We start from the raw sequence: 40,725 nt of genomic DNA on the forward strand, positions 1-40,725 counted from the left end.
ATGGAATTAATTCAAAAAAGTCTGATATAAATTTATCTGATAGTGAAATTAAATTATCCTTGTCAGATAAACTTCTTTCGTCTTCTACTGCTACAACTTTCATATTAGCTTTTTTAGCACCTTTTACAGCTTGTACAATGTCTTCAAATACAATACAATTTTTAGGATTTACATTCAATTTTTTTGCAGCTAATAAATAAACATCTGGTTCATGTTTACCTACGGATACTTCATCTGTAATTGTTATAGAATCAAAATAAGAATATATTCCATTTTTCTTTAATGTTAGCTCTAATAATTCTTTAGAATTACTAGTAGCTAGGCCGATTTTTATATTTGATTTTTTTAGAAAATCAAGAAATTCTTTGACACCTTTTTTTAATTTTATATTATTTGAATAATGATAATTAGCCATATCATGCCAACAATTTTTTATTTCATCTAATGAATCTTTTAATTGGAATTTTTCTTTGAAGTATATAGCAACTTGATTAAAGCTTAAGTGTCCAATTTCAGCATTTAAATTTTCAGGAATTGGTATATTTTTATTTGTTAAATAATCAATATCTATTTTATCCCATATCCACATAGAGTCTATTAGTGTTCCATCTAGATCAAATATTGCAGCTTCTACGTTATCAAACATTCTGTACCTCCTTTTATGTTAATAAAAAACTGTAGGAATTAAAAAATAAAACCTACAGTTTATTATACAATAGTATTGAAAGCTATTAAAAATTTCTATGAAAAATTTTAGTTTTTTCTTCATCCAATAAATCTTCAAAATCATTTATACCCAATCTTTTAAATAAATCTATTATTATATCACTATGAGTTGGGATTTTTATAGGTGATGAATATGCAAATTCCTTTACATATTTAGTACCGTTATTTGTATCTATTAGTTTTTTAGGACCACCTACACATCCGCCAATACAGCCCATGCCTTCGATAAAGTTAAATTTAGTATTAGAACTTTGTATTTCGGTTAACAATTCTTTACAAGATTTAACTCCACTTGCACTTTTGCCTTTAAATAGTGATGCTTTATCAGGATATAATTCTTTTACCGCATCATTTATAGCTTTAGTTACACCGTTAGATTTTGCGTAAAGTCTACCGCATCTAGAAGCATATTCACTGGTAACGGTTTCTTGTAATTGTGATGGATCTATATTTAGGGTTTCAAATAATCCTTTAACTTCTTCAAAAGTCAAAACTAAATCAACATCACCTATTAAATCTTTTTCCCTTGCTTCAGCTTTTTTAGCTATACAAGGACCTATAAATACAACTTTTACATCGCTATTAAGATATTTTATAACTCTAGCAGCAGCTATCATTGGAGATACTGAAGGTGTTACATGTTTGACTAGAGAACTATAAACTCCTTTTATCATTCCAATCCACATTGGACAGCAACAAGAAGTTATAAGTAAATCATTGAAGCTATTTATATGACTATTAAATTCACAGGCTTCTTTTATTGTTAGCATATCAGCAGCAAATGCTACTTCTATCATATCAGTAAACCCGAGTTTTATAAAAGCAGTTCTAAGTTGATCCATTGATACATTTTCACCAAATTGACCAATTATTGCAGGAGCAACTGTTGCTATTACTTTAGTATTATTTTTCAATAATTCTAATAGTGGAAGTATTTCTATTTTTTCAAGATAATGTCCATCATCACAACTAGAAACACAAATACCACAGTCGGTACATAAATTATTATCAATATAAATATTATTATTTTTTGAATCTTTTAATATAGCATCAAATGGACATGCTTTTTGACAAATAGTTTTGGAGTTAATATCAGTATTACAAGAATTACATTTTGAAATTTTTTCAACTAATTTAGTTTTTACTGAGTAGTCAGTAATAGATTTCTTTAAGTTATAAATAAAGTTATCTCCTTCAGGCACAGATACTCCACATAAAGATGAAATAATATGTTTTAGAGTTTCATTTGAAAAATCATTAGATTTAAGAATTTTTTCTACTTCTTTATCAAAATTATCATTATAATAAGAAGAAATTAGTTTGTTAAGTATATCTTTATACTTTTTATTCATAGATTTCACTCCTAAGAAATTAATAGTAATCATGTTAATATTATTTATATTTTTGTCAATAATAATACTTAGAATATAAATTTTTATAGATTAAGGAGTTTTTAATTTATGGTATATTTTGCATTAGGGTATATAGGGATTTTTATAATAACATTATCATTGTGTAAAGCAGCTAAATTAGGAGATAAATATATAGAAGAAAATTATAAGGAATAGATAAATAAAAAAAAGACTATGAAATACTTCATAGTCTTTTTTGGTCGGGGTGACAGGTCTCGAACCTGCGACCTCATGGTCCCAAACCATGCGCGCTACCATCTGCGCCACACCCCGTAGCGACAAAAAATATTATATATGAATAAATAAACAATGTCAATATGTTTATAATTTATTAAAAAAGGTTACAATTTTGTAATTTATGTGTTATTATATATATGTCAATAAATTAATAGTATGTGAAAATTTTATATATAATATTTAATTTATAAAATTACAAATTATAAATAAAATACTATGTTTATTGAAAAAAATACAATAAATTGTAATATTAATTTAAATTGTTTTAAAATTAATATTAATATATTTTTATTGCATATTACTGTAAACAATATCACATCAGAAATAAAATGTTTCAAATTTTTTATTGACCTTAATTAATATGTAATAAATTACGGTTGTACCATTTATAATGTGATGTTATAATAATAAATGTATTTTTTTACTAGATACACATTTTGAAAGGGGGGGAGGTTCTAGAAAGAACCGATTAACTCATGAAGAAAAAAATAGTTGCAGCTGTTATTGCAGGTATGTTAGTTATGAATTCTGCTATCCCTGCATATGCTACACCAAGTAATAAAGAAGTGAATCAAGCAAGAGATGAATATGCTGAATTAGGAGCAAAAATTTCAGGAATACAACAAAAAATAGACGAATTAAATGTTAAAATAGAACCATTAGTTGAAAAAGTAAAAAGTAATCAAAGTGAAATAGACAGTACTAAAAAAGCAATTGATACAACTGAAAAAGAAGTTGAGAAAACTAAGGAAGATATCAAAAAACAAGAAGGTGTTTTAGGTGGAAGACTTAGAGAGCTTTATAAAAATGGTGGACAAACTAGCTACCTTTCATTAATATTTGGAGCACAAAGTCTATCAGATTTAATAGGAAAAATTGATTCTGCAAGCAGATTAGTAAATATTGATAAAGATGTTGCAGATCAATTAATTGAAAATAAAAAAGATTTAGATCAAAAAGTTACATCACTTCAAGAAAAGAATAAAAAGTTAGAAGAATTAAATGTGGAAACTAAGAAAGAATTAGCTAATTTTGAAAATTTAAAGAAAGAACAAGAAAAATTATCAGAAGATGCTAAAGTAGCACAAAAAGAATTTGATTCAAAATATCTTTCAAAGATGGAAAGACAAATTATATCAGGACAAGTTGATGTTATAAATAACTCAAATAGTTCAATTGATGCTTTAAAATCAGCAGTTTCACAATTAAAAGATTTAAAAGCTAATCAAATTAAGAGTCCAACTGTATTATCAGAAATAGATTCTGCTATATCAAAAGGACAAGATGCTATTTCTAAAAAGCAAAGAGAAGAAGCAGATAGACAAGCTGCTGCTAATAGAGGTGGATCAACAAGCAGTTCTTCATCAAATAGTGGATCATCAAACAGTGGTAGTGGATCAAATGGAGGTAGTGCATCTGTTCCATCAGCACCATCTGGAAGCGTACAAGCAGTTTTAAATGAAGCATATAAGCACCTAGGAAAGCCATATGTATTTGGAGCAACAGGACCAGATTCATTTGACTGTTCAGGATTTACAAGTTATGTATATCGTAAAGCAACAGGAATAGATATAACTAGAACTACATTTAGCCAAATTGGAGTTGGAAGACCTGTATCTAGAGATCAACTTCAACCAGGTGATTTAGTATTCCCACATACTGGACACGTTGGAATATATGTAGGTAATGGAAATATGATACATGCTCCACATACAGGAGATGTTGTAAAAGTATCACCAGTTTGGAAATTCTACGCAGCAAGAAGAGTATTATAATAAAATTTTATTTGACTTATAGAGATCTTAGAAGCTTCTAAGATCTCTTATTTTTTATCGAGTTGTTAACTAATTTTTTATAATGTATAATTAAAAAAGAATTTTAGATGTAAAAGGATGATTACATATGCAAGTAAATAAAGATAATTTAGTAAGGTCTGATGAAAATATAGATGATTTACAACTTAATGGTTTAATGTTAATTCAAAAAAAGGACGGATTTAAATTTGGTATTGATGCTGTTCTTTTATCAGATTTTGCTAATGTAAAAAAGAAACATAAAGTAATAGATTTTTGTACTGGAACTGGTATAATACCTTTTTTATTATATGGTAAATATTCACCTATACATATAACAGGAATTGAAATACAAGATGATATGGTTGAAATGGCAAAAAGAAGTGTAGAGTTGAATAATATAGATAATATTAATTTTATAAATATAGATTTAAAGGATATAAATTATTTAAAAACTTTAGAAAAAGTAGATATTGTAACTGTAAATCCTCCATATAAACTTAATAATGCAGGAATAGTTAATCCATCAGATAAATTATCAATAGCAAGACACGAAATAATGTGTAATTTAGAAGATGTTATAAAGGCTTCAAGAACTGTATTAAAAGACAATGGTAGATTATTTATGGTACATAGGCCTGAAAGACTTATAGATATTTTTATGTTAATGAGAAAATATAAAATAGAGCCAAAAAGAGTAAGAATGATTCATCCTAATAAAAATAAAGCACCTAATATAGTTTTAGTTGAAGGGCAAAGAGATGGTGGAGCATTTTTAAAATGGGATACACCTCTTTATGTTTATAATGAAAATGGAAGTTATTCAGAGGAAATAAATAGAATATATGGTAGAGAGGAGAAGTAAAAAATTGAGCAATGGAAAATTATATTTAGTACCTACACCAATAGGTAATTTAAAAGATATAACTTTAAGAGCTTTAGAAGTATTAGAAAATGCAGATGTTGTTGCGGCTGAAGATACTAGACAAACAATTAAGCTATTAAATCACTTTAATTTAAAGAAAACTTTAATTAGTTACCATATGCATAATGAACAAGGAAAAAGTAATGAAATTTTAGATAGATTAAGATTAGGAGAAAATATAGCTCTAGTAAGTGATGCAGGAATGCCAGGAATATCAGACCCAGGTAGCGTTATTGTTAAAAAGTGCATAGAACAAGGGTTAGAGTTTGAGGTTTTACCAGGAGCAACAGCTTTTGCAACAGCATTAATATATTCTGGATTAGATAGTTCAGCTTTTACGTTTAGAGGATTTATTCCAAGAGATACTAAATCAAGAAAAGTTGTTGTTGAAGAATTAAAAAATCAGAAAGAAACTTTAATTTTTTATGAGGCACCGCATAGATTATTAAGTACGCTTACATTTTTAAAAGAAAATTTTGGAAATAGGAATTTATCAGCGTGTAGGGAACTTACAAAATTGCACGAAGAAATAGTAAGAGGAAAAATTTCAGAAGTAATAGAATATTTTAATAATAACAATCCAAGAGGAGAATTCGTTCTTGTAATGGAAGGATTAACTGAAGAAGAAATAGAAAAAGAAAAAAGAGCAAGTTTTGAAGAACTTTCAATTGAAGAACATATAATAAAATATATTGAAGAAGGAATGAGCAAGAAAGATGCTATAAAAGCAGTAGCAAAAGATAGAAAAGTTCCTAAAAATGAAATATATAAGTATTCAACTAATATATAAAAAAAGGCCACTAAGAATAAACTTAGTGGCTTTAGTTTCATTATGATATAAATATATTTTAGGGGAATATATTTATATGTAATATAAAAAACTATTTTTTTAATTCTGCTAAACAATTTTTGCAGATGTTCTTTCCTTTATAGTTAACTACGTCTCTAGCGTCACCACAGAAGATACAAGCTGGCTCATATTTTTTTAATATGATTTGCTCTCCATCTACATATATTTCTAAAGCATCCTTTTCTGCTATATCTAGAGTTCTTCTTAACTCTATAGGAATAACTATTCTTCCTAATTCATCTACTCTTCTAACTACACCTGTTGATTTCATATAAGTTTCCTCCTTAAATTATACACTTAATAATAAATTATCTAAAAATCCACAAATTTCGACAATTTACTATGTTATCTTACCAAAATTGTAATTTAAAGTCAACATTAAAAATATTAAGTTTTATTTAAATGCAAAATTTGCTGATAAGATTATATTAATAAATATACTACCAAAAATTAGAAATGTCAATACTTTACAAATTTAAAATAAAAGTTTACATTTATTAACTTAAAATACATTAATCTGTATAAAAAATTAAATATAAATAATATAAATTAAAAAAATATGTATAAAAATAGAAAAACATTGAGATAATTAATAAGTTATATAATAAATTAAATATATGAAAAAAATAGAGAAAGTTGTTGAATTTTAAATATTAATTATTATAAGATAACAGAGGTATATTATTTAATAAGATAAATTCATTTTGTATAAATAAACATTTTATAAAAAACTTTTAAATAGTATAATAAAATATAATAATGGTAAAAATAACTTGTAATAAGTTTATTCATACTATATAATAAGTATTGAAACTTGTATGGAGGTAAAGGTGGTAAATAATGAATAAAAAAATTGATGCAAACTATATTAATGAACTTACTGAAGAAATGTCAAGAAGTAGTATGATTTCATATGATGAATTGCCAAAGTACGATTTATTTTTATCACAAGTTATAGATTATTTAAATGATAAATTTACTGATGATAAATATACAAATAATATAGTTCAAAATTATATTAAAAGTGAAGTTATAAGCAAGCCTGAAGATGGTAAAAAGAGAGGATATACAAAGATACATTTAGCTCAGCTTGTTTTATTAAGTTATATGAGACCTATCCTTACTACAGAAGAAATTAAAAAGGTATTTAGTTTAGCATTCAATGAAATTAATGATAGGACAGATGATATAATATCATGGGAAACGGCGTATAAAATTTTTGCAGAAACGCAAAAAGAAAGCTTAGAATCATTTTTATCAAGCTCTGTAGAGACGGAAGAAAAGTTAGATAAAATAATTAAAAGTCTTAACTTAGAAAATAATGATGAAGAAAGAATTAGGATATTTTTATTAGTAGTATCTTTAATAGCACAAGCTAGTGTAATTAAAAAGTTAGTACAAAAGATAGTAAAAGAATATCATTCAGAATAGATTTTATAGATGGTTTTATACCATCTTTCTTTTTTATATTTTAAAAATATGCATATTTTTAAAATATAAGGAGGTGTTAATATTGGAAAAATTTATTGATATTATAGGAAATGTAGGTTTTCCTATTGCTATTTCATTATATTTACTTATAAGAATAGAAGGAAAACTTGAAATTTTAACTAATAGTATAAATAATTTATCTAATACAATGAACAAATTTGAAAAATAGTCATGATATTTTCCTATGTTAAGAGAGGGTGTGATATTGTGAAACGTACTGTAAGAGAATCTGTAAGAGGATTAGTTGAGTTTATACTGAAAGCTGGAAGTATAGATAATAGGTTTTCTATATCTAAAAGAGCTATTGAGGGAATAAAAGCTCACCAAAAGCTTCAAAAAAGTAATAAAACCTTATATAAAAGGTATGATAAAGAAGTGTATTTAAGTGAAGAATTCAATTTTGAAAATTTTACACTTAAGCTTGATGGTAGAGCTGATGGAATTATATATGATAATGAAGATATTATAATAGAAGAGATAAAATCTACCTATAAGCCTTTTTTAGAAATCAATGATAGGAATGAATTGCATTGGGCGCAAGCTAAAGTTTATGGATATATGTATTTACTTAAGAATAATTTAATGAGTATATATATTCAATTGAGTTATTATCAATTAGAGTCTGATGAAGTGAAAAGCTTTAAAAGACAGTATACTTTTAGTGAATTAGAAAATTTCTTTAATGATTTAATTAATAAGTATGAAAAATATATAAAATTACAATCCAATCATAAGTATAGTAGAAATAAATCTATAAAGGAATTAAATTTTCCATTTGTTAAATATAGAGATGGTCAATTAAAAATGGCTAAGGCTGTTTATGGTACCATAAAAGAAGGAAAAGAATTATTTGTTCAAGCTCCTACGGGAATAGGTAAAACTATATCTACTATTTTCCCAGCTATAAAGGCTATAGGTGAAGGACATATAGAAAAAATATTTTATTTAACTGCTAAAACTGTAAATAAGAAAGTTGCAGAAGATACATTTAACATTTTAAGGAACAAAGGATTGAATTTTAGAAGTATAACAATAACTGCGAAACAAAAGATTTGTTTAAATGATAAGATTAGTTGTAATCCGGATGAATGCAAATATGCAATTGATTATTATGATAAAAGTAGAAATGCTATATATGAACTTTTAAAAGAGGAGAGAAATATTAATCGTGATTTAATTTTAGAAATTAGTAATAAGTATGGTATTTGTCCTTTTGAATTATCTCTTGAATTAATTAATTGGTGTGATGGGATAATTTGTGATTATAATTATATTTTTGATAAAAGAGTTGGTTTAAAAGGCGTTATTGATGATATTGGAAATGAAATTTCAGTATTAGTAGATGAAGGTCATAATCTTGTTGATAGAGCTAGGTCTATGTACTCAGCTTCCTTAAACAAAGAGAAGTTTTTAAAATTAAGAAGAAATTTAAAGAATAAAAGTAAAAAGTTATATAAAACAGTCAATAAGGTAAATTCTTATTTTATTGATTTAAGAAAAGAATGTGAAAGTATAGAAAAAAATAGTTATCATCAAAAAGAAGCTCCAAAAGATTTATATAAAATTTTAAGGAGCTTTATGAATCAAAGTGAAGATGAACTTATAAAACTCAAAGATGAGCCTTATTATGATGAGTTATTAGAAGTTTATTTTGATATAAATAGTTTTTTATCTATTAGTGAAGAATATGATAAGAATTATGTAACTTATATTGAAAAGAATGGGCAAAATATAAGTATAAATTTATTTTGTGTAAACCCATCAGAAAAGATAAAAAGTATAATTAAGAAATTAAATGGAACAATAATATTTTCAGCTACATTATCACCAATTGAATATTATATAGATTTACTTGGGGGGAGTGATGAATCTTATAGGTTAAGATTAAAATCACCATTTGATAGTAAAAAATTTAATGTAAGAAGATGTTCCATAAATACAAGATTTAAATTTAGAGAATCTACAATTCAACATATAGAAAAAGAAATTAGTTATTTTTTAAGTAACAATAAAGGAAATAGTATGATATTTTTTCCTTCATATGAATATTTAGAATTATTTATGAGAAATTCTAAATATGATTTTAATGGGTATAACCTGTTGATTCAAAAAAGAGAAATGGATGAGATAGATAAAGAAAACTTTATAAGTGAATTCAGAAACAAACAAAATGTAGTTGGATTATTTGTATTAGGTGGAGTTTTTTCTGAAGGCATAGATTTACCAGGAGATATGCTAATAGGAGTAATTATTGTTGGTGTTGGATACCCTAAGATATCTATGGAAAGAGAAATAATAAAGGAATATTTTAATGAAAAAGGATATGATTATTCATATATATATCCTGGGATAAATAAAGTGTTTCAAGCGGTAGGAAGAGTAATAAGAACAGAGGATGATGAAGGTAGTGCATTATTAATAGATGATAGGTATTTTAATAAAAAATATGATAGATTATTGCCAAGTGATTGGAATTTGTAAATAAGATATATAAATTTAATTTTAAGTATAAAATAAAACCAGTAGACTTTTGTATTTCTACTGGTTTTATTTATTATAATTATAACCTTAATTTAAGGTTATAATTTTTTATATAAGCTTTTACTCTGATAATGTTATAGTATAGCTAACATTGAAAGTTTGGCCTATATTTAACTCTTGTATTCCTGATTTGTCTTTTAATTCACCATTAAAATCAAAGAAATCAGCATGTCCATACCAAGGTTCTATGCAAACGAATGGAGCTCCTTCAGCTTTTGACCATAATCCCATAAATGGAAAGCCTTCAAAGTTCATAGTTAGGAATTTTGAGTGGTTTTTAGATTTTAATGATACTTCATTTGATTTTAAGTTATCAAATACTAAAGCATCGTTTTTGAATAATTCCTTACTTAAATTTATTATATTTTCATTATTTAATAATTCTTTTCTATCTTTAACAAAATAGCCGTCTTTATTTAAAAGCATTGTACTAACAGTTTCTTTTTTATTAAATTCAAAGTAATAATCATCTATTGTTTCATTAGGTTCTATTGAACATAAAAATGCAGGGTGAGCACCTATTGAGAAATAGATTGTTTTATTATCTAAATTTTCTACTATATAAGATACTTTTACGCTGTTTTTTATAAGAGTATATTTAATTTTTAATGAAAATTTATAAGGATAAACTTTTAAAGTAGCCTCTGAATATTTAAGTTCAAAAGTTATAGAGTCAGAAGTTTTTTCTATCATTTCATAATTAGAAATTCTTCCAAGACCATGTTGAGGAAGTTCATAAACATTACCTTCAACTTTATACTTTCCATCTTTAACTTTACCTACAATTGGGAAAAGTACTGGTGAATGATACTTCCAATATTCTGGATTACCATTCCATAAAAATTCTGTATTACTTTTTTTTGAAATTAAATTATGTAATTCAGCTCCATAAGTACTAGCTGTGATTTTAACTAATTCATTTTCAAGTGTATATAACAAAAAATCACTCCTTTTATTTATGAAATAAATATACAGTAAATTATACTATAATTGGAAACGTTAATAAATACATAATAGATTTAATAATAAAAATAATATATAATAAATAAGTTTTGCTACAATTAATAATAAATGTTATATTATACAATAGAAATAATATAAAAAAATAATTTTTATGTTGGTGAAGATATGAAGAGTAAGAAGAAAAATGTATGCAAAAAATCTTTTTTAGATACTATGCTGTATTTGTTTGTAAAAGTAAAAAGAGATGATTTATTTGCATTAGGTTCACAAATGGCATATTATTTAATACTATCGTTTTTTCCGTTTTTAATATTTTTAATAACATTAATAGGTTTTATTAAATTAAATTCAGACCAAGTTTTATTAGGATTACAGAACCTTGTTCCAACTGCTGTATTTGAGTTAACAGCTAATACTATTGAAGAGGTTGTAAATTCGCAGAATACAGGTATATTAGGAGTTTCTATTATTTTGACAATATGGTCAGCATCATCTGCTTTTAGAGCTGTAACTAAAGGGGTAAATAAAGCTTATAATATACAAGAAAATAGATCCTTTATAAAAAGATCTATAATAGGAATGTTAAGTGTGATAGCTTTAGCATTAACTATTATATGTACTTTGCTTATGCTTGTATTTGGAGATATAATAGGTAATTTTTTGAATGAATTATTACCTTTTGAGCATATAATAAATTTTATTTGGAATATTTTAAGGTATTTAATAATTATAATTATGATGATTGTAGTTTTTGCTAGTATATATAAGGTTACTCCGGCGAGGAAGGTTAAATTTATAAATGTACTTCCAGGCGCCATAATAAGCACTATTGGGTGGTTAATAGTATCATTAGGATTTTCTTTTTATATAAATAATTTTAGTCATTACTCACGATTATATGGAAGTTTATGGGCAGTTTTTGTTCTTATGATTTGGCTCTTTATAACTTCGATGGTATTCATATTTGGAGTTGAAGTTAATTCGGTTTTAGATGATGAAAAAGAAAGGATGTAATAATTATTACATCCTTTCTTTTTATTAAAAATTATTTTTCGAATCCATTTGGATGGTTTTTATGCCAATTCCAAGCAGTTTCTATTATAGTTTCAACACTATTAAATTTAGGTTTCCAATTAAGTTCTTTCACAGCTTTATCGCTTGATGCTATAAGAACAGCAGGGTCCCCAGCTCTACGTGGAGCAACTTCTGCAGGGATTGGATGGTTAGTTACTTTTCTAGCTATTTCAATCATTTCCTTAACTGAAAATCCAGTTCCATTTCCTAAATTATAAATTCTACTTTCTCCGCCATTCATAAGTCTTTCAAGTGCAAGAGAGTGAGCTGATGCTAAATCTGAAACATGGATGTAATCTCTTACGCAACTTCCATCTTCAGTATCATAGTCATCTCCAAAAATCATTATTTTTTCACGCTTTCCTAATGCTACACTAAGTATTAATGGAATTAAATGAGTTTCAGGTGAATGATCTTCTCCAATTTTTCCATTTATATGAGCTCCGGCAGCGTTAAAGTATCTAAGAGTAGTGTACTTTATACCGTAAGCGTGATCACACCATTTTAATATTTTTTCTACTAAAAGTTTAGATTCACCATAAGCATTTGTTGGAATGGTTTCACTTTCTTCTAGTATAGGAACCTCCTTAGGTTCACCATAAGTAGCTGCTGTAGAAGAAAATACTATATATTTTACGTTATGTTCTTTCATAGCTTCAAGTAAATTTATAGTTCCATAAACATTATTATTAAAGTACTTTAAAGGTTCTGTCATACTTTCACCAACTAAAGAATAAGCAGCAAAATCAATAACAGCATCTATTTTATTTTCAGTAAATACTTTATTTAATATGTCTTTATCTCTTAAATCTCCTATATATAGTTTTCCTCCCAAAAGTGCATCTTTATGACCTTTTTCTAAGTTATCTAAAACAACAACATCATTTCCTTTTTCTATTAATTCTGCAACCATATGGCTTCCTATATAACCAGCACCACCGCAAACCAATATTGTCATTAAATCACTCCCTAATTATTCAATTTATAATTCTATTTACTAACATAATAATTATATCATTAAAAATTAACAAATTTAAACTATAAATATGAATAATTTTATTAATTAGGGAAATAATTCTAGGTATATTATTCAGGAGGTATATATATGAATAAAATAGTTTTATTAGGAAAATTAATTAAAGACCCTGAACTTAAACAATTAGATAATAGTGATAAAGTAAATACTAGATTTATTATTGCAGTTGAAAGAAGCTTTAAGTCATTAGATGGAGTTAGAAAATCAGATTTAATACCTATAAGTGTTTGGGGAAAAAAAGCAGAAGTAATATGTAAGTATTTAAAGAAAGGAAATTACATAAGTATAAGTGGAAGACTTAGAACTGGAAGCTATGAAGATAAGGATGGAAATAAAAAATATATAGCTGAAGTTGTTGCGGAAGATTTTAAATTTGTTGGTGGTAGAATTAATAATGTAAGTGAATATAAAAGAGAAATTAAATAAGCATAAAAAAATAAATGTAAAAAATTATAAAAAATTTTCTAGAATATATTGTAATTCATTTAGAAAGTATGTTATAATAAATTCAAGTTATGGTAACGTATTCACGTTTCAATTATGGTTGTTTAGGGGAATTATGAGAAAAAAAGAAAGCTGTGGGAGCTTTCTTTTTTTTATATCTATATGGAAAATTTATACTTAAACATTAATCGACATAGTGACAATAAAAAGTTAAAGAAAGTATTGTACTATGTAAAAAAAATACATTTTATAGGAAAATTACGAAAGATGTCAATAAAAAAATAATTATACAAACACTCTTTGACATATTTCACACAATATCTATGATATATTGAAATAGAAGGGTTATTTTAATATATTAAAGGGGGATGGAAATGATTAAGGAGAATTTTGTATTTTCAAGAATTAACAATGGAATAGAAAGGAAGTATTATTACAAGTTAATTAAGAGTATAAGAGGAAATGAAGACGTATTTGGAATAGAAGTTGAAAGGGTAGACATAAAAGGAGATATAATCATAGATTCTTTTAAAGATTCTATTGAATTAATATCACCAGTAGAAGAAAAGGTAAAAAAATTATTAAAGATGCTTTATGATAATCAAGTATCACCTATTCATTTAATAGATATAATAGGTCCATTTGCAGATGAATATGTAAATGATTTTAAAGAAATTAATTTTAATTAATCTCATATAATATTTTTTATAAATACCTAAAAGAAATATTTATATTTATAGTAAAATATAAATATAAATGTATTTTTAAGAAGGTGAAATAATTGATATTTGGAATAGGGACAGACATTATAGAAATAAATAGAGTTGAAACTGCATCAAGGAGAAATCCAAAGTTTCTTGAGAAAATGTTTACAAAAAGAGAACTTGAGTTTTTAAATAGTAGAAAATTTAAATCTGAGACTTTAGCTGGATCATTTTCAGTAAAGGAAGCTGTAAGTAAGGCATTAGGAACTGGGATAAGAGGTTTCACATTTAAAGATATTGAAGTTCTTAGAGATAACCTAGGAAAGCCTGAGGTTATATTAAGTGAGCATATAATAAGTATCTTTAAATTAAAAAATATAAACATACATGCTAGTATATCTCATAATAATGATACTGTAGTATCGTTTGTAGTAATAGAGGTGTTGTAAATATGGAAATTTTAAGTAGAAAAAAGTGTATGATTATAGATAAGGAAACTATAGAATGCATAGGAATTCCTTCTATTGTACTTATGGAAAATGCAGCAAATTCAATTATTAAAGAAATTGAGGAATTTGGTGATAAGGTTGTTATATTTTGTGGAGTTGGAAATAATGGTGGAGATGGACTAGCTATAGCTAGAAAGTTACATTTACTTAACAAAAGTGTAAAAGTTATTTTAGTTGGTAATGATGAAAAATTAACTGAAGATAATAGAAAGAATCTAAAGATAGTAGAAAATATAAATATAAATGTAATTAAATTAAATAAACCAATAAATTCAATTAATAGAAGCTATATAATAGAAGAAATAAGAAATTCAGATTATGTAGTTGATGCTATATTTGGAGTAGGTTTAAATAGAGAAATAAAAGGTATATATAAAGAAGTAATAGAATTAATAAATAAGTTTTCTAAATTTACAGTTTCTATAGACATACCTTCAGGGCTAGACTCAGATACAGGAGAGATTCTTGGGGTAGCAATAAAAGCTAATAAAACATTTACTATAGAAGTTATGAAAAAAGGATTTTTTCAAACAAAAGCTGTAAACTTAATTGGTGATATAGAAATAGTAAAAATTAATATTCCAGAATTTATAAAAGAAAAAAATAGCGAAAAAACTTACATAATAGAAAAAAATAAATATAAAGAAATGATTCCAATAAGAGATATCACTGGACACAAGGGGAAATATGGCAAGGTTTTAATAATAGCAGGTAGTAAAAAATATAGTGGAGCAGCATTTATAACAACTGAAGCTTGCGTTAGAACAGGTAGTGGATTAGTTACATTATTATCTCACAAGGATATAGTAAATTCATTAAAATGTAGATTAATAGAGGCTATTGTTGATGAATATTCAATAGTTAAAGATATTAAAGATTTAAATTGCTTTGATGTAATAGCTTGTGGACCAGGACTTAGCACTGAAGAAGAAAGCGTTAAAGTATTAGATAAAATAATAAAAGAAAGCAAATGTAAACTTATTTTGGATGCAGATGCTTTAAATATAATAAGTCAAAATAAATATATGCTAGATAGTTTAAAAGGTAGGGCTATAATAACACCACATCCAGGTGAATTAGCAAGATTAATAGGAGTTTCTATTAAGGAAATTGAATCAAATAGAATAGATATAACAAGAGATTTTGCAAAAAAGTATCAAATTATAGTATTACTTAAAGGGTATAATACAGTTATATCAGATGGAAAAAACACTTTTATAAATCCAACTGGAAATAGTAAGATGGCTTCAGGAGGAATGGGTGATTGCTTAACTGGAATAATAACATCATTTGTAGGTCAAAAAGTATCTATGATAGATTCTGCATTGCTTGGCGCATACATACATGGATATATAGGAGATACACTTTCAAGTTCCAGATATTCAGTTAATGCAAGAGATATAATAGAAGAATTACCAAAAACAATAGAAAAATTATGTGGAAATTAGAATAAATCTTACGTTAGCTTAATATTAGTATTAATAAACAATTAAGCTACGGAGGTTTAAATGAAAGTTTTAGATAAAATAAAAAGTAATTTCAATAAAAAACAAAAAAATGTTAAATCAAAGGATAATAATCTAAAAAAGAAATTATTAATAACAGTTTTAATGATAATACCCTTTATTTCAATAATACTTATAATATCATTAAGACATGTGGTAACCCCAACTAATGAAGATATATTAAATACTGTTAAAAATTTAGATGATTATACATCTATAGTTGAATATACAATAACAAATGATAATGGAACATACAATCAAAAGGCGGAATTATCTTATTGTAAAGATAACGGTATAAGGTTAGATTTTGGGGAAGAGCTTACAAAAATATATACTGATGATAGTATAACTATGATTTACAATAAAACAAATGAAAAGTATGAGGTAGATAGAGAACTAGATAGAGTATATGACTTGGCTGCAATGAAAGAACTTTTTAAAAACCCAATTTTAGAATTTAAAGAAGGACAAGAAGAGTGGGGAGATTTAAAATATTTAAAGGTTGAGTTTGATTTAGTAACTAAAAATCTTCATATTGATAGGGCAACTTTATATATAGATAAAAATAAGAAAGAACCAATGGTTTTAAAAATATTTGATAGTAATAATAAAGAAAGAATAAAAATAGAATATAGAGAATTTTTGAATAAAAAGTTATGTGAAAAGGATAAGTTTAAAAAATAAAAATCAGCCAAAGATCAAATCAAAACATTACAAAGGGTTAAATAATTAATTTAAGTGTACATATAGGATAAAAAAATGGGTATCAAATGATTTTAAAAAAATTTAAAACAAATTTAAATATATAATACAAATCCTTTGACATTGTGACATACTTTTATATATAATTTGAATATACATAAAATTCTTTGTTGAATTAGGAGGAATTATCATGTCACGTCAAAAGGATTTAGAAAAGTTAGGTCAATTAGAAGAAAGTTGTAAATATAATGGAGATAATTTAATAGTATATATAGATAGGGAAAATAATAAAGAAATTGAGGATATTATGAAAAAAGGATATCAAGAGATGGCTTTATTAAATTTACAATTAGCTTTAATGACAGAACATGAATTAGTTGATGTTGATGATTATGAGACATGGCTTTGCGGAGTGTGATAATTCTTATGACGACTATGGTAGTAAAAAGAGGAGATATATTTTATGCTGATTTGAGCCCTGTTATTGGATCAGAACAGGGAGGGATAAGACCTGTTATCATAATTCAAAATGATATAGGTAATAGATATAGTCCTACAGTTATTGTGGCAGCTATAACATCTCAAATTAATAAAGCAAAATTACCAACACATGTTGAGATATCTTCAGAAGAATATGGGTTAAATAGAGATTCTGTAGTTCTACTAGAACAAATTAGGACATTAGATAAAAGAAGGCTTAAGGAAAAAATAGGACATATGACAGATGAAGATATGAAAAAGGTAAATAAAGCTTTATTAATAAGCTTAAATTTAATTTAAAGTAATTAACAAAATTTTAATAAAAGATGAACAAGCTATGCGAATGTAATCATTTGCGTAGCTTTTATTGTTTTATAATATCTATTAATTATATAAAAGTTCAATAAAAGATATGTAAAGGATATACTATTACAAATAGAGTATACTAAAGTGTTAAATATGAGATACTAATTCAAAATAGTATATATTATTATGTATACAAAGTGGAAAATATATGATAAAATAAAAAACGTAAATAGCGGAAAACTAAATCTATATAATGTTAAATTAATACTGGGAGGATAAAAAATGAAAATGAATAAACAAGAGCTAATGGACACAGCTAAAATTATAAGAAAAGACATAGTATCAATGTTAACTGAATCTGCATCAGGGCATCCAGGTGGATCATTATCAGCTGCAGATATAGTAACAACATTATTCTTTAATGAAATGAATATTGATCCAAAAAATCCTAAAATGGAAAATAGAGATAGATTTGTTTTATCAAAAGGTCATGCTGCACCAGTTTTATACAGTGCTTTAGCAAGAAGAGGATTTTTTAGTCCAGAGGAATTAAAAACTTTAAGAAAATTTGGTTCAAATCTTCAAGGACATCCTAATATGAATGATTTACCAGGAATAGATATGTCAACTGGATCACTTGGTCAAGGTGTATCAACTGCTGTTGGAATGGCTCTAGCAGGTAAGGTCGATAACAAAGATTATAGAGTATATGCTCTACTTGGGGATGGAGAATTAGAAGAAGGTCAAGTATGGGAAGCTGCAATGTCAGGAGCCCACTACAAATTAGATAATTTAACAATATTTATAGATTTTAATGGTCTTCAAATAGATGGAGATATAACTAAAGTAATGAACCCTTCACCAATAGATAAAAAGTTTGAAGCTTTTGGTTGGAATGTATTAGTAATAGATGGACATAATTATGATGAAATATTAGAAGCTATAGAAAAGGCTAAAAATCATAAAGGTCAACCAACTGCAATAGTATGTAAGACTGTAAAAGGAAAAGGTGTTTCATTTATGGAAAATGAAGCAAGCTGGCATGGAACAGCTCCAAGCAGAGAACAATGCGAAGAAGCTTTAAAAGAAATTGGAGGGGACAAATAATATGAGTAAAAAAATAGCAACAAGAGAATCATACGGAAAAGCATTAAAAGATTTAGCTGAAATCAACAAAAATGTTGTTGTATTAGACGCTGACCTTTCAAAATCAACAAAAACTGCAGAATTTAAATCAGTTGCACCAGAAAGATTTTTTAACATGGGAATAGCTGAAGCTAACATGATGGGTGTAGCAGCAGGTATGTCAACTTGTGGTAAAATACCTTTTGTTAGTACATTTGCTATGTTTGCTGCTGGTAGAGCATTTGAGCAAATAAGAAACTCAATTTGTTATCCAAGACTAAATGTTAAAATATGTGCAACTCATGCTGGTTTAACAGTAGGAGAAGATGGAGCTTCACACCAAGCTATTGAAGATTTATCATTAATGAGAAGTATTCCAAACATGACAGTTATAAATCCATCAGATGATGTAGAAGCGCAAGCTGCTATAAAAGCTGTTGCTGAATTTAATGGTCCTTGTTATGTAAGACTTGGAAGAGCTGCAGTTAATGTTATAAATGATAATGCTGATTATAAATTTGAAATAGGTAAAGGAGTTACTTTAAAAGAAGGTAACGATGTTACTATAATAGGAACAGGTATAATGGTTGATACAGCTATAGAAGCTGCAGAAATTTTAAAGGCTGAAGGAATAAATGCAAGAGTTTTAAATATTCATACAATAAAGCCTATAGATAAAGAACTTTTAATAAAAGCTGCTAAAGAAACTGGTGCAATAGTAACAGCAGAAGAACACAACATAATTGGTGGATTAGGTTCAGCTGTTTCAGAAGTTTTATGTGAAGAATATCCTGTACCAGTATTAAAAGTTGGTGTTATGGATACTTTTGGTGAAAGTGGAAAACCAAACGAATTATTAGAAGCTTATGGATTAACTGCAAAAAATGTAGCTGAAAAAGCAAAGAAAGCTATAAGTTACAAAAAGTAATAGAAAAAATTACCTTATTTATGATATAACAGTATAGTGAAGGCTATACTGTTATTTTTATATATAAAATTATGTATTTAAATTATGAGGGTAATATGTAGGGTGATTTAAATCGTATGGGTTCATAAAATTTAGAAACCAATTTAAATTGTATTTAATCAGAATACTTTAATTTATGTAATAAAAGCAATAGAAAAAATTTAAAATAAGCTCCTTTAGAATATGTATTTGAATTTCAATATAAATAGTGAACTTACATTATATTAATGATTAGTTATATAAATTAGTATTGGAAAGAGATATATACAGAAATATGTATTTTATTAAATAGAATTGTTATATATAAAATTATAAATACATTAAATATATTTAACCAAGTTATTATTTTTACTAAAACTTATGATTAAAAAATTACATAATAAAAGCTATCAATAGAAAATGGGCTTTATTAATTATGAAATTTATATACTAGAAATAAAAAGTTATTTTAAAAGTACAAGTTATTAAGCTTAGAAAATTTATAAAAGATAACAATGAAATAAGCCTTTATAATTATCAATACTTTGTTATTCAAAGGATTTTGTATCGTAGGATAGTATAATTAAAGCTAGAGAAACTAATAATAAAGTATTGAAGAATATTTTATTAAGAATTGGGGTGTTAATTAATGGAAAAGAGAGTGTTAAAAGATTATGTAATAATAACATTGGGGGTAATATTAGTAGCAATATCAGTAGAATATTTCTTCGCACCAAATAACTTAGCAGCTGGAGGAGTTACTGGATTTGCTATAGTAGTAAATAATTTTATACCATCAATAGGTGTAGGTATTATAACATTAATAATAAATATTATTTTATTTGCTGTTGCATTTATATTTATAGGTGGAAATTTTGGAAGTAGAAGCGTTTATGCAACCTTAATGCTTTCAGTAGTTATGTGGATTATTGAAAAATTTCTTAATCCTTTTGCAATAACTCATGATTTAGTTATTGCTACAATAATAGGAACACTTATATCAGCTTTAGGAATAGCTTTAGTATTTAATGCTAATTCATCAACAGGTGGAACAGATATTTTAGCAAAAATTATGAATAAGTTTATGCATATTGATATTGGTAAAGCTTTATTAATAGTAGATCTTATAATTACAATTTCAGGAGCTTATGTGTTTGGATTGGATTTAGGTTTTTATTCAATGTTAAGTGTAATAATACTTGGTGTATCAGTTGATAAGTTTATAGAAGGGTTTAATTCATGTAAACAAGTAATGATTATAAGTGATCATACAGAAAAAATAAGTAAGTTTATACTAGAAGAGCTTGAAAGAAGCTATACCGCAATAAAAGGAGTAGGTGGATTTTCTAAGAAAGAAAGTTATATAATATATACAATTCTAAATAGAAATGAATTTATAAAATTAAAGAAACATATAAGAGATGTAGATAAAAGAGCTTTTATTACAGTTGGAGAAGTTCATGAAGTTTTAGGAGAAGGCTTCTCAGATATTAATGAAGCATAATTCTACAAAAAATTTAATAAGTTCTTGTAGAAATTTATCTTAATACAAAAAACTTAATAAAATATTATATTATATGTGTAGATACATGTGATATAATGGTTCTGTATAATGGACAAGGGGTTTATGGAGGAGTCCAATTTATAAGGAGTGTTTAGAGAATGATAGAATTTAAAAATGTATCTAAGGTTTATGATAATAACGTAAAAGCTCTATCAGATGTCAACGTAGAAATAGCATCAGGTGAATTTGTCTTTCTAGTTGGTCCATCAGGGGCAGGTAAATCAACATTCATAAAAATGTTATTAAAAGAAGTAGAACCTTCTTCAGGAGAAATAGTAGTTTCAGGTCAAAATTTAGCAGATATAAAGAGAAAACAAACACCATATTATAGAAGAAAAATAGGAATGGTATTCCAAGACTTTAGATTAATACCTAATCTTAATGTTTATGAAAATGTTGCCTTTGCTATGAAAGTAGTTGAAGCGGCACCAAAAGAAATAAGAAGAAGAGTTCCGATGGTGTTATCATTAGTTGGATTATCACACAAATATAAGATGTTTCCACATGAGTTATCAGGAGGAGAACAACAAAGAGTTTCTTTAGCAAGAGCAATAGTTAATAATCCATCAATTTTAATTGCTGATGAGCCTACAGGAAACCTTGACCCTGATACAGCGAAGGAAATAATGGAACTTTTAGATGATATTAATAAGGCTGGTACAACTGTTCTTATGGCAACACATGCTCAAGAGATTGTTAATGATATGAAAAAAAGAGTTATAGCTATTGAGAAAGGTGAAATTGTAAGAGACGAAAAGAGAGGTAGGTATAATGATGAAAATTAATACAGTAAATCATTTTATTTCTGATGCCTTTAAAAGCTTGAGAAGAAATAAAACTCTTTGCTTTGCATCTGTTATCACAGTACTTATTACATTTTTTGTTTTAGGTATATTCGTACTTATAAGCAAAAATGTAGGTTTAGCTCTTAATGATGTGCAGTCAAAAGTAGACGTTAGAGTATACTTAAAAGATGATATCAAATTAATTGAGCAAAGAGAAGTTGAAATAAAGTTAAATGAGCTTCCAGGTGTTAAAGAAATACAATATGAATCAAAAGAACAAGCATTTAAAAATTTCCAAGAAAGTACTAAGGAAAGTAAAGGACTATTAGAAGGATATAATTTAAATAATAATCCTTTCCCAGCATCATTTGTAGTAAAATTACAAGACCCTAGTTATGCAAAATCAATAGCAGATGCTGTTCAAAGTATGCCAGGGGTTGAAAGTATAGGAAATCAACAAGATATAGTAAATACAATTACTAAAGTAGTAAATGCATTTAGAGTTTTAGGATTTGTTTTATTTGTAATACTAACTGGGGTTGCTGTATTCTTAATTATGAACACAACAAAATTAACTGTTTACTCAAGAAGAAGAGAAGTTGGTATAATGAAGTTTGTTGGAGCTACTGATTGGTTTATTAGATGGCCATTTATAATTGAAGGAATGATAATAGGGCTTATAGGTTCAGTATTAGCAATAATATTCTTAGTACTTGCATATAATGGATTTGTAAGTTGGATTTCAGATAAAGTACTATATATATCATTACTTCCAGTAAGCTATGTTGGAACTAATTTATTACTATACTTTGGATTAGGTGGATTAGTAGTTGGTGGTGTATCAAGTTATGCTTCATTAAGAAAATTCTTAATAGTATAAAATTATTAAATATGAATAAAATATTATTATAATAACTCAGTAGGAAGAAATTCCTACTGAGTTTAGTTTAATATGGAAAAATTTTATAATTTAAGTTATACTATTAAATTATATGGCTTGAGAAGATTGAAAGGATGTTGTGGTTATGTATCAGTATAATAAAAAGAAAAATCAAAACAACAAAAAGGTTATCTACATAATGTTAGGTACTCTTTTTGTTGTTTGTTTATGTTTAGGGAGTTTTTATTTAGGGAATTTATTTGCTACTAAGGGATTAGTTCTTGCAACTACTAATTCAAAGGTTGATAAAGAGCTTAAGGAATTTAATAACGTTAAGGAATATAAAGAATTATTTAAAGTTAGAGATGCATTAATAAAGAATTACGATGGAGAAATTAATGATAGCATAGCCGCAGAAGGAGCGATAAAGGGAATGGTTAATTCTCTTGGAGATCCTTATACAATTTATATGAATAAAGATGAATATAAAAAGTTTAAAGAACAAAACTCAGGGGAATATATGGGGATTGGGGTGTATGTTGGTGTTAAAAATGACAAGGTTACAGTTATATCACCAATTGAAGATTCTCCAGCATATAAAGCGGGAATAAAAAGTGATGATGTTATTGTTGCTGTAAATGGACAGCAAGTAGGTAATGATGTAGATAAGGCTACTTCATTAATTACAGGAAAGGAAAAAGAAGAAATAACTTTAACTATAAAGAGAGCTGGTAAAGATACATTTGATGTTAAAGTAAAAAGAGATGTTATAAAAACTGATTCTGTAAAAGGTGAAATGATAGAAAAAAATATTGGTTATATTCAAATAAAATCATTTAATGCAAATGTTACAGAAGATTTTAAGAAAGAAATAGAAGATTTAAAATCAAAGGGTATGAAAGGATTAATATTAGATTTAAGGGGAAATCCAGGTGGCTATCTTAAGGAAGCGGTTGGGGTTGCATCACAATTCATACCAAAGGGAAAATTAATAACGTATACGGTAGATAAATATGATAATAGGTCAGAAGAATTATCAAAGGGTGGTATAGCAGAAGGAATGCCATTAGTTGTACTTGTTGATAAAGGAAGTGCCAGTGCATCAGAAGTTGTTACAGGAGCTTTAAGAGATTATAATGTTGCTACAATTATAGGAACTAACACATTTGGTAAGGGGATAGTTCAAGCACCAGTAGAATTTAAGGATGGAAGTGCACTTAAAGTTACTATATCAAAGTATTACACACCAAATGGAGAAAACATTCATAAAAAAGGAATAAAACCAGATATTAATGTAGAGTTATCTAAGGATGTATTAGGAAAACAATATAATAGAAGTTTAGATAATCAATTTAAAAAAGCATTAGAGATTATAAATCAAAAGGTAAGTAAGTAGGAGGAAAGATGGACTTAATTTTAAACGCAATAAAATCAGTAGCATATATTTTTATAGATCCATTATTTATAATATTTTTAATTGCTATGTCCTTTGTGTTTTATGTAAAAAATAAAAAATTAGCTTTTATGCAAAGAATGATTATAGGGGAGAATATTAATTCTCCCTTAGAATTAACTTTATCTCAAATAACATTAGGAATAATTGCAGGCTTTCTTGCAAGTATATTAATAAGCATTTTAGGAATAACGTTTAAAGAGGGGTCAGGTATAGAGTTAATATTTAGTTTGACTATTTTATCTATATTTTTTAGAGGAAGAGCAATTAAACTTCCTTACTTAGCATTTATTTTTGGAGCTTTAAGTATAGTGTTTACATATTTTAAAATTGGGGGAAGTGATATTAATTTATTTAGAATAAATATTACTTCTTTAATAGCACTTATAGGAGTTATATACATATTAAAAGGTTTTTTAATTATATTTGATGGTAGCAAAGGATCAATGGCAGTATTCTCTAAAAAAGAAGAAAAAATAATTGGAGGATATGTATTGAGTAGAAATTGGATGTTGCCAGTTGCAATATTTATAGCATTAAAATTGAGTGGAGATAGTGCCACAACATCAGACGTTATAAATACTCCATCATGGTGGCCTTTATTAAACTCAAGTAGTATACTTGAATTAATAAAAGTTTCAGTTTTAGTAATGGTTCCTTTTTTTACTTTAATAAATTATAGTGCAACTACTTTTACTAAAACTAAAAAAGAAAAAAGTAGATTAAGCGGAATATATACAATTTTATATGGAATTATAATTATTTTAATTTCAATATTAACAAAGTTTGGACTGGCTATGGAAGTATTAGCAATAGCACTAACCCCTATAATATATGAATTTATATTTAGGTTTGAAAGAAAAATGGAAGATAAAAGAGAACCTATATTTTTTAGTGATGACGCAGGAATATGTGTTTTAGATGTAATTCCTTTTTCAAGAGGATATAATGTTGGAATTAAAGCTGGAGATAAAATAATAAGATTAAATGGTAATAAAGTATTAAATGAAAAAGAAATATATGCATCAATTACTAATAATTATATGAGTGTGGAATTAGAATTAATAGATTTATGTGGAAATAATAAAAAAGTAATGTTTGAAAAAGGAAAAATGCCAGGAATATTACTTGTACCAAAATCTATAGATGAAAATAAGAAAATTAATTTAACGAAAGAAAAAATATTAGAAATGGTTAAAAAGTTAAAGAATAAATAAATTTGAGATGAGGTGAAGTTATGGGTGAATTTAAAATAAAATCAAAGTTTAAGCCTATGGGAGATCAACCAAAAGCTATAGATAAGTTAGTTAAATCTATTAATGAGGGAAATGAATTTCAAACTCTTTTAGGTGTTACAGGTTCAGGTAAAACTTTCACTATGGCAAATATAATAGAAAGAGTTCAAAAACCTACAATAGTGTTAGCACATAATAAAACATTGGCAGCACAACTTTGTTCAGAGTTTAAGGAGTTTTTTCCAGATAGTATAGTTGAATATTTTGTTTCTTATTATGACTATTATCAGCCAGAAGCTTATGTACCTCAAACAGATACATTTATTGAAAAAGATGCATCTATAAATGATGAAATAGATAAGCTTAGACACTCAGCAACATCAGCATTATTTGAAAGAAAAGATGTAATAATAGTTGCTTCAGTATCTTGCATATATGGATTAGGTAATCCAGATGAGTATAAAAAGCTTACAATAAGTCTTAGACAAGGTATGATAAAAGATAGAGATGAAGTAATAAAGAAACTTATTGAAATCCAATATGAAAGAAATGATGTTGATTTTTCTAGAGGAACATTTAGAGTTAGAGGAGATTCTTTAGATATTATTCCAGCATCATCTTCAAGCAAAGGAATAAGAGTAGAATTCTTTGGTGATGAGATTGATAGAATTAGGGAGTTTGATGTTCTTACAGGAAAAATTTTAGGAGAAAGAAATCATGCGCAAATTTATCCAGCATCTCACTTTGCTGCATCAAAAGAAGTTTTAGATAGGTCAATAAATAGAATAGAAGAAGAACTTGAAGACAGGCTTAAAGAGCTTAATTCACAAGATAAGTTGCTTGAAGCTCAAAGGCTTAGACAAAGAACTAATTTTGATATAGAAATGATAAGAGAAATGGGATATTGTAGTGGGATAGAAAATTATTCAAGAATACTAGATGGAAGAGCGCCAGGAACTCCACCAAAAACATTGTTAGACTATTTTCCAAAAGATGATTACTTAATGTTTATTGATGAAAGTCATGTGACGCTTCCTCAAGTTAGAGCTATGTATGCTGGAGATAGATCAAGAAAAGATTCGCTAGTTGAATATGGATTTAGACTTCCATGTGCATATGATAATAGACCATTAAAATTTGAGGAGTTTGAAAAGAAAATAAATCAAGTTGTGTTTGTTAGTGCTACACCTGCAAAATATGAAGAAGAACATTCAAAGGTTGTGGCAGAACAAATAATAAGACCTACAGGACTTTTGGATCCTGAAATTGTTATTAAACCAGTAAATGGACAAATAGATGATTTGTATAGTGAAATAATAAGTACAACAAAGAGAGGTTTTAGAACCTTAATAACAACATTAACTAAAAAAATGGCAGAAGACTTAACTAAGTATTTAATAGAACTTGGTGTAAAAACAACTTATATGCATTCAGATATAGATACAATTGAAAGAATGAAAATAATAAGAGATTTAAGACTTGGAAAATATGATGTTTTAGTTGGAATAAACCTTTTAAGAGAGGGACTTGATATTCCTGAAGTTGCTTTAGTTGCAATTTTAGATGCTGATAAAGAAGGATTCTTAAGATCAGAGACTTCACTTATTCAAACAATAGGAAGAGCAGCTAGAAATTCAGAAAGTAAAGTAATAATGTATGCAGATACAATAACAGGTTCAATGGATAGGGCTATTAAAGAAACAGAAAGAAGAAGAGAAATACAAAAGGAATACAATAAAGAGCATAATATAGTTCCAAAGACAATAATAAAGGATGTAAGGGAAGTAATAGAAGCTACTAAAGTGGCTGAAGAAGAAACTAAGTATGAAATAGAACATCAACCTAAAAATATGACTAAGAAAGAAAGAGAAGATTTAATTAAGAAATATACAGATGAAATGATGGATGCTTCTAAAAATCTTCAGTTTGAAAGAGCTGCTGAACTTAGAGATATGATAAATAAACTTAAAAAATAATAAAAAGCTAATCGGTATTTTAAAGATTATCGGTTAGCTTTTTTATTTATAAGATAGACCAAATTTATAAATTATTAAAGGAAAATAATTAAATAACAGAAGTGTTTTAATAAAAAAAGTGAAAGAAATATAACAGAATATAATTAAATAATATGATAAAATTATTTTGTATATAATTTAGGAGGCGTTAATTATGAAAGATGAAAGATTACTTAGAATAAAAGAAACAGCTGAAAAATATTACAGAGATGGACAACTGTTCTGTTCAGAATCTATAGTTAAAACTTTAAAAGATGAATTTATGCCAGAGTTAAGTGATGACGTAATAAAATTTGCATCAGGATTTCCAGTAGGAATAGGGAGAGCTGGATGTACATGTGGAGCTTTAACAGGTGCTGTAATGGCTATAGGAATGATATTTGGTAGAAATGAACTAGGTGGAGAAGAGGTAAATAAGACTTTAGAACTATCAAAAGAATTACATGATAGATTTAGAGAAGCAAATAAGCTAACTTGCTGTAGTGTGTTAACAAAAGGTATGGTTATGGGTTCAAAAGAACACAAAGATCAATGTGTAAGATTTACAGGAGAAATGGCAGAGGCTGCTGCTGAAATAATAATAAGAGAAAAAAATTTATAATAAAGAGTTTATACATAAATGAAATAAAAGCTAAACAATATAATATTATATTGTTTAGCTTTTTTTATTCAAATAAAGTATATAATTATTAAATAATATTAATTATTAAAGAACTGAATGAATGGTATAATTGACAATAAAGAGAGATAAATTTAAAATTAATAATGAGAATATATGTTCGTGTATTTAATTATAAACTTAAGTTAAAAATAGATTTATAAGTTAAAAGAGAGGTAGTTATATGAAAGATAAAATTATAATAAAAGGAGCTAAAGTACATAATTTAAAAAATGTTAGTTTAGAAATACCTAGAGATAAGTTAATTGTATTTACTGGACTTTCAGGTTCAGGTAAATCATCATTAGCTTTTGATACATTATATGCTGAAGGTCAAAGAAGATATGTGGAATCTCTTTCAGCTTATGCAAGACAGTTTTTAGGTCAAATGAATAAACCAGATGTTGAAAATATCGAAGGATTATCACCAGCTATATCAATAGACCAAAAAACAACAAGTAAAAATCCTAGGTCAACAGTTGGAACTATAACAGAAATATATGATTATTTAAGATTGCTTTACGCAAGAGTAGGAATTCCACATTGCCCAAAGTGTGGAAAAGTAATAAGCAAACAATCTGTAGATCAAATAATTGATAAAGTTATGGCGTTAGAAGAGAGAACAAAAGTTCAAATTTTAGCACCAGTTATAAGAGGTAGAAAAGGAGCTCATGAAAAATTATTAGAAAATATAAAGAAAAATGGTTTTATAAGAGCAAGAATAGATGGTGAGGTATATGACCTTACGGAAGATGAAGTAAAATTAGAAAAGAATAAAAAACATAATATAGAAGCAATTGTAGATAGATTAATAATAAAAGAAGGAATAGAAAAAAGGTTAACTGATTCAATAGAAACGGCATTAAAGCTTGGAGAAGGATTAGTTATTATTAATGAGATAGGTGGAGAAGATACTCTTTATAGTGAAAATTTTGCTTGTCCTGATTGTAATATAAGTATTGAGGAATTAGCACCTAGAATGTTTTCTTTTAATTCACCTTTTGGTAAATGTGATTATTGTGATGGACTTGGTTCATTAATTGAAATAGATGAAAATTTAATAATACCAAATAAAGATTTAAGTATAATGGAAGGTGCCATAGCTTGTTGGGGTGAAGGTAGACTAAAAGAAGATTCATGGACATTTGCCTTTTTAAAAGCTTTAAGCAAAGAATATAACTTTGATTTAAATACACCAATAAAAGATTTATCAAATGAAGTTGTTAAAGTATTGTTATATGGAACAGAGGGTAAAAGATTAAAGGTTGATTATGTTAAAGATGGTGTAAAAGCAACATATAATTCTGTATGGGAAGGTGAAATAAATGCCCTTCAAAGAAGATATAGAGAAACAAATTCAGATTTAATAAAAGGTGAAATAGAACAATACATGAGTAATAAACATTGTCCAAAATGTAAGGGGGCAAGACTTTCAAAGGAAGCATTATCTGTAACTGTTGGTGATAAAAATATTTATGAATTTACTCAAATGTCTATAAAAGATGAATTAGATTTTATAAAATCTATAAAATTTTCAGAAAAAAATAAAATAATAAGCGAGCAAATATTAAAAGAAATTATTAGTAGATTAGAATTTTTAGTTAATGTAGGATTGGATTATTTAAATCTTTCAAGAAATTCAGGTACATTATCAGGTGGAGAGTCTCAAAGAATAAGACTTGCTACACAAATAGGTTCAGCCCTTATGGGTGTTTTATATATTTTGGATGAACCAAGTATAGGACTTCATCAAAGAGATAATGATAGACTTATAGGAACACTAAAACATTTAAGAGATGTTGGTAATACAGTAATAGTTGTAGAACATGATGAAGATACAATGAGAGCGGCTGATTACATTGTTGATATTGGTCCAAGAGCTGGAGAGCATGGTGGAGAAATTGTTGCGGCAGGTACATTAGAAGAAATAGAGAAAAATGATAACTCAATAACTGCTCAATATTTAATAGGAAAGAAAAAAATAGAAGTTCCAAATGAAAGAAGAAAAGGTAATGGAAATAAAATTACTGTAGTTAAAGCTAAAGAAAATAATCTAAAAAATGTAACGGTAGACTTTCCACTTGGAGTATTGACTATGGTAACTGGAGTATCAGGTTCAGGAAAGAGTACATTAGTTAATGAAATTCTTTATAAAGGATTAAATAAATTAGTTAATAAGAGTAAAAATTCAGTTGGAAATCATAAAGAAATTAAAGGTTTTGAAAATATAGATAAGATAATAGATATAGATCAAAGTCCTATAGGAAGAACACCACGTTCAAATCCAGCCACTTATACAGGTACTTTTGATATAATAAGAGAATTATTTTCGCAAACACCAGAAGCAAAAATGCGTGGATATAAACCAGGAAGGTTTAGCTTTAATGTAAAGGGTGGAAGATGTGAAGCTTGCTCAGGAGATGGAATTATAAAAATTGAAATGCAATTTTTATCTGATGTATATGTACCTTGTGAAGTTTGTAAAGGAAAGAGATATAATAGAGAAACTTTAGAGGTTAAATATAAAGGTAAAAATATAGATGATGTTCTTAATATGACAGTAGAAGAAGCGTTAGAATTTTTTGAGCATATACCAAGAATAAAAAATAAGCTTCAAACATTATATGATGTAGGACTTGGTTATATAAGACTTGGTCAACCATCAACACAATTATCAGGTGGAGAAGCACAAAGAATAAAGCTGGCATTTGAACTTTCAAAGAGAAGTACAGGAAAAACTTTATATATATTAGATGAACCAACAACAGGTCTTCATATAGACGATGTTAATAGATTAGTTGGAATACTACAAAGGTTAGTTGATTCAGGAAATTCAGTTATTGTTATAGAACACAATTTAGATATGATAAAATGTGCTGATTATATAATAGATTTAGGACCAGAAGGTGGAGATAAAGGTGGTACCATCTTGGGAACAGGAACACCTGAAGAAATATGTAACATAAAAGATTCATATACTGGCCAATATTTACGTAAGATATTAAAGTAAAATAAAATTATGAAATAATTAGCTAGGTTTTAAGATATTTTACTTAAATACCTAGTTAATTATTATATAGTTTATTAATTGTAAGATAAATGTATGAATTTAATGGTATTTTGGTGTATAATCAAAAAGATAAAGTATTTTTTTTGAGGTGAAAAGATGGATTTTTCAAAATTTATTGCAGGTGTATTTGGAATAATTTTTATAGTAATATTATATTTCATAATTGTATACGCCTTAAAAATAATGGCTAAAGATGTTAAAAGCGGTGGAAATCCAAGTACTGCCAATAAAAAAGCTAGCAATAGAAGACCTATACCTAATAAAAAGAGATATCTAGGTATAGAAATAGTAAAGGCTGGTGAAAATACATCGCTAAAAGTTGGGTCGGTAGTCCCTATAAGAGATTTAGCCACAATAGGTAGAAGAAGTAACAATACCATAGTGTTAACTGATAAATATGTATCAGGAAACCATGCTAGAATAATGGCAAAAAATAATGTACTTATTTTAGAAGATTTAAATAGTACTAATGGAACATATTTAAATGGTGAAAAAATAAATGGTAAGGTTAAGTTATTTCCAAAAGATCAAATTGCTATAGGAACAGCTATATTCAAGGTTATTCCTTAGATAGTGGTGGGGTGATTAAATGAAAAAAGACAATAAAGAAAGAATAATGCTTGGATTAACATATTTATTATGTATAGCTCTTTTTACTAACCTAGCACTTTTAAAAGCTCCTATAGATAAAGATGCATTATATTTAGGTGGAATATTATGTGTAGTTATATTTATTGCTAATTTGATTGTAAGAAAATTTTACCCAGAGGGAGATAAGTTTATTCTTACATTTTCGTGTATTTTAGTAGTTATAGGTATAGCTATGCTTTATAGGCTTGATCCAAAGGTTGCAGAAAAACAACTTATTTGGTTTTTAGCAAGTATAGTAGTATTTATTATAGTACTTAAAGCATTTCCTAACTTTAAAAATTTTGCTAAGTATAAAAATTTATACATGATTGGTGTAATAGTGTTTATGCCTATGGCACTTTTATTTGGTAAAGTAGTTTTTGGAGCTAAAAACTGGGTAATAATAGGTCCTATAAGCTTTCAACCTTCAGAGTTTGGTAAAATAGCATTGGTTTTGTATTTAGCAGCTGCTCTTAAGGAATATAAGGTTGGGGATAATTCAAAGGGGAACTTTAAAAATCTTATAAGACCAGGACTTGTAGTAATGTTTAGTTTAGGTTGTATGGTTCTTCAAAGAGATTTAGGGTCTGCACTTATTTTCTTTGGAATATCCGTAACTATGCTGTATATTGCAACAGGAAAGAAAAAGTATATATTTACATGTTTAGGACTTTCAGTAATAGGTTCAATTGGAGCATATAAATTTTTTGGACACGTAAGAGATAGAGTTTTAATATGGAAAAATCCATGGGAATATGCTCAAGATCAGGGATATCAAATAGTTCAAGGTCTATATGCTATTTCTTCAGGTGGAATGTTTGGATCAGGACTTGGAGAAGGGTATCCACAATATGTGCCAGTACATACAACAGACTATATCTTTGCGATAATATGTGAAGAACAGGGTATGATATTTGGTATAGGAATAATGATATTATATTTCTTATTATTTTATAGATGTATAAGAACAGCATTTGTAACTGATGATGAATTTTCACAATTAAGTGCAGTAGGATTTAGTGCTATGATAGTTTGTCAGGTACTTGTTATTATTGGTGGAGTATTTGCAGTAATACCATTAACAGGTATAGCATTACCTCTTATTAGTTACGGTGGTTCATCAATATTAACAATGTTTTTTGCATTAGGAATATTACAGAAAATATCAGAGGAGGGCTAGAATGAAAGGTGATATTAAAAATAGTGTAACAAAAGTAATGATTGTTTTCTTATTTTTACTTATAGCCCTTATATCATATATGGCTTATTTTCAGGTGTTTAAAGCTCCTAAAATTTCAGAGATGCCAGGTAATCAAAGATCATGGGCTAAGAGAAATGAAGTTTTAAGAGGGGAAATAAAAGACCGAGATGGGAATGTAATTGCAAAAAGTGTAAGAGAAAAAAATAATACTCAAAAGAGAGAATATGAGTATGGAGCTTTGTATGCTCATCCAATAGGATATGTTGATAGTAGATTTGGAATATCAGGGCTTGAAAATTCTTATGATAAACAGCTTACAACTTGTACATCATCAAGTTTCAATGAATTACTTCATAATTTTAGTATAGATAATTTAAAAAAAGCTTTTGAAAATAGAAATAATGATAAAAATAAAATAGGAAATACAGTAATTACTACTCTTGATACAAATTTACAAAAAATAGCGTATAATGCATTAGGAAATAATAGAGGTGCAGTTGTAGCACTTAATCCTAAAACAGGAGAAGTTATAGCATCTGTTTCAAAGCCTAGTTTTAATCCAAATAATTTAGAAGCTGAAATGAAGAAAGCAAATTCAGGAGATAAATTAAATAGTCCACTTATGAATAGAGTTACAGCAGGAAGATATCCACCTGGATCAACATTTAAAATAATAACAACTGCAAGTGCTCTTGAAAATATTCCAGATGTTACAGGCAAGACCTTTAATGATAGTGGTGAAATTAAATTCCAAGATGGAAAAAATTTAGCTAATGCAGGTGGAGCTTCATATGGAAATATTGATTTAAGAAAGGCATTTATAGTTTCAAGTAATGTTGTTTATGGAACACTTGCTATGCAACTTGGAAATGATAAGTTATTAAAAACAGCAGAAAATTTTGGATTTAATAGTCAGATACCAGCAAATGGTTTTACTATATCTCCAAGTGAATTTCCAAAGCTTGAAAGTTATCAAATTGGTGATATAGCAAGAAGTGGTATTGGGCAAGCAAGTATACTTGCAACTCCTATACAAATGGCACTAGCAACTTCAGCAGTTGCAAATAATGGTGTTATAATGGAGCCACAATTAGTAAAAAGTGTTGTTGATGACAAAGGAAAAACTGTTGAAACAATGAAATCTAAAGAATATAGAAAAGCTATGACTGAAGGTCAAGCTACAATTATTAAAGGATATATGCAAGGATTGGTTCAAAAAAATGTAAAAAGTGGAAAGTGGAGTTTCTTTGATGGAATAAATGCTGCTGGTAAAACTGGAACAGCAGATCACAATAATGCAGATGGTAGTCCTGCAACTCCACATTCTTGGTTTGTTGGATTTGCTCCGGCAAATGATCCTAAGATAGTTGTGGCAGTCATAGTTGAAGAAGGTGGATTTGGAGCTGGAAAAGCTGCAACAGTTGCTGGAAAAGTAATGAATAGTGAATTAAACAAATAAAAAAGAGCATTTATAAATGCTCTTTTTTATTTATTTAATTTATCTATAATTTAATTATATTTTTATTTTGCTTAAGTGATATAATTATTTATATAATAATTATTATAGCTTGGAGGTGATTAGAATTTTTGATTTTGAATATCAATTAAAGATATTACCAGATAATCCAGGTGTTTATTTAATGAAAAATAATCTTGGAGAAATAATTTATGTTGGTAAAGCAAAAAATTTAAAAAATAGAGTAAGGCAATATTTTAGAAATTCAAAAAATCATTCAGAAAAAGTAAGAGCTATGGTAAAGAATATAGCTGAATTTGAATATATAATTACTGATTCTGAAATTGAAGCATTAATATTAGAGTGTAATTTAATAAAAAAGCATAGTCCGAAATATAACATATCTTTAAAAGATGATAAATTTTATCCTTTTATAAAAATAACTACTAATGAAGACTTTCCAAGAGTTTTTATAACAAGAAATTTTGCAAAAGATGGTAATAAGTATTTTGGACCTTATACTAATGGAGCTGCCGTATATGAAACTATAAATTTAATAAGAAAAGTTTTTCCAATAAGAACTTGTAAAAGATCTATAACTGAAGATGGAGAAAGAACAAGGCCTTGTTTAAATTTTCATATAAATAAATGCAATGCACCTTGTGGCGGTTATGTCTCGAAGGTTGATTATGGAAAAATGATAAATTCAGTAATTGATATATTAAATGGAAAAGATAAAGATGTTACTAAAGAGCTTAAAGAGAAGATGGAAGAGGCTGCTAATAATTTAGAATTTGAAAAAGCAGCATCTTATAGAGATAAAATATTAGCAATCGATACTTTAGTTCAAAAGCAGAAAATGTTTAAAATAACTGATGAAGATGAAGATTTTATAAATATATATAGTGATGAAAAAGATAGCTGTGTTCAAGTTTTCTTTTTAAGAGAAGGAAAAGTAACTGGAAGAGAGCATTTTATGATTGAAAATACTTCTGGTGAAGAAGAAAGCGAAGTTATATCTAAATTTATAGTTAGTTTTTATAGTGGGGTTTCTAAAATACCTAAGAATATATATTTACCATATGTTGATGATCATGATATTTTGGAAGAATTATTAACAATAAAAAGAGGATCGAAGGTTTGGATTAAAATTCCTAAAAAAGGCGAGAAGAAAAGTATGTTAGATATGGTAAAGGAAAATGCTAAAATAACTTTACAGCAATTTAAAGATAAAATTTTAAAAGAAAAAGAAATAAATAAAATTTCTTTAGAAGAACTTGCGCAGTTACTTAATTTAGACGATATCCCAAATAGGATAGAAGCTTATGATATATCTAATATACAAGGGGTAGATTCTGTAGGAAGTATGATTGTTTTTGAAAATGGTAAAGCAAAAAATAGTGATTATAGAAGGTTTAGAATAAAAACTGTAAAAGGTGCCAATGATTATGATAGTATGAGAGAAATATTGGCAAGAAGATTTGAACATGGTTTAAAAGAAATAAAAGAGATTCAAGAAAGAAACTTAGTATTTTCAAATGGCAAATTTTCTAACTTTCCTGATTTAATAATGATGGATGGAGGAAAGGGACAAATTAATATAGCTTTAGAAGTTCTAAATAAACTAGGGATAGAAATACCTGTATGTGGACTTGTAAAGGATGATAAGCATCAAACTAGAGGTATTATATATAATAACGAGGAGCTTATAATAAATAGAAGTTCAAATCTTATGCAACTTATAAGAAGAATACAAGATGAAGTACATAGATTTGCAATTACATATCATAGATCACTTAGGGATAAAAGAACACTTCATTCTATATTAGATGATATACCTAATATAGGGGCAAAGAGAAGAAAAGAGCTTCTTATGAAATTTGGTAGTGTTGAAAATGTTAAAAAGGCAACTTTACAAGAATTATTGGATACGCCGAGCATAGATAAAAAAGCAGCTAAAAGTATAATAGAATATTTTAATGGAACTAAAATTTAATTAAAATAATATAAATGTAATAGTAAAAGACTTGTTTTAATTTCCAATTTAGAATATACTAATTAATTGTAAAAAAAATATATTTCAAGGAGTTTTATGGATGAATAAGTATAGTGGATTATTCAAAAACATATATTCAGAAAATCAAATAGAGTTAAATGCAAAAATGCGTGATCATATATATTTCAAGGTTGGTGGACCAGTAGATGTGTTGCTTAAGCCTAATACAAAAGAGCAAGTAGTTAAAACTATAAAAGTTTGTTTAGAAAATAACATTCCTTATTATGTTATAGGAAATGGTTCAAACTTACTTGTTAAAGATGGTGGAATAAGAGGAGTAGTAATTAAGCTTACAGAACTTAATTCAATAAGAGTAGAAGGTAATAAGATTATTGCTGAAACTGGAGCACTTTTAAAGGATGTTTCAAATGAAGCTTTAAACAATAAGTTAACAGGTTTGGAATTTGCTTGTGGTATACCAGGATCTATCGGTGGAGCTGTATTTATGAATGCAGGTGCTTATGGCGGAGAAATTAAAGATGTTATTGAAAGTGCAGAAGTATTATTAGAAGATGGAAGTATAGTAAGTCATAATAATGAAGAGTTAAAATTAGGATATAGAACTTCAAAAGTTATGACTGAAAATGGAATAGTTTTAGAAGCTACTTTTAATTTAAAAAATGGTGAATATGATGATATAAAGAATGTGGTTGAAGACTTAACTCAAAAAAGAGAATCTAAACAACCGTTAGAATATCCATCAGCAGGAAGCACATTTAAAAGACCAGAGGGATATTTTGCAGGAAAATTAATTCAAGATGCTGGACTTAAAGGTTATTCAATAGGTGGAGCAGCTGTATCATCAAAGCACTCAGGCTTTGTTATAAATAAAGGTGGAGCAACAGCTAAAGATATATTAGACCTTATAGCTCATATTCAAAAAGAAGTTAAAGATCAATTTGGAGTAGATCTTCATCCGGAAGTTAGAATAATAGGAGAAGATTTATAATTTAATAATTTATAATTTTTAAATAAGCTCATTTTTATGAGCTTATTTTTTATATATTTAATATCAAAAATAATTTTATATTTAATAATGAAAAAAATAAAGAGTTTATTAAGTTATTTAAATAGTCTATAAAATATAAAAGTAGTGATTTATAATATAATTTATTGCTAATATTATAATAGCTACATTGAAGGTTAGATTATATATTAAAAAGTATATATGATATAATTATATATATAGGACTTTTAAAGGAGGAGTAAGTATGAGATTCGTAATAGTTACAGGATTATCAGGAGCAGGAAAGACAGAAGCAACAAGAAGTTTAGAAGATTTAGGATACTTTTGTGTTGATAACCTTCCACCACAATTAATACCAAAATTTGCTGAAGCATGTAAGAATGGAAATATAGAAAAAGTAGCAATAGTTACTGATATAAGAGGTGGAATATTCTTTGATGATTTATTTGAGAGCTTAGTATACTTAAAAAATAATGATTTTAAATATGAAATTTTATTTTTAGAAGCATCAAATGAAGTATTAGTAAAGAGATTTAAAGAAGCAAGAAGAACACATCCTCTTTCACCAAAGTCTCGTGTACTTACAGGAATAATTGAAGAAAGAAATAAACTTAGAGAAGTTAAAGATAGAGCTGATGTAATAATTGATACATCAAAGTATGCAATTAGAGATTTAAGGGAAAAAATGAATTCATATTATGGTTCAGCAGAAGAGCCAGATAAAGAACTTTCAGTAACTGTTTTAAGTTTTGGATTTAAATATGGTATACCAGTTGATTCAGATTTAGTATTTGATGTTAGATTTATTCCAAATCCATTTTATATACCGGAGTTAAAGCAGTTTTCAGGTTTAGAAGAGCCGGTTCAAAAGTATGTTTTAGAGCAAAAAGAAACAGAAGGCTTTTTGGAAAAACTTATGGATATGCTTAAATTTTTAATTCCTAATTACACTAAGGAAGGAAAGAGACAGCTTATTATTTCAATAGGATGTACAGGGGGAAGACATAGATCTGTTGCAATAGCTAATAAAGTTTATGAGCTTTTATCAAAAGAAGGATATAAAACAGGCATTGAGCATAGAGATATAATTGAAGATGTAAACAAGGGAGAAAAGAAACTATGAGGCTCTCTGATTGGATTAAACCTGGCATTAGAGTTAAGAGATGGATTGCATTTGGATTATTTGGAGTGCTTTTAATAGCATTTGGATTTAATGAATTAGTTACTCATAGAGTTTATGATATTTATTATAAATTATTTTATATATGTCTTAATGTTACTGGGATATTTGTTATATATATATCAATAACAGAGGGAATGAAGTCTGTTATTGCACTTATGAATAAAGGTTATATAAGAATGTCTTTAGATAGTAGAAAGATAGAGACGTTAATAACTGAAAAAAGACTTTTAGTAAAAGGTCCCAAAATAGTTGTTATAGGTGGTGGCACTGGACTTTCAACAATGCTTAGGGGCTTAAAATATTATACATCAAATATAACAGCTATAGTTACTGTTGGTGATGATGGTGGAGGTTCTGGAGATTTAAGAGAAGATCTTGGAATGTTACCACCAGGTGATATAAGAAACTGTATATTGGCATTAGCTGATACTGAACCTTTGATGGAAGATCTTCTTCAATACAGATTTAAGGATGGAAGGCTTAAAGGACAAAGTTTTGGTAACTTATTTTTAGCTGCCATGGATGGAGTTTCAGGAAACTTTGAAGAAGCAGTACAAAAGATGAGCTCCGTTCTTGCTGTAACTGGTAAAGTTTTACCTGTTACATTAGATGATATGAAACTAATTGCAGAACTTGAAAATGGAAATACTATAATAGGTGAATCTTATATACCAGAAGAAGCTATAAAGCAGAAATCAAAAATAAATAAGTTATCTATTGAACCTAAAGATGCTAAACCTTTAGAGGAAGCAATTAAGGCAATAGAAGAAGCTGATGCTATAGTTATGGGACCAGGAAGTTTATACACAAGTGTTCTTCCAAATCTTTTAGTAAATGGTATTGTAAGCACAATAAAGAAATCAAATGCTTTTAAAATATATATATCTAATGTAATGACACAACCAGGAGAAACTGATGGATTTAATGTATCGGATCATATAAAAATTTTAAGAAAATATGGTGGGAAAAATATAGTTGATTGTGTTATTGCAAATGTAGGTAGTATAAGCGATTTTATGAAGGAAAAGTATAAGGAAAAAGGATCAGAACCTGTTAAAATTGATAATAAAAAACTAAATGATCTTGGAATCGACATAGTTGAGAAAAATCTTGTAAGAGTAAGTAAAGGAACTATAAAGCATGATTCAGATTATTTAGCACAAGTATTAGTTGAAACTATAATGGAAAAGAAATTATTATATGATAGAAAGAAAATAATTGAGTACATGTACCTTTCACAACGTATAAAAGAGAGAGATAAGACAGAAAAGAAACATAAAAGAGAAAGTACTAATAGTCAAGAAAATTAGTATTTGATTATTTAAATAAAAAGAGCTAAATAGAATTCTTAATATTTAAGGATTTTTCTATTTAGCTCTTTTTTATTGTTATTTTAATTTAAAAATAGAAAATAAATAGTTTTAGAATTTTATTTATGGACATGTAATTTTCGAAATTAATATAAGTATATATAAAATATAATATTAATCTTAAAATTTTAATGATTTTAATTTAACATTATATGTCAATAAAAATTTTTAGAATTAATATTTATGAATTAAACATGAAGGTAGGTATATTATGAAAAGGTCAAGTGGAATTTTAATGCATATATCATCTTTGCCAGGGAAATATGGAATAGGAACATTAGGAAAAGAAGCATTTGAATTTATAGATTTTTTAAATGAGGCTGGACAAACTTATTGGCAAGTATTACCTTTAGGGCATACAAGTTATGGAGATTCACCTTATCAATGTTTTTCTGCATTTGCAGGTAATCCATATTTTATTGATTTTGATAAT

37 protein-coding genes and 1 tRNA gene are annotated in these 40,725 nt (G+C 27.1%); 32 read left to right on the forward strand and 6 right to left on the reverse strand.

Features of this window, described 5'->3' with window-relative positions; genetic code table 11:
* The 3 genes from Q4E08_RS02065 to Q4E08_RS02075 all read right to left on the reverse strand — a co-directional run.
* Positions 1-646 (reverse strand): HAD family phosphatase (locus Q4E08_RS02065; protein ID WP_303127684.1); only part of this gene is annotated, 646 nt, incomplete at its 3' end.
* Between the two features lie 85 nt (positions 647-731).
* Positions 732-2,078, reverse strand: coding sequence for a [Fe-Fe] hydrogenase large subunit C-terminal domain-containing protein (locus Q4E08_RS02070; RefSeq protein ID WP_303127686.1), 1,347 nt, complete (start codon positions 2,076-2,078; stop codon positions 732-734).
* Positions 2,079-2,335: 257 nt separating this feature from the next.
* Positions 2,336-2,411: transfer RNA gene (locus Q4E08_RS02075), tRNA-Pro, on the reverse strand.
* 440 nt (positions 2,412-2,851) lie between these two features.
* Here Q4E08_RS02075 and Q4E08_RS02080 point away from each other — a divergent pair.
* The 3 genes from Q4E08_RS02080 to rsmI all read left to right on the forward strand — a co-directional run bounded on the left by Q4E08_RS02080 (position 2,852) and on the right by rsmI (position 5,883).
* Complete coding sequence (locus Q4E08_RS02080; protein ID WP_303127689.1) at positions 2,852-4,150, forward strand: NlpC/P60 family protein; 1,299 nt, start codon at positions 2,852-2,854, stop codon at positions 4,148-4,150.
* A 127-nt stretch (positions 4,151-4,277) separates the two neighbouring features.
* Positions 4,278-5,033, forward strand: coding sequence for a tRNA1(Val) (adenine(37)-N6)-methyltransferase (locus Q4E08_RS02085; RefSeq protein WP_303127691.1), 756 nt, complete (start codon positions 4,278-4,280; stop codon positions 5,031-5,033).
* Positions 5,034-5,037: 4 nt separating this feature from the next.
* Entirely contained in the window at positions 5,038-5,883 is an 846-nt protein-coding gene (rsmI, locus tag Q4E08_RS02090; RefSeq protein WP_303127694.1) for a 16S rRNA (cytidine(1402)-2'-O)-methyltransferase, read from the forward strand.
* 91 nt (positions 5,884-5,974) lie between these two features.
* Here rsmI and Q4E08_RS02095 read toward each other — a convergent pair whose 3' ends face one another.
* Positions 5,975-6,214 carry an AbrB/MazE/SpoVT family DNA-binding domain-containing protein gene (locus Q4E08_RS02095; protein WP_024614332.1) on the reverse strand — a complete coding sequence of 80 codons (240 nt, stop codon included), beginning with the start codon at positions 6,212-6,214 and terminating at the stop codon, positions 5,975-5,977.
* Between the two features lie 569 nt (positions 6,215-6,783).
* Between Q4E08_RS02095 and Q4E08_RS02100 the strand changes: the two genes are divergently transcribed.
* From Q4E08_RS02100 to Q4E08_RS02110, 3 genes are all read left to right on the forward strand, one after another.
* Positions 6,784-7,374: a DUF1836 domain-containing protein gene (locus tag Q4E08_RS02100; RefSeq protein ID WP_303127699.1), complete on the forward strand. Its 591-nt coding sequence runs from the start codon at positions 6,784-6,786 to the stop codon at positions 7,372-7,374.
* 82 nt (positions 7,375-7,456) lie between these two features.
* Positions 7,457-7,603 (forward strand): YvrJ family protein, encoded by a 147-nt coding sequence (locus tag Q4E08_RS02105; protein WP_303127701.1) that lies wholly within the window; start codon positions 7,457-7,459, stop codon positions 7,601-7,603.
* 38 nt (positions 7,604-7,641) lie between these two features.
* The gene (locus tag Q4E08_RS02110) at positions 7,642-9,915 is read left to right on the forward strand and encodes an ATP-dependent DNA helicase (RefSeq protein WP_368410142.1); all 2,274 of its coding nucleotides are present in this window, start codon (positions 7,642-7,644) and stop codon (positions 9,913-9,915) included.
* A gap of 120 nt (positions 9,916-10,035) precedes the next feature.
* Here Q4E08_RS02110 and Q4E08_RS02115 read toward each other — a convergent pair whose 3' ends face one another.
* Positions 10,036-10,914 carry an aldose 1-epimerase family protein gene (locus tag Q4E08_RS02115; protein ID WP_303127704.1) on the reverse strand — a complete coding sequence of 293 codons (879 nt, stop codon included), beginning with the start codon at positions 10,912-10,914 and terminating at the stop codon, positions 10,036-10,038.
* 189 nt (positions 10,915-11,103) lie between these two features.
* Between Q4E08_RS02115 and Q4E08_RS02120 the strand changes: the two genes are divergently transcribed.
* Positions 11,104-11,952, forward strand: a complete 849-nt coding sequence (locus Q4E08_RS02120) for a YihY/virulence factor BrkB family protein (RefSeq protein ID WP_303127707.1) — start codon at positions 11,104-11,106, stop codon at positions 11,950-11,952.
* Between the two features lie 31 nt (positions 11,953-11,983).
* On the opposite strand, the gene galE is transcribed toward Q4E08_RS02120, so the two are convergent.
* Positions 11,984-12,970 (reverse strand): UDP-glucose 4-epimerase GalE, encoded by a 987-nt coding sequence (galE, locus tag Q4E08_RS02125; protein ID WP_303127710.1) that lies wholly within the window; start codon positions 12,968-12,970, stop codon positions 11,984-11,986.
* 147 nt (positions 12,971-13,117) lie between these two features.
* Here galE and Q4E08_RS02130 point away from each other — a divergent pair, with 147 nt between their 5' ends.
* From Q4E08_RS02130 to Q4E08_RS02250, 25 genes are all read left to right on the forward strand, one after another.
* Positions 13,118-13,474, forward strand: a complete 357-nt coding sequence (locus Q4E08_RS02130; protein WP_303127713.1) for a single-stranded DNA-binding protein — start codon at positions 13,118-13,120, stop codon at positions 13,472-13,474.
* A 392-nt stretch (positions 13,475-13,866) separates the two neighbouring features.
* Positions 13,867-14,181 (forward strand): DUF6514 family protein, encoded by a 315-nt coding sequence (locus Q4E08_RS02135; RefSeq protein WP_303127715.1) that lies wholly within the window; start codon positions 13,867-13,869, stop codon positions 14,179-14,181.
* Positions 14,182-14,273: 92 nt separating this feature from the next.
* Positions 14,274-14,645, forward strand: a complete 372-nt coding sequence (gene acpS / locus Q4E08_RS02140) for a holo-ACP synthase (RefSeq protein WP_303127717.1) — start codon at positions 14,274-14,276, stop codon at positions 14,643-14,645.
* Between the two features lie 2 nt (positions 14,646-14,647).
* The gene (locus Q4E08_RS02145) at positions 14,648-16,153 is read left to right on the forward strand and encodes an NAD(P)H-hydrate dehydratase (protein WP_303127720.1); all 1,506 of its coding nucleotides are present in this window, start codon (positions 14,648-14,650) and stop codon (positions 16,151-16,153) included.
* 60 nt (positions 16,154-16,213) lie between these two features.
* Complete coding sequence (locus Q4E08_RS02150) at positions 16,214-16,894, forward strand: germination lipoprotein GerS-related protein (protein WP_303127722.1); 681 nt, start codon at positions 16,214-16,216, stop codon at positions 16,892-16,894.
* A 208-nt stretch (positions 16,895-17,102) separates the two neighbouring features.
* Positions 17,103-17,330, forward strand: coding sequence for a hypothetical protein (locus tag Q4E08_RS02155; protein ID WP_303127724.1), 228 nt, complete (start codon positions 17,103-17,105; stop codon positions 17,328-17,330).
* 8 nt (positions 17,331-17,338) lie between these two features.
* On the forward strand, positions 17,339-17,692 hold the full coding sequence (locus tag Q4E08_RS02160; RefSeq protein WP_303127726.1) for a type II toxin-antitoxin system PemK/MazF family toxin: 354 nt from the start codon (positions 17,339-17,341) through the stop codon (positions 17,690-17,692).
* A gap of 288 nt (positions 17,693-17,980) precedes the next feature.
* Positions 17,981-18,805 carry a transketolase gene (locus Q4E08_RS02165; RefSeq protein ID WP_303127729.1) on the forward strand — a complete coding sequence of 275 codons (825 nt, stop codon included), beginning with the start codon at positions 17,981-17,983 and terminating at the stop codon, positions 18,803-18,805.
* Position 18,806: 1 nt separating this feature from the next.
* Positions 18,807-19,751, forward strand: a complete 945-nt coding sequence (locus tag Q4E08_RS02170; RefSeq protein WP_303127731.1) for a transketolase family protein — start codon at positions 18,807-18,809, stop codon at positions 19,749-19,751.
* 667 nt (positions 19,752-20,418) lie between these two features.
* Positions 20,419-21,273: a YitT family protein gene (locus Q4E08_RS02175; protein WP_303127733.1), complete on the forward strand. Its 855-nt coding sequence runs from the start codon at positions 20,419-20,421 to the stop codon at positions 21,271-21,273.
* Between the two features lie 158 nt (positions 21,274-21,431).
* Complete coding sequence (gene ftsE, locus Q4E08_RS02180) at positions 21,432-22,118, forward strand: cell division ATP-binding protein FtsE (protein ID WP_303127736.1); 687 nt, start codon at positions 21,432-21,434, stop codon at positions 22,116-22,118.
* Entirely contained in the window at positions 22,108-22,998 is an 891-nt protein-coding gene (gene ftsX / locus Q4E08_RS02185; protein WP_303127823.1) for a permease-like cell division protein FtsX, read from the forward strand. The genes ftsE and ftsX overlap by 11 nt, the downstream gene beginning before the upstream one ends.
* 145 nt (positions 22,999-23,143) lie before the next feature.
* The gene (locus tag Q4E08_RS02190; RefSeq protein WP_303127738.1) at positions 23,144-24,394 is read left to right on the forward strand and encodes a S41 family peptidase; all 1,251 of its coding nucleotides are present in this window, start codon (positions 23,144-23,146) and stop codon (positions 24,392-24,394) included.
* 8 nt (positions 24,395-24,402) lie between these two features.
* Positions 24,403-25,668: a signal protein PDZ gene (locus Q4E08_RS02195; protein WP_303127739.1), complete on the forward strand. Its 1,266-nt coding sequence runs from the start codon at positions 24,403-24,405 to the stop codon at positions 25,666-25,668.
* 20 nt (positions 25,669-25,688) lie between these two features.
* Positions 25,689-27,662 carry an excinuclease ABC subunit UvrB gene (gene uvrB, locus Q4E08_RS02200; protein ID WP_303127742.1) on the forward strand — a complete coding sequence of 658 codons (1,974 nt, stop codon included), beginning with the start codon at positions 25,689-25,691 and terminating at the stop codon, positions 27,660-27,662.
* 193 nt (positions 27,663-27,855) lie between these two features.
* Positions 27,856-28,302 carry a C-GCAxxG-C-C family (seleno)protein gene (locus Q4E08_RS02205; protein ID WP_303127744.1) on the forward strand — a complete coding sequence of 149 codons (447 nt, stop codon included), beginning with the start codon at positions 27,856-27,858 and terminating at the stop codon, positions 28,300-28,302.
* Between the two features lie 241 nt (positions 28,303-28,543).
* Positions 28,544-31,369 carry an excinuclease ABC subunit UvrA gene (gene uvrA / locus Q4E08_RS02210; protein ID WP_303127747.1) on the forward strand — a complete coding sequence of 942 codons (2,826 nt, stop codon included), beginning with the start codon at positions 28,544-28,546 and terminating at the stop codon, positions 31,367-31,369.
* Between the two features lie 156 nt (positions 31,370-31,525).
* Positions 31,526-31,999 carry an FHA domain-containing protein gene (locus Q4E08_RS02215; protein ID WP_303127750.1) on the forward strand — a complete coding sequence of 158 codons (474 nt, stop codon included), beginning with the start codon at positions 31,526-31,528 and terminating at the stop codon, positions 31,997-31,999.
* A gap of 19 nt (positions 32,000-32,018) precedes the next feature.
* Positions 32,019-33,239 carry an FtsW/RodA/SpoVE family cell cycle protein gene (locus Q4E08_RS02220; protein ID WP_303127752.1) on the forward strand — a complete coding sequence of 407 codons (1,221 nt, stop codon included), beginning with the start codon at positions 32,019-32,021 and terminating at the stop codon, positions 33,237-33,239.
* 1 nt (position 33,240) lies between these two features.
* The gene (locus Q4E08_RS02225; protein WP_303127754.1) at positions 33,241-34,719 is read left to right on the forward strand and encodes a penicillin-binding protein 2; all 1,479 of its coding nucleotides are present in this window, start codon (positions 33,241-33,243) and stop codon (positions 34,717-34,719) included.
* 124 nt (positions 34,720-34,843) lie between these two features.
* On the forward strand, positions 34,844-36,712 hold the full coding sequence (gene uvrC / locus Q4E08_RS02230; RefSeq protein WP_303127826.1) for an excinuclease ABC subunit UvrC: 1,869 nt from the start codon (positions 34,844-34,846) through the stop codon (positions 36,710-36,712).
* A gap of 100 nt (positions 36,713-36,812) precedes the next feature.
* On the forward strand, positions 36,813-37,721 hold the full coding sequence (gene murB, locus Q4E08_RS02235) for a UDP-N-acetylmuramate dehydrogenase (protein WP_303127756.1): 909 nt from the start codon (positions 36,813-36,815) through the stop codon (positions 37,719-37,721).
* Between the two features lie 262 nt (positions 37,722-37,983).
* Entirely contained in the window at positions 37,984-38,862 is an 879-nt protein-coding gene (gene rapZ / locus Q4E08_RS02240) for an RNase adapter RapZ (RefSeq protein ID WP_303127758.1), read from the forward strand.
* Positions 38,859-40,232 carry a gluconeogenesis factor YvcK family protein gene (gene yvcK / locus Q4E08_RS02245; protein WP_303127761.1) on the forward strand — a complete coding sequence of 458 codons (1,374 nt, stop codon included), beginning with the start codon at positions 38,859-38,861 and terminating at the stop codon, positions 40,230-40,232. The genes rapZ and yvcK overlap by 4 nt, the downstream gene beginning before the upstream one ends.
* Positions 40,233-40,503: 271 nt before the next feature.
* On the forward strand, positions 40,504-40,725 hold a 222-nt coding region (locus Q4E08_RS02250; RefSeq protein ID WP_303127766.1), incomplete at its 3' end, for a 4-alpha-glucanotransferase.

Source organism: Clostridium sp. (assembly GCF_030532265.1).
Classification (GTDB): domain Bacteria; phylum Bacillota; class Clostridia; order Clostridiales; family Clostridiaceae; genus Clostridium.

What these genes read in the sequence shown, in the direction of transcription:
- Q4E08_RS02085 (WP_303127691.1), top strand. Translation starts at nt 4,278, where the DNA reads ATGCAAGTAAATAAAGATAATTTAGTAAGGTCTGATGAAAATATAGAT.
- yvcK (WP_303127761.1), top strand. Translation starts at nt 38,859, where the DNA reads ATGAGGCTCTCTGATTGGATTAAACCTGGCATTAGAGTTAAGAGATGG.
- Q4E08_RS02175 (WP_303127733.1), top strand. Translation starts at nt 20,419, where the DNA reads ATGGAAAAGAGAGTGTTAAAAGATTATGTAATAATAACATTGGGGGTA.
- Q4E08_RS02080 (WP_303127689.1), top strand. Translation starts at nt 2,852, where the DNA reads ATGAAGAAAAAAATAGTTGCAGCTGTTATTGCAGGTATGTTAGTTATG.
- Q4E08_RS02100 (WP_303127699.1), top strand. Translation starts at nt 6,784, where the DNA reads ATGAATAAAAAAATTGATGCAAACTATATTAATGAACTTACTGAAGAA.
- Q4E08_RS02215 (WP_303127750.1), top strand. Translation starts at nt 31,526, where the DNA reads ATGGATTTTTCAAAATTTATTGCAGGTGTATTTGGAATAATTTTTATA.
- ftsE (WP_303127736.1), top strand. Translation starts at nt 21,432, where the DNA reads ATGATAGAATTTAAAAATGTATCTAAGGTTTATGATAATAACGTAAAA.
- Q4E08_RS02225 (WP_303127754.1), top strand. Translation starts at nt 33,241, where the DNA reads ATGAAAGGTGATATTAAAAATAGTGTAACAAAAGTAATGATTGTTTTC.
- Q4E08_RS02120 (WP_303127707.1), top strand. Translation starts at nt 11,104, where the DNA reads ATGAAGAGTAAGAAGAAAAATGTATGCAAAAAATCTTTTTTAGATACT.
- Q4E08_RS02155 (WP_303127724.1), top strand. Translation starts at nt 17,103, where the DNA reads ATGTCACGTCAAAAGGATTTAGAAAAGTTAGGTCAATTAGAAGAAAGT.
- Q4E08_RS02195 (WP_303127739.1), top strand. Translation starts at nt 24,403, where the DNA reads ATGGACTTAATTTTAAACGCAATAAAATCAGTAGCATATATTTTTATA.
- Q4E08_RS02130 (WP_303127713.1), top strand. Translation starts at nt 13,118, where the DNA reads ATGAATAAAATAGTTTTATTAGGAAAATTAATTAAAGACCCTGAACTT.
- uvrB (WP_303127742.1), top strand. Translation starts at nt 25,689, where the DNA reads ATGGGTGAATTTAAAATAAAATCAAAGTTTAAGCCTATGGGAGATCAA.
- Q4E08_RS02070 (WP_303127686.1), bottom strand. Translation starts at nt 2,078, where the DNA reads ATGAATAAAAAGTATAAAGATATACTTAACAAACTAATTTCTTCTTAT.
- Q4E08_RS02205 (WP_303127744.1), top strand. Translation starts at nt 27,856, where the DNA reads ATGAAAGATGAAAGATTACTTAGAATAAAAGAAACAGCTGAAAAATAT.
- galE (WP_303127710.1), bottom strand. Translation starts at nt 12,970, where the DNA reads ATGACAATATTGGTTTGCGGTGGTGCTGGTTATATAGGAAGCCATATG.
- Q4E08_RS02220 (WP_303127752.1), top strand. Translation starts at nt 32,019, where the DNA reads ATGAAAAAAGACAATAAAGAAAGAATAATGCTTGGATTAACATATTTA.
- Q4E08_RS02160 (WP_303127726.1), top strand. Translation starts at nt 17,339, where the DNA reads ATGACGACTATGGTAGTAAAAAGAGGAGATATATTTTATGCTGATTTG.
- Q4E08_RS02135 (WP_303127715.1), top strand. Translation starts at nt 13,867, where the DNA reads ATGATTAAGGAGAATTTTGTATTTTCAAGAATTAACAATGGAATAGAA.
- uvrA (WP_303127747.1), top strand. Translation starts at nt 28,544, where the DNA reads ATGAAAGATAAAATTATAATAAAAGGAGCTAAAGTACATAATTTAAAA.
- murB (WP_303127756.1), top strand. Translation starts at nt 36,813, where the DNA reads ATGAATAAGTATAGTGGATTATTCAAAAACATATATTCAGAAAATCAA.
- Q4E08_RS02165 (WP_303127729.1), top strand. Translation starts at nt 17,981, where the DNA reads ATGAAAATGAATAAACAAGAGCTAATGGACACAGCTAAAATTATAAGA.
- Q4E08_RS02145 (WP_303127720.1), top strand. Translation starts at nt 14,648, where the DNA reads ATGGAAATTTTAAGTAGAAAAAAGTGTATGATTATAGATAAGGAAACT.
- ftsX (WP_303127823.1), top strand. Translation starts at nt 22,108, where the DNA reads ATGAAAATTAATACAGTAAATCATTTTATTTCTGATGCCTTTAAAAGC.
- Q4E08_RS02170 (WP_303127731.1), top strand. Translation starts at nt 18,807, where the DNA reads ATGAGTAAAAAAATAGCAACAAGAGAATCATACGGAAAAGCATTAAAA.
- Q4E08_RS02095 (WP_024614332.1), bottom strand. Translation starts at nt 6,214, where the DNA reads ATGAAATCAACAGGTGTAGTTAGAAGAGTAGATGAATTAGGAAGAATA.
- Q4E08_RS02190 (WP_303127738.1), top strand. Translation starts at nt 23,144, where the DNA reads ATGTATCAGTATAATAAAAAGAAAAATCAAAACAACAAAAAGGTTATC.
- Q4E08_RS02150 (WP_303127722.1), top strand. Translation starts at nt 16,214, where the DNA reads ATGAAAGTTTTAGATAAAATAAAAAGTAATTTCAATAAAAAACAAAAA.
- rapZ (WP_303127758.1), top strand. Translation starts at nt 37,984, where the DNA reads ATGAGATTCGTAATAGTTACAGGATTATCAGGAGCAGGAAAGACAGAA.